The organism is Bacteroides caecigallinarum (assembly GCF_016901995.1).
Taxonomy (GTDB): Bacteria; Bacteroidota; Bacteroidia; order Bacteroidales; family Bacteroidaceae; genus Phocaeicola; species Phocaeicola cellulolyticus.
On the sequence record NZ_JACJLE010000014.1, the window covers coordinates 1 to 57,671 of the forward strand.

49 protein-coding genes (1 of these 49 running past the window's edge) are annotated in these 57,671 nt (G+C 40.8%); 19 read left to right on the forward strand and 30 right to left on the reverse strand.

Features of this window, described 5'->3' with window-relative positions; all coding sequences use genetic code 11:
• Window positions 1-114: 114 nt before the first annotated feature.
• Window positions 115-876, forward strand: a complete 762-nt coding sequence (locus tag H6A61_RS05085; RefSeq protein ID WP_204391651.1) for a hypothetical protein — start codon at window positions 115-117, stop codon at window positions 874-876.
• Between the two features lie 77 nt (window positions 877-953).
• Here the strand turns inward: H6A61_RS05085 and H6A61_RS05090 are convergent, their stop codons facing one another.
• The 13 genes from H6A61_RS05090 to H6A61_RS05150 all read right to left on the reverse strand — a co-directional run bounded on the left by H6A61_RS05090 (window position 954) and on the right by H6A61_RS05150 (window position 12,503).
• Window positions 954-1,838, reverse strand: coding sequence for a F0F1 ATP synthase subunit gamma (locus tag H6A61_RS05090; protein WP_204391653.1), 885 nt, complete (start codon window positions 1,836-1,838; stop codon window positions 954-956).
• 7 nt (window positions 1,839-1,845) lie between these two features.
• Window positions 1,846-3,435, reverse strand: a complete 1,590-nt coding sequence (gene atpA, locus H6A61_RS05095) for a F0F1 ATP synthase subunit alpha (RefSeq protein WP_154044667.1) — start codon at window positions 3,433-3,435, stop codon at window positions 1,846-1,848.
• Window positions 3,436-3,454: 19 nt separating this feature from the next.
• The gene (locus tag H6A61_RS05100) at window positions 3,455-4,009 is read right to left on the reverse strand and encodes a F0F1 ATP synthase subunit delta (protein ID WP_154044668.1); all 555 of its coding nucleotides are present in this window, start codon (window positions 4,007-4,009) and stop codon (window positions 3,455-3,457) included.
• 6 nt (window positions 4,010-4,015) lie between these two features.
• Window positions 4,016-4,516, reverse strand: coding sequence for a F0F1 ATP synthase subunit B (gene atpF / locus H6A61_RS05105; protein WP_154044669.1), 501 nt, complete (start codon window positions 4,514-4,516; stop codon window positions 4,016-4,018).
• A gap of 10 nt (window positions 4,517-4,526) precedes the next feature.
• Window positions 4,527-4,781, reverse strand: a complete 255-nt coding sequence (atpE, locus tag H6A61_RS05110) for an ATP synthase F0 subunit C (RefSeq protein WP_154044670.1) — start codon at window positions 4,779-4,781, stop codon at window positions 4,527-4,529.
• Between the two features lie 97 nt (window positions 4,782-4,878).
• Window positions 4,879-5,940, reverse strand: coding sequence for a F0F1 ATP synthase subunit A (atpB, locus tag H6A61_RS05115; protein ID WP_154044671.1), 1,062 nt, complete (start codon window positions 5,938-5,940; stop codon window positions 4,879-4,881).
• Entirely contained in the window at window positions 5,937-6,317 is a 381-nt protein-coding gene (locus tag H6A61_RS05120; RefSeq protein ID WP_235336376.1) for a hypothetical protein, read from the reverse strand. Before H6A61_RS05120 ends, atpB begins: the two co-directional genes overlap by 4 nt.
• 58 nt (window positions 6,318-6,375) lie before the next feature.
• Window positions 6,376-6,648 carry a F0F1 ATP synthase subunit epsilon gene (locus tag H6A61_RS05125; RefSeq protein WP_154044673.1) on the reverse strand — a complete coding sequence of 91 codons (273 nt, stop codon included), beginning with the start codon at window positions 6,646-6,648 and terminating at the stop codon, window positions 6,376-6,378.
• 5 nt (window positions 6,649-6,653) lie between these two features.
• The gene (gene atpD, locus H6A61_RS05130; protein WP_204391657.1) at window positions 6,654-8,180 is read right to left on the reverse strand and encodes a F0F1 ATP synthase subunit beta; all 1,527 of its coding nucleotides are present in this window, start codon (window positions 8,178-8,180) and stop codon (window positions 6,654-6,656) included.
• A 178-nt stretch (window positions 8,181-8,358) separates the two neighbouring features.
• Window positions 8,359-9,537 (reverse strand): ABC transporter permease, encoded by a 1,179-nt coding sequence (locus H6A61_RS05135; protein ID WP_204391659.1) that lies wholly within the window; start codon window positions 9,535-9,537, stop codon window positions 8,359-8,361.
• A 13-nt stretch (window positions 9,538-9,550) separates the two neighbouring features.
• The gene (locus H6A61_RS05140) at window positions 9,551-10,195 is read right to left on the reverse strand and encodes an ATP-binding cassette domain-containing protein (RefSeq protein WP_375338091.1); all 645 of its coding nucleotides are present in this window, start codon (window positions 10,193-10,195) and stop codon (window positions 9,551-9,553) included.
• 57 nt (window positions 10,196-10,252) lie between these two features.
• Entirely contained in the window at window positions 10,253-11,779 is a 1,527-nt protein-coding gene (locus H6A61_RS05145; RefSeq protein WP_204391660.1) for a DUF4836 family protein, read from the reverse strand.
• Between the two features lie 22 nt (window positions 11,780-11,801).
• Window positions 11,802-12,503, reverse strand: coding sequence for a 16S rRNA (uracil(1498)-N(3))-methyltransferase (locus tag H6A61_RS05150; RefSeq protein ID WP_204391662.1), 702 nt, complete (start codon window positions 12,501-12,503; stop codon window positions 11,802-11,804).
• A gap of 186 nt (window positions 12,504-12,689) precedes the next feature.
• On the opposite strand from H6A61_RS05150, the gene H6A61_RS05155 reads away from it, so the two are divergent.
• Window positions 12,690-13,715, forward strand: coding sequence for a DUF4468 domain-containing protein (locus H6A61_RS05155; protein WP_154044678.1), 1,026 nt, complete (start codon window positions 12,690-12,692; stop codon window positions 13,713-13,715).
• A 180-nt stretch (window positions 13,716-13,895) separates the two neighbouring features.
• Window positions 13,896-16,487 (forward strand): xylan 1,4-beta-xylosidase, encoded by a 2,592-nt coding sequence (gene xyl3A, locus H6A61_RS05160; protein WP_204391664.1) that lies wholly within the window; start codon window positions 13,896-13,898, stop codon window positions 16,485-16,487.
• 76 nt (window positions 16,488-16,563) lie between these two features.
• On the opposite strand, the gene H6A61_RS05165 is transcribed toward xyl3A, so the two are convergent.
• The 8 genes from H6A61_RS05165 to tsaB all read right to left on the reverse strand — a co-directional run bounded on the left by H6A61_RS05165 (window position 16,564) and on the right by tsaB (window position 25,633).
• Window positions 16,564-18,984, reverse strand: coding sequence for a S9 family peptidase (locus H6A61_RS05165; protein ID WP_204391666.1), 2,421 nt, complete (start codon window positions 18,982-18,984; stop codon window positions 16,564-16,566).
• A 14-nt stretch (window positions 18,985-18,998) separates the two neighbouring features.
• Window positions 18,999-20,339, reverse strand: coding sequence for an RIP metalloprotease RseP (gene rseP, locus H6A61_RS05170; protein ID WP_204391674.1), 1,341 nt, complete (start codon window positions 20,337-20,339; stop codon window positions 18,999-19,001).
• A gap of 36 nt (window positions 20,340-20,375) precedes the next feature.
• Entirely contained in the window at window positions 20,376-21,533 is a 1,158-nt protein-coding gene (gene dxr / locus H6A61_RS05175; protein ID WP_204391676.1) for a 1-deoxy-D-xylulose-5-phosphate reductoisomerase, read from the reverse strand.
• A gap of 4 nt (window positions 21,534-21,537) precedes the next feature.
• Complete coding sequence (locus H6A61_RS05180; RefSeq protein ID WP_154044683.1) at window positions 21,538-22,395, reverse strand: murein hydrolase activator EnvC family protein; 858 nt, start codon at window positions 22,393-22,395, stop codon at window positions 21,538-21,540.
• A gap of 15 nt (window positions 22,396-22,410) precedes the next feature.
• Entirely contained in the window at window positions 22,411-22,926 is a 516-nt protein-coding gene (gene rimM, locus H6A61_RS05185) for a ribosome maturation factor RimM (protein ID WP_204391678.1), read from the reverse strand.
• A gap of 9 nt (window positions 22,927-22,935) precedes the next feature.
• Complete coding sequence (gene murA / locus H6A61_RS05190) at window positions 22,936-24,240, reverse strand: UDP-N-acetylglucosamine 1-carboxyvinyltransferase (RefSeq protein WP_204391687.1); 1,305 nt, start codon at window positions 24,238-24,240, stop codon at window positions 22,936-22,938.
• A 64-nt stretch (window positions 24,241-24,304) separates the two neighbouring features.
• On the reverse strand, window positions 24,305-24,916 hold the full coding sequence (locus H6A61_RS05195; RefSeq protein WP_204391689.1) for a DUF4290 domain-containing protein: 612 nt from the start codon (window positions 24,914-24,916) through the stop codon (window positions 24,305-24,307).
• A 27-nt stretch (window positions 24,917-24,943) separates the two neighbouring features.
• Window positions 24,944-25,633, reverse strand: coding sequence for a tRNA (adenosine(37)-N6)-threonylcarbamoyltransferase complex dimerization subunit type 1 TsaB (gene tsaB, locus H6A61_RS05200; RefSeq protein ID WP_204391698.1), 690 nt, complete (start codon window positions 25,631-25,633; stop codon window positions 24,944-24,946).
• Window positions 25,634-25,739: 106 nt separating this feature from the next.
• Between tsaB and H6A61_RS05205 the strand changes: the two genes are divergently transcribed.
• The 4 genes from H6A61_RS05205 to nadD are packed head-to-tail and all read left to right on the forward strand — an operon-like array spanning window position 25,740 to window position 27,931.
• The gene (locus tag H6A61_RS05205) at window positions 25,740-26,615 is read left to right on the forward strand and encodes a YicC/YloC family endoribonuclease (protein WP_154044688.1); all 876 of its coding nucleotides are present in this window, start codon (window positions 25,740-25,742) and stop codon (window positions 26,613-26,615) included.
• A 2-nt stretch (window positions 26,616-26,617) separates the two neighbouring features.
• Window positions 26,618-27,181 (forward strand): guanylate kinase, encoded by a 564-nt coding sequence (gene gmk / locus H6A61_RS05210; protein WP_154044689.1) that lies wholly within the window; start codon window positions 26,618-26,620, stop codon window positions 27,179-27,181.
• 34 nt (window positions 27,182-27,215) lie between these two features.
• Window positions 27,216-27,365, forward strand: coding sequence for a hypothetical protein (locus H6A61_RS05215; RefSeq protein ID WP_309148277.1), 150 nt, complete (start codon window positions 27,216-27,218; stop codon window positions 27,363-27,365).
• Window positions 27,347-27,931 (forward strand): nicotinate (nicotinamide) nucleotide adenylyltransferase, encoded by a 585-nt coding sequence (nadD, locus tag H6A61_RS05220; protein WP_204391700.1) that lies wholly within the window; start codon window positions 27,347-27,349, stop codon window positions 27,929-27,931. The genes H6A61_RS05215 and nadD overlap by 19 nt, the downstream gene beginning before the upstream one ends.
• A 60-nt stretch (window positions 27,932-27,991) precedes the next feature.
• Here nadD and H6A61_RS05225 read toward each other — a convergent pair whose 3' ends face one another.
• Window positions 27,992-29,599 carry a DUF6377 domain-containing protein gene (locus tag H6A61_RS05225; RefSeq protein WP_204391702.1) on the reverse strand — a complete coding sequence of 536 codons (1,608 nt, stop codon included), beginning with the start codon at window positions 29,597-29,599 and terminating at the stop codon, window positions 27,992-27,994.
• Window positions 29,600-29,874: 275 nt separating this feature from the next.
• Between H6A61_RS05225 and H6A61_RS05230 the strand changes: the two genes are divergently transcribed.
• The 6 genes from H6A61_RS05230 (at window position 29,875) to H6A61_RS05255 (ending at window position 40,331) form a co-directional block, all read left to right on the forward strand.
• Complete coding sequence (locus H6A61_RS05230; RefSeq protein WP_204391704.1) at window positions 29,875-30,447, forward strand: DUF3575 domain-containing protein; 573 nt, start codon at window positions 29,875-29,877, stop codon at window positions 30,445-30,447.
• A gap of 21 nt (window positions 30,448-30,468) precedes the next feature.
• Entirely contained in the window at window positions 30,469-31,905 is a 1,437-nt protein-coding gene (locus H6A61_RS05235; protein ID WP_204391706.1) for a DUF3868 domain-containing protein, read from the forward strand.
• Between the two features lie 84 nt (window positions 31,906-31,989).
• On the forward strand, window positions 31,990-33,552 hold the full coding sequence (locus tag H6A61_RS05240) for an Mfa1 family fimbria major subunit (protein ID WP_204391715.1): 1,563 nt from the start codon (window positions 31,990-31,992) through the stop codon (window positions 33,550-33,552).
• Between the two features lie 193 nt (window positions 33,553-33,745).
• Entirely contained in the window at window positions 33,746-34,741 is a 996-nt protein-coding gene (locus tag H6A61_RS05245) for a FimB/Mfa2 family fimbrial subunit (RefSeq protein ID WP_204391717.1), read from the forward strand.
• A 12-nt stretch (window positions 34,742-34,753) separates the two neighbouring features.
• A complete protein-coding gene (locus H6A61_RS05250) occupies window positions 34,754-37,489 on the forward strand; it encodes a hypothetical protein (RefSeq protein WP_204391719.1) in 2,736 nt (911 codons plus the stop codon).
• Window positions 37,473-40,331 (forward strand): fimbrial protein, encoded by a 2,859-nt coding sequence (locus H6A61_RS05255; RefSeq protein ID WP_204391721.1) that lies wholly within the window; start codon window positions 37,473-37,475, stop codon window positions 40,329-40,331. The genes H6A61_RS05250 and H6A61_RS05255 overlap by 17 nt, the downstream gene beginning before the upstream one ends.
• A gap of 135 nt (window positions 40,332-40,466) precedes the next feature.
• On the opposite strand, the gene H6A61_RS05260 is transcribed toward H6A61_RS05255, so the two are convergent.
• A complete protein-coding gene (locus H6A61_RS05260) occupies window positions 40,467-41,252 on the reverse strand; it encodes an META domain-containing protein (protein WP_204391723.1) in 786 nt (261 codons plus the stop codon).
• A 214-nt stretch (window positions 41,253-41,466) separates the two neighbouring features.
• Here H6A61_RS05260 and H6A61_RS05265 point away from each other — a divergent pair, with 214 nt between their 5' ends.
• From H6A61_RS05265 to rfbB, 6 genes are all read left to right on the forward strand, one after another.
• On the forward strand, window positions 41,467-42,660 hold the full coding sequence (locus tag H6A61_RS05265; protein WP_154044693.1) for a saccharopine dehydrogenase family protein: 1,194 nt from the start codon (window positions 41,467-41,469) through the stop codon (window positions 42,658-42,660).
• A gap of 86 nt (window positions 42,661-42,746) precedes the next feature.
• Entirely contained in the window at window positions 42,747-43,196 is a 450-nt protein-coding gene (gene bcp, locus H6A61_RS05270) for a thioredoxin-dependent thiol peroxidase (RefSeq protein WP_154044694.1), read from the forward strand.
• Window positions 43,197-43,221: 25 nt separating this feature from the next.
• The gene (recA, locus tag H6A61_RS05275; RefSeq protein WP_154044695.1) at window positions 43,222-44,271 is read left to right on the forward strand and encodes a recombinase RecA; all 1,050 of its coding nucleotides are present in this window, start codon (window positions 43,222-43,224) and stop codon (window positions 44,269-44,271) included.
• Between the two features lie 163 nt (window positions 44,272-44,434).
• The gene (locus H6A61_RS05280) at window positions 44,435-45,379 is read left to right on the forward strand and encodes a hypothetical protein (RefSeq protein WP_239469116.1); all 945 of its coding nucleotides are present in this window, start codon (window positions 44,435-44,437) and stop codon (window positions 45,377-45,379) included.
• Between the two features lie 13 nt (window positions 45,380-45,392).
• Window positions 45,393-45,884 carry a metallophosphoesterase family protein gene (locus H6A61_RS05285; RefSeq protein WP_204391725.1) on the forward strand — a complete coding sequence of 164 codons (492 nt, stop codon included), beginning with the start codon at window positions 45,393-45,395 and terminating at the stop codon, window positions 45,882-45,884.
• Between the two features lie 66 nt (window positions 45,885-45,950).
• Entirely contained in the window at window positions 45,951-47,090 is a 1,140-nt protein-coding gene (rfbB, locus tag H6A61_RS05290; RefSeq protein ID WP_204391727.1) for a dTDP-glucose 4,6-dehydratase, read from the forward strand.
• 64 nt (window positions 47,091-47,154) lie between these two features.
• Here the strand turns inward: rfbB and H6A61_RS05295 are convergent, their stop codons facing one another.
• From H6A61_RS05295 to H6A61_RS05325, 7 genes are all read right to left on the reverse strand, one after another.
• Complete coding sequence (locus H6A61_RS05295; protein ID WP_204391729.1) at window positions 47,155-48,669, reverse strand: MBOAT family O-acyltransferase; 1,515 nt, start codon at window positions 48,667-48,669, stop codon at window positions 47,155-47,157.
• Entirely contained in the window at window positions 48,647-49,630 is a 984-nt protein-coding gene (locus tag H6A61_RS05300; protein ID WP_239469117.1) for a GDSL-type esterase/lipase family protein, read from the reverse strand. Before H6A61_RS05300 ends, H6A61_RS05295 begins: the two co-directional genes overlap by 23 nt.
• Entirely contained in the window at window positions 49,599-50,975 is a 1,377-nt protein-coding gene (locus H6A61_RS05305) for an SGNH/GDSL hydrolase family protein (RefSeq protein WP_204391733.1), read from the reverse strand. The genes H6A61_RS05300 and H6A61_RS05305 overlap by 32 nt, the downstream gene beginning before the upstream one ends.
• A gap of 141 nt (window positions 50,976-51,116) precedes the next feature.
• Window positions 51,117-51,884, reverse strand: coding sequence for an acyl-ACP--UDP-N-acetylglucosamine O-acyltransferase (gene lpxA, locus H6A61_RS05310; RefSeq protein ID WP_204391735.1), 768 nt, complete (start codon window positions 51,882-51,884; stop codon window positions 51,117-51,119).
• Window positions 51,885-51,907: 23 nt separating this feature from the next.
• Window positions 51,908-53,290, reverse strand: a complete 1,383-nt coding sequence (locus H6A61_RS05315; RefSeq protein ID WP_204391737.1) for a TolC family protein — start codon at window positions 53,288-53,290, stop codon at window positions 51,908-51,910.
• A gap of 11 nt (window positions 53,291-53,301) precedes the next feature.
• A complete protein-coding gene (locus tag H6A61_RS05320) occupies window positions 53,302-56,523 on the reverse strand; it encodes an efflux RND transporter permease subunit (protein WP_204391739.1) in 3,222 nt (1,073 codons plus the stop codon).
• A 66-nt stretch (window positions 56,524-56,589) separates the two neighbouring features.
• A protein-coding gene (locus H6A61_RS05325) for an efflux RND transporter periplasmic adaptor subunit (protein ID WP_154044379.1) crosses the window boundary here: on the reverse strand, window positions 56,590-57,671 show its 3' portion. The gene runs 130 nt beyond the window's last position; only the last 1,082 of its 1,212 coding nucleotides appear in the window; its start codon lies beyond the right edge, outside the window; it ends in the stop codon at window positions 56,590-56,592.

The window sequence follows — 57,671 nt, forward strand, 5'->3', positions numbered from 1 at the left end:
GTGATAGGGATAAACGCATTAATAAATAAATCCAATACTATAAAAAAAGATTTCTAACATTTTGCCATTTAGCACATTATACTTAAATTTATAACCATAGAAAAAATCACGCTTATGAAAAAAATCATCCTTACATTATTATTTAATATATGGTGTTTATCATTATATTCAACATTCCAAGAAGCTGATATAGTAATAATAAACGGTATAAAATTCTTTACAGGCACAATAACAGGCAACACACCTTCAATTTTTCCTCCGCATATTAAAAACATTAATATTGCCAACCCATTACGAACAACTGCTACAGCACGTGGCTATATTGCTACTTGGGAATTAAGTAATGACAGTCTTTTTCTTATCAGCATTGAAAACGGTAAAAATCCGTCAAATCCTCCGCAAGAATTAATAGATTATCCCAAAGAATATATAACTCCAAAAGGTATTTTTGCGTATTGGATATCCCGTTTACTGATAGTGAGAGGATATGAGCATATAGTATTTGTGGGGAAACTTAAAGATGGAATTGTAGAAAAGAAATTTACCCCTGAAAATTTTAACCCACCAACAAATTATAACGGGAAATGGCTGTACAAAGATTCTATACGAAATATATTAATACATCTACAAAAAATCAATGATAAGGCCTATAAAGGGAAAATAGAAATAAAATATGATAAAAAAACAGAGAATCGAAAAAACTTTAAATACAAATTCAAAGGGAGATACGAATGCGATGAAATAAGTACATATATTAAATTTCATAAAGACTCTACTGAAAAATATATTGTGATTTTTCCATATATAAACGACTCCATCCGTATTAAAACATGGAAATACATAGATAAAAAGATTATCAGTTTCGCAAAGCAATAAAACATATAAAAAAGCATTATGACATGCCTAAAACAACATATCATAATGCTTTAATTTTATAGAAACATAATTTAATATCAGGCCATTGTTCCGCCAACAATATCAAGCAATTCGTTCGTAATAGCCTGCTGACGGCTCTTGTTATATACCAAAGTCAACTCCTGAATCAAATCGTTGGCATTGTCGGTAGCTATCTGCATTGCCATCGTACGGGCAGCATGTTCCGATGCTGCAGCGTCAAGCAATACCGTATAAATCTTCATCCTCAGAACCTTAGGAACAAGTGATTTCATTATAATTTCAGCCGAAGGTTCAATAATATAGTCTGAAGACTGTTCTTTTGCCTCAGAGTTGTCTGTATTGCCAACCTGTCCGTTTACATCAACCGGAAGATATGTTTCATGAGTCAGAATCTGGGATGATGTTGACTTGAAGTGATTATACAGCAAATCTACTTTCTGTATCTCACCTTTCAGGAATTTACTCATGAGTTCAGAAGCCAAATCAGAAGCATCCTGATAATTGGGCTTCCCACTCATGTGTTGATAATCTCCTGCCACTTCCATTCCCATCTTCTTTACTGCCTCAGCAATTTTCCTTCCTACAGGATAAATCAGGATATTCTCCTTTCCTACTTTAGCAGAATACTCGTCAACCAGAGCTGACAAATGTCTGATAACATTTGCATTATATCCGCCACAAAGACTGCTGTTCGAAGCAAAAGCCACTATTGCCACCTTCTTTACCTGTTTGTTGACAGAGAAAGGTGTCTGAACAGAAACGCCGGACGCCAAGAAATCTCTCAGAATTCCATGCAGCTTGTTCTCGTATGGAAGCATATTTTCTATAGCTTCCTGAGCCTTGTGCAGTTTTGCCGACGCCACCATCTTCATGGCCGAAGTAATCTTCAGCGTACCGTTTATAGAGTTTATTCTACTTTTAACTTCTTTCAGCGATGCCATAATATAATTACTGTTTATATTGAACTGCAGTTTCTGCTGCTACCTTTTCTATAATAGCCGTTACAGCATCATTTATCTGTCCGCTGGCCAAAACATCTATCACATCTTCCTTATGGTTCACACGAAGAGTTGAAAGGAATGTATCCTGGAAGCTACGTACTTTGTCAAGTGGAACTTCACGCATCAAACCGTGTGTACCGCAATAAAGGATTGCAATCTGCTCGCCAACCGGCATAGGTGAGTACTGAGGCTGAATAAGCAACTGGTTATTCTTACGTCCACGGTCGATAGCCATAGCTGTAACAGGGTCCATATCACTGCTGAACTTAGAGAAAGCTTCAAGTTCACGATACTGTGCCTGGTCAATCTTCAGTGTACCGGCAACCTTCTTCATACTCTTGATCTGCGCACTACCACCCACACGTGATACAGAAATACCCACGTTGATAGCAGGACGGAAACCTTGGTTAAAGAGGTCTGTTTCAAGGAATATCTGTCCGTCAGTGATTGAAATCACATTTGTAGGAATATATGCTGATACGTCACCAGCCTGAGTTTCAATAATAGGCAATGCTGTGAGCGAACCACCGGCCTTAACCTTTCCTTTCAGGCTTTCAGGCAAATCATTCATCTGTTCTGCCACTTCCTGCTGGCTTATTATCTTAGCCGCACGTTCAAGCAAACGTGAATGCAGGTAGAAGATATCACCAGGATAAGCCTCACGTCCAGAAGGACGGCGAAGGATAAGTGATACTTCACGATAAGCTACAGCCTGTTTTGACAAGTCGTCATATACTACCAATGCATGACGACCGGTATCACGGAAATATTCACCTATAGCTGCACCGGCAAACGGAGCGAAATACTGCATAGCTGCAGGATCAGAGGCTGTAGCTGCAACTACCACTGTATAATCCATAGCACCACGTTCACGGAGTGCATTAACTATACTTGCCACAGTAGAACCTTTCTGTCCTATCGCCACATAAATACAGTAAACCGGATTTCCTGCCTCATAATTAGAGCGCTGATTGATGATTGTATCAATAGCAATAGCTGTCTTTCCTGTCTGACGGTCACCGATAATCAACTCACGCTGTCCGCGTCCTATAGGGATCATGGCATCAATAGCCTTCAGACCAGTCTGCAACGGTTCTGTTACAGGCTGACGGAAAATAACTCCCGGAGCCTTACGTTCAAGCGGCATCTCGAATGTTTCTCCAAGTATGTCGCCACGTCCATCCAATGGAACACCCAGAGGGTCTATTACACGTCCCAACATACCCTCACCAACATTGATGGAAGCGATGTGTTTGGTACGTTTCACTATCATTCCCTCCTTAATCTGGTCAGTAGGACCTAGCAGGACTGCACCCACATTGTCCTCTTCCAGATTCATTACCGTACCCATGATACCGTTCTCGAATTTCAGCAACTCGTTTGCTTCAGCATTACGCAAGCCATATATACGAGCCACACCATCACTTACCTGCAACACGGTACCTACCTCATCAAATTTAAGCGAGGTATCTATACCTTCAAGTTGCTGGAGCAATACTTCCGAGACTTCGCTGGGTTTTATAGTATTATCTGCCATTCTTTGTCAATTCAAATAATTAAACTATTCTTCTGTTCTTCTCAATAAACTGACGCTTAACTTTTTTAAGCTGGTAATCGACGCTGGCATCAAGACGATATCCATCTATTTCCATAATGTAACCGCCTATAATAGAAGGATCTATCTTAGAAGTTATTTCTATCTTGGAATTAGTTTTCTGGCTACCTATTTTTTCAAGATGCTTCACCAATTCCGGAACTTCGATTGCAGTTGTCAGTTTACCCATCAATATATGCTTCCTTTCCCTATACAGGTCAATATACGACCATGTCATGAATTGCAAGAATTTCTCTCTCTTACCATTAAGTACCAGCAAGAGGAAACGTTTCATTTCTTCAGTGACATCTTTACCTCCCGCTGCCTCAACAAGTAAATTCAATTTTTCTTGTTTCGTAACAACCGGATTATCAATAGTCCTTCTCAAATCAGGAACATTAGCAAAATGTCTGGCCAGCGTTTTTACCTCTTCATATATCTTGTCTTCATTGCCTCTGTCCATTGCAAAGTCCAACAAAGCCTTGGCATAACGCCTTGAAACAACTCCTGTATTCATACTAGGTTATTTAGAAGATTCAACCATTTCGTCCACCAACCGACTGATAAGTTCAGTCTGTTCCTTCTCATCGGCCAATTTTGTACGCATTACTTTTTCAGCAATACCTACAGAGAGTAAAGCCACCTGACGCCGGATATCGCGGATTGCACTTTCTTTTTCGGTTTCAATCTGCTTTTTCATTTCCTCCATCAAACGGTCACCTTCCAGACGAGCCTTTTCCTGAGCTTCTCTAATGATACGGTCACGCGTTTCTGTTGCCGATTTCAGGATTCGGGCTTGCTCCTCATGGGCCTGAGCCAGGATTTTCTCGCCTTCAATCTTCACGTTTGCCAATTGTTCGTTAGCTTCACGTGCAGCTTTAAGCGAGTTGTCAATATACGCTTTCCGATCGTCAACCATTTTGATGATAACAGGGAATCCGAATTTTGCCAACAAAAAGAAGACAATACCGAATACTACTACCATCCAAAACAGTAACCCCGGATCCGGAGTCAATAATCCCATACGCTGATTATTATAGGAACAATGTCAAAAGACAAACGATAATTGCGATAATAGCTACACCTTCAACAAGTGCTGCAATGATAATCATATTAGTACGAATATCACCTGATGCTTCTGGCTGACGAGCAATTGCTTCCATAGCTGAACCACCGATTTTACCAATACCAATACCTGCACCGATTACTGCAATAGCTGCACCAAGAGCAGCACCCAATTTACCTAAACCTGCACCTGCGGCAGCCTGTAATAAAATTGAAAGTAACATAATTATAAGTTTTTAAGTTTGTTATTTTTTAATTTATAAAGTAATAATTCTACTACGGCAATTTTGCCGTACATTTTCATCACTATTTTTTGTTAGTTTAATTTTCTTCTTTTTCCTTTACCTTGGAAAGACCGATAAATACGGCTGAAAGCATAGTAAACACATAAGCCTGAATGAAAGCTACCAAAAGTTCAAGAGCAGTCATGAATATACCAAAGGCCACTGACACAAAAGTCATTGTACCATTCAATAACGGACCAATCTTCACTGTTATGAAAATTATGGACAGCAAACTGAGAATAGCTGCGTGGCCTGCCATTATATTGGCAAAAAGACGAATCATAAGAGCGAAAGGCTTAGTGAACAGGCCAAAGAATTCTATCACCGGCATCATAGGTATAGGAGCCTTAAGCCATACCGGAACATCAGGCCAAAATATATCTTTCCAATATTCTTTGGTTGCAAAAGCATTCGTAAAAAAGAAAGTCAGCAAAGCCAGCACAAGTGTAATAGCTATATTACCTGTTACATTGGCACCTCCAGGAAATATTGGAATAAGTCCCATCAGGTTATTAACCAATATAAAGAAAAATGCAGTCAGCAGATACGGTGCATAACGTTCATAACCAGGACCTATACCTTCCTTGATTACATCATTATAAATCATTAACACCATCGATTCTACCATACCTACACCACCTCTTGGCGCACCGTTCTCTACAGGATGTTTTTTATACCATCTAGCACATCCAAGAACTATCCACACCAGAATAGTGCTGTTTATTATAAGTCCAACAACATTCTTTGTTATGGACATGTCCCATGGACGAACTTCCTCGCCTGAAGAATTACGCTCTACTATCTTTCCGTCGTATGTTCCACCTTCGGCAATATAAAGTCCTTCATACTCACCATCTTCAAGTTTCTCAGATGAGAATACATGCCATCCGGTACTGCTTTTCACTATTACCGGCAATGGTATTGTGATATGAGTATCCCCTATGCTGAGAATATGCCAAGAGTAGGCATCGTTGATATGTCCGAACACCAGTTCATTGACATCCACTTCACCACCTTCATTAGAAGTCTCGGCAGATGCGAAACCCGATGTAAAAACCATCAGTAACACCAAAGTCCATATATAACGTACTTTTTTCATTGTTTCTGTTTTAGTTTTTTCTTCTTTATAAGTCTCAGTTCGATATTAGTAAAATATACAGTTTCGAATATCAGAAAAGAAATATAGAATACCAGAAAGGTTGCAAAAAAAGCCACAATTTCATGCTGTACCGCATAACAGTATATAGAAATTATCAGCACACTGACAAGAAACTTTGTTCCTTTGCAAACCAGAAACAGTGGAACCATTTTATCTTCTCCCAACCGATAAGCCAGAGAAAACATGTTGATGTAGAACAGACCGAAGAGGTAAAAAAACACAGGAATGGCAGGAAACCACGGAAAATACCTGTCTGGTATAAACAAATGGTAAATCAAACCTATCACAACAGACAATATCAAAGTCAATATTGTCATTTTTTTTATAAATATCCTCTTTGCCTTGAGCAAAAACATGTTTTTCAGATTTTTCGGTTTATAATTCTACGCACACTGAGACCAAATTATCTTTAACCTCAACGAATCCTCCTGTAATTTTCAATCTTTGCGTATCTCTCTGCACCCTGTAATGTGCCTCGCCACACTGATAGACCACTTCACCATCCTTTAACGAAGATATTATCGGAGCGTGGTTTACAAGCACCTGAAACTTTCCCAGTTCACCCGGAAGTTCCACCCAGTTGACAGGACCATCGAAGAGAGTACGCTCCGGTGAAATAATCACCAGATGCAAATTCTTCCTGTCCATAGGCGTTATGCTTTAGCAGCCTCAAGCAGTTTCTTTCCTTTCTCTATGGCATCTTCAATAGTTCCTACATTAAGGAATGCCTGTTCCGGCAAGTAGTCAACTTCACCGTCAAGAATCATCTTGAATCCCTTGATTGTATCTTCTATTGAAACCATAGCACCAGGAACACCTGTAAACTGTTCAGCCACTGCAAACGGCTGTGAAAGGAATCTCTGTACCCTACGAGCACGGTTTACAGTCAGACGGTCCTCGTCAGAAAGTTCATCCATGCCAAGGATAGAGATAATATCCTGAAGCTCTTTGTTACGCTGAAGAATCTGTTTAACCCTCTGTGCAGTCTCGTAATGCTCCTTACCCACAATCAGCGGATCAAGGATACGCGATGTAGAATCCAGTGGGTCAACGGCAGGATAGATACCAAGCTCGGCAATCTTACGGCTCAACACTGTAGTAGCGTCAAGGTGAGTAAATGTAGTAGCCGGAGCAGGGTCTGTCAAGTCATCGGCAGGCACATAAACAGCCTGAACTGATGTGATGGAACCATCCTTGGTAGAAGTGATACGTTCCTGCATCTTACCCATTTCAGTAGCCAGAGTAGGCTGGTAACCTACAGCCGAAGGCATACGTCCTAAAAGCGCAGAAACCTCAGAACCTGCCTGAGTAAAACGGAATATATTATCGATAAAGAACAATATGTCCTTAGGGCTGTTTTCTTCAGTCTTGCGGTCACGGAAAGATTCGGCAAGTGTCAATCCTGACAGCGCAACAGACTGACGTGCGCCAGGAGGTTCGTTCATCTGTCCGAACACCATCGCAACCTGTGATTTCTCTACTTCCTTATAGTCAACCTTCGACAAATCCCAGTTGCCTTCTTCCATACTCTTCTGGAATTCCTCACCATAACGGATAACGCCTGATTCAATCATTTCCCTAAGCAAGTCATTACCTTCACGGGTACGCTCACCCACACCGGCAAAGACAGAGAAACCATTGTGTTTCTTTGCGATATTGTTAATCAACTCCTTGATGAGCACGGTCTTACCAACACCGGCACCACCAAACAATCCGATTTTACCACCTTTCAGATATGGTTCCAAAAGGTCAATAACCTTAATACCTGTAAAAAGTACTTCCTGAGTTGTTGCCAAATCCTCAAAACGTGGAGGCTCGCGGTGTATAGGGAAACCGTCCTTCTTGTCCAGTTCGGACATTCCGTCTATTGTCTCTCCCACAACGTTCATCACACGTCCTCTGATCTGTGCTCCCACCGGCATGGTTATAGGCTGTCCGGTAGGTACAACTTCCATTCCGCGTTTTAGTCCGTCTGTACTGTCCATAGCCACTGTACGTACAGTATCCTCGCCTATATGCTGCTGTACCTCAATAACCAATGTACGACCATCCTTGCGGACTACAGTCATTGCATCGTGTATTTTCGGCAGTGCAACTTCGGCATCCAATCCCTCCAGATCGAAGTGAACATCCACAACCGGACCAATTACCTGCGAAATATGTCCAACGATTTTTGACATAAACTAATCTGTTAAATAATTATCTTAATTGTATATCGCAAATTTAATATATTATCCAGTAAAGATGTACCATAATGTAACATTTTTTAGCCGTTAAACAATGTTATAGGACATAATAAGAGAAATATTTCCCAATACCATTTACATATTATCACACCACATAAAGACTTTTTATACTTTATATTATAGCATTGACTTTTCTCCTTATTGCAATTATGTTATATGCGGATACAAACAGGAACAATATAACGCCTACCATACATGAAACAAATATTCCACCGCCATCAATACCTTGTATAATATCAGACAACATACCGGAATACATTCCTCTTATTACAATCAATAAAAATACGGCAATGACCAGCACCGCAAAGTTTATCGCAACCGTTAGTATCTGATATGGCATCGAAACACGTGATGCACTGTATCCCATAAGAATTAGATTCTCCAATTTATCAGTGTTTTTCTGTAAAAGCAGATAGATGCTCAACAATAATATATAGAATGAAAGCGCACTTATTACAAGCCCTATTGCCATGACTATTCCTACAGCCATCTTGAGAAACCATGTAATTTTTCCTGCATCCAGTTTATTATCCTCAGTTTCATATCCGTTATCTCCGAAAAAACGAGCTATTCTTTCATCAGCAGGATTATCCACTTCAATGATTATTCTTGAAGGCTTCAGTTCGTTGCTTCCGCCATATTTATGATTTGCCAGATTCATAAACGATTCCGGAACTAGAATTGTATTCAGTCGGTTGGAAAATCCCACTATACGACCTTTCTTCATTTCACTCATTCCATTGCCGGAAATGTATAAATCCAGCGATACCATACCTATCATTCCTTCAGACAACTGTGGAAGATTTCTGCTTCTGGCAAAACCGAAATTGTACAGGTTAAGATAGTTTTTGGGAATTATTATCGGGATTTCCTTTTGTCCTTCTACATATTTCCAGTCATCAGCCTTTACATCCACAAAATTGTCGGGAACAGATTCAAGAAACATTGCCGTGCTCATATTCATTCCCCCGAAAGATACTCCGGCAGAAACCTTGAATTGTGCCGGTTGGAATTCTCCTACTTCCACTGTGAAAGGCTGCGACTTGATATCTTCTACCTCACGCAAAGAAAAAGTAGAGCTTTTCCCTGACAGACTTCCGATAGTACTTACTTTCTTTGTGACAACTACATAATCTTTTTTTATGAAGCTATCCTCTTCCTCAAACACAGGCGACACGTCACTATAGAACTGAATGCCAAGCATCACAATAACCATACCGCACAGATTGGCAATAAAAAATCCTGCCAATTGAGCCACGCTTATATGTTGTCTTAATAATTTCCAAAGCATATTCCCTATCTACTTAGAGTTTTATTTCCTCACTATAATTCATCTGTAAACGGCGACCGATGGATGTCACTATCACTCCTACTCCTCTCTCTCTTATTTCATTTTCAATAATCGAAGCCATAATATCGCCATTTGCATTATCCAAATGACTGACTGGCTCATCCAGGAAAAGGAAGTCTGAAGGCTGACACAACATCCTTATAAACGCTACTCTCTGCTGCTGCCCAAACGACATCCTGCCTATAGGTTCCGACCATTTATTGTCAATGCCCAACATTTCAAACCATTGTCTGATTTGTTTTTCTTCCCTAAACGCAGTAAGATTATTTTTCAGTATGACATTTTCTCCGGCCGTAAGTTCAGGAAAGAGCCTGAGTTCCTGAAACATCAAACCTATGTTATTTTGTCTCACGAAAGTCCAATCTTTGCCGGAGAATGTTCTGATATCAGTTTCGTCAAAACATATTTTCCCCTCATAATCTTTCCTGTATCCGTATATAAAACTGATAAGCGACGATTTTCCTGTACCGGATGCAGCTTCAATCAGATAAGACTTCTCTTTCTGAAAAACAACATCTCTTCTCCAGATACCGGAATCCATCTTTTCTACAGACGAGAATATAGAAGGTACGATATTATTCAAACATATTTTTTCCACCTTATATCACTTTATTAAATTCCATATGTAACATGCATGACGACAAACCTTACATTATCAATAATTCAGCAATGTAGCCAATGGATTTTTATTGTTATCTTTCATCAATATCTCAATATGCACATTTTCTCCATCGGCAGATTCCACTGTAAAACAATCAAGTCCACCGAAGAAAGCCAATGCAGAAGCCATTGTTCCCTTGAGATGCTTCAAGTCAAAAATACGATTTAACGACGTCAAATCGGAAACCATAAAGAACTTCTGACCGACTACCCTGTCACCCCATTTGCGATTTCTCAACGAGAGTCCCAACACACGCCTGTCAATCAATGACTCCTTGTTGGTTACATATAATTTCCCGTCCTTGACTCCTATCCATAATGATAAAGGACCGGAAGACAATCCTACAAGGCTTCCGTCAACAGTCTTGAATTCATATCCTTTGTCACCATAATTTTTCAGAACTACCTGCCCTCCTGAGAGCAGAGCCATAGCTTTAAGTCGCTCAAAGGACTCCATAAAAGAATCTGAATTCACATCTGCATAGGCTATGAATTCTCTTCCGTCAGTACCGGACATAGCCAAAGCCACATCTCCGCTTATCGCATTGAAAAACGAACGAAAATCCAAAGGTATCATGGAGTTGTCAAAATATCTTCTCATTGCCGGATTTTCACACAAGAAATCATAGAATTCACCTCCTTTAATATTTGCCGTTGCCCAAAAAGGAGTATTCGACGGGAACAGGTCAAGGTAATTGCCTTTTATACTTGAAGTCACCTGCTGTTTCTTCTCAAGGATATTTTTCATCACTTTATCGGCAATCATTGTCTCTATATCAACAACAGTTTTTCCCTGCTGAAAATCAACCACCGACAAAGCTTTTACATCTTTCAGTTTCAGTTCGGCAGAAACTCCCATTGTCAACGGATATACAGCCTCCTGAGGCAAGAGTTCAAGCGATGTCCACATCACTATATCACCGCTCTTGCTCTCGATAGATGTAAAATCTTCTGATGCGGAAAATCCTTCACCGTCTTTCTGTCTCAACCACATTGAAGCCTGACGCACCAACGATTCAGGGTCTGACCCCTTATTGTCAGCAACAAGAATAAAAGCACTTTTACTATACGCCAGAAGCCAGTCTCCAACTATAGCCCACCTGCATCCGTCTGCCTCTTTCACCGACGAACACAACTGCTGTTTTTTGAGAACATCAAGAAGTTCTTCCAATTTATCCCTGTCAGTAACCTTTACAAGCAAACCACCCATTTTTGCCTGCTCACCGGCAAATAAGTAAATCTTATCCTTCAGGCCTAATCCACTCTCAGTGCCATCATCAAAGATCTTTTCTATCAAAGCATCCGATCCTGTCAATCCGCTCTTAACCATATTTTCCAGCTTGTCAAGAAGAGGTTTGTCAACTTTTTCACCACTGAGCCCCATCTTCTCCGACATGGAATTCAAATCAACAGCCACAACTGCTGCAGATCTTGACGGGATGGCATTTCTATAATCAGAACCTTTATCACATGCCGACATAATAAATGCCAGTACAAGAATATATATAAATCTTAGTTTCATACCTTTATCCGATTATACATTATTATTCAGCGTTCAACAGATTCATAGTATGAACGGCAACCAATGCCGCCGTTTCAGTACGCAAACGCGACTTTCCGAGACTTACAGGCTTAAAACCTTTCCTGATGGCTGTTTCCACTTCCTCTACACTGAAATCACCTTCAGGACCAATAAGCACCAAAGCATCATTTCCTGGCACTATGGCATCTTTCAACAATGTTTTTTCACCCTCATTGCAATGAGCAATAAACTTATCGCCCTTGAAGTCCATATTCATGAACTTTTCAAAATCAGTCATTTCATTTATCACCGGCTTACGGGCTTTCAAAGACTGTTTTACTGCAGAAACAACAATTTTCTCAATTCTTTCTGTCTTAATAACCTTACGTTCGGAATACCTGCAATTAAGGAAAGTAATCTCGTCAAGACCTATTTCCGTAGCTTTCTCGGCAAACCATTCTATTCTGTCCATCATTTTGGTTGGAGCCATAGCTATATGCAGATGACCTTTCCATAATGGTTCCTGGAATATTTTTTCTTTAATACTTACTTGGCATCTCTTTGAAGTGGCAGCACTTATAACTGCCTTATAGAAATAACCTTTTCCATCGGTAAGTAGAATTTCATCTCCAATGTTCAAACGTAAAACTCTCACACAATGTCCTGCTTCTTCTGCAGGCAATTCCGGATCTGTAAGAATGTCAGGTGTATAAAATACGTGCATAATAATAAACTTGATATAAAAACGAACAAATGTAGCTATTTTTTCCGACACATCTGATGCTGCATACGTCTAAATTAAAACGACATGTCATTTAACAAAGATAAACAAATAGAAATAATCCATTATATCATCCCAAAAAGATTTTTTATATACATTTGCTGATAATAACAAGAAAAACAAACACACATGAAAAAATTACTATTAATTATGCTGGCGATTATGCCATTTTTCGCTATTGCCAAAGACAATAAAAAAAATGACAATTCGAATCCAAAATATTTGGAAGGTGCAATAACTTTCAAAGATGACAAGATAACATTCGAGGATGAAATAAAAGTCCCGACAATGACAAAAGATGAACTATACAAATCAATGCTCGAATGGGCCGAAAAAAGATTTGTATCCGATAATAAACTAACAAGCCGTGTAGTATATACAAATGAGGAAAACGGTGAAATTGTAGCATCGGCAGAGGAATACATCGTATTCAGTTCTTCGGCACTGTCATTAGACAGAACAAGAATTTACTATCATTTCTACATTCAGGTGGAGAATGGTACATGCCATCTCACAATGAGCCGTATCAGATATTGGTATGACGAAAACAGAGACGGAGGTGAACGCTATTCTGCCGAAGAATGGATTACAGACGATATGGCACTGAACAAGAAAAAAACAAAACTGGCACCTATCTGTGGAAAATTCAGACGTGAGACTATAGATTTGAAAGATGAGCTGTTCAGCTCAGCAAGAGAAAGTCTGGGACAAAAGCTTATTGACAATCCTACAACAACTCCTGTACAGTCTCCTGCCAATACATCAGGAAAAGTTTCCGTATCACAATTACCGGGAAACCTCAACGATATAGCTGCCAAAGGTAGAATTACAATTACATCCGGAAATAAAGAAACCGAAGTGTCACACCAGTCATGGGGAGGCTTCGGAAAACTGTTCAACAAAGACGTAGCATATATCCTCATAGACAAGAAGAATTCCGAGATATGTAAAAATATGGAAGAAAACTCAGAGTATAAGATTTCATTCTATGTAGGAAAATCAATAGATGCTGCAATCATCATAGAATGCAAGAAGACCATGACACAAAATATGTCTTCAGAAGAACTTAAATCTCTAAATCAGAACATCGACACTTCTAAAGAATATATAATGTATATATGCGAAGTGACATCAGCTGAAATAAACAACCTGTAAATCATATACATAATAAAATCATCAAAGCCAACCTCCGACGGTTGGCTTTTTTCATATAAAAAAGTTATATTCTGTTCAAATACATCACCTAACAGTAACAATATTACAAAAAAACATATATCTTTACCCACAGTTTTAATGTATGAAATACACTATATAAACATAAACTCTTAATATCTTATGAAAAATAGAAAAACATGGCGTTTCTTCGCATTGGCCGGCTGCGGAATTCTCTTGTTCTCATGCCAGGAACCGGCCTACAAAAACACTTCATTATCGCCCGAAAAAAGGGCTGAAGACATTATCAGCAGATTAAATCTGGAAGAAAAAGTATCGTTAATGCAAATGAACTCACCTGCCATTCCACGACTTGGAATAAAGAAATACGACTGGTGGAACGAAGCATTACACGGTGTAGGAAGAGCCGGAACAGCAACGGTATTTCCACAATGTATAGGTATGGCTGCATCATTTGATGATGAGTTATTATACGATGTATTCACAGCCGTTTCCGATGAAGCCAGAGCCAAGAACACAGAATTTTCCAAATCCGGAGACTTGCAAAGATATCAGGGACTGACTTTCTGGACTCCTAATGTAAACATCTTCAGAGACCCGCGTTGGGGAAGAGGTCAGGAAACCTATGGTGAAGACCCGTATCTGGCAGGAAGGATGGGTATCAGCGTAGTAAAAGGATTACAGGGACCTGACTCCACAAAATACGACAAGCTGCACGCATGTGCAAAACACTATGCAGTACACAGCGGACCGGAATGGAACAGACATGTGTTCAATGCCGAAAATATTGATCCTCGCGACTTATGGGAAACTTACCTTCCGGCATTCAAGGATCTGGTGACAAAAGCCGGAGTAAAAGAAGTGATGTGTGCATACAACAGATATGAAGGCGAACCTTGCTGCGGAAGCACAAGGCTTTTACAGCAGATTTTGCGCGATGAATGGGGATTTAAAGGTATCGTTCTGTCCGACTGTTGGGCTATAGCCGATTTTTATACCGAAGGACATCATAACACTGAACCTGACGCTGAGCATGCGAGTGCAAAAGCTGTACATTCAGGAACAGACCTGGAATGTGGCGAGAGCTACGGTTCGCTGGTTGACGCCGTAAAACAAGGATTGATAAAGGAAGAGACTCTCGACAATTCATTGAAACGCCTTATGACCGCACGTTTCGAACTAGGAGAAATGGACGAAAATGTATCATGGAAAGAAATCCCTTACAGCGTTGTCGATTGCAAAGAACATAAAGACCTTGCATTGAAAATGGCTGAAGAATCACTTGTCCTACTTCAAAACAAAAACAACATACTCCCATTAAACAAGAACATGAAAATAGCGGTTATCGGTCCTAACGCTAACGATTCTGTAATGCAGTGGGGTAATTATAACGGATTTCCAAGCAAGACTATAACACTGCTTGAAGGACTGAAAGAAATCATTCCCGAATCACAGATTATATATGAACAGGGATGTGACCACACTTCTGAAGTATCTTTGCAAAGTCTGTTCGATTTGTGCAGTGCCGATGGTGAAAAAGGATTCAAGGCTTTGTACTGGAACAAGATGAAGCAGGAAGGCGATCCTGACGTTACCGCTCATGTAGGTACTCCTTTCCATTTCACCACAGCCGGTGCCACAGTATTTGCTCCTGGCGTAAACCTCGGAAATTTCTCGGCAAGATATGAATCGGAACTGAAACCGGTAAAAGATGAGACTATAGCATTCAGCTTCCAGACTCAGGGATATATCAGATTATATATAGACGGAAAAGAAGTTGCATCGGGACTTAACGTTAAGAACTCGCACGCTTACGAGATGAACGTCGAAAAAGGAAAAACATATGATATAAAGGTAGATTATGTCGCTACCGAAGGAAACTGTGCGACACTGAATTTCGATTTCGGACGCGAAGTTCCATTAAACCTTTCTTCAACCGTAAACAAAGTAAAAGATGCAGATGTAGTTATATTTGCAGGTGGTATTTCACCTCAGCTTGAAGGCGAGGAAATGCCTATCAGAATACCAGGATTTAACGGTGGAGACAGAGAAAGTATAGAACTGCCAGCAATACAGACCAAGTTGCTTACCGCACTGAAAAAAGCCGGAAAGAAAATCGTTATGGTCAACTTCTCAGGCTCGGCTATGGCACTTACAAAAGAAGCACAGCTGTGCGACGCTATCCTTCAAGCATGGTATCCAGGACAGGCAGGAGGTAGAGCTGTAGCGGCAACTCTTATGGGTGACTATAATCCTGCCGGAAGACTTCCGCTCACTTTCTACAAGAGCACAAGCCAATTGCCTGACTTCGAAGATTACTCGCTGAAAGGACGTACATACAGATATTTCACAGACGAACCGTTATTCCCGTTCGGCCACGGTCTGAGTTATACATCTTTCAAATATGGAGACGCAACTTTAAGTTCTCAAACTATAAAGGCTGATGAAACACTTTCGCTTGAAATTCCTGTAAGCAATGTAGGCAAACGCGATGGAGAAGAAGTTGTTCAGGTTTATTTGCGCCGTCCGGACGACAAACAAGGTCCTATTTTGACTTTAAGAGAATTCAAACGTGTAAATATAGGTCAGGGAGAGACAAGCAATGTGAAATTCCAACTTACTCCTGAAAGCTTTGAATGGTTTGACACAAACAGCAATACGATGCGTACACTTGAAGGTGAATACGAAATCCTTTATGGTGGAACATCAGACATCAAGAAGCTGAAATCGGTTAAGGTTACGATAGCCGAATAATCTACATACAGTATAAAAACAAATCAGGCTGCCCTCATGGACAGCCTGATTTGTTTTTATATATAAGAAAGTTATATCACCTCTTAGGAATATCTACCGATTTTTCACTTTGTCCCTTCAGATGCTCTGAGAAATAATCTACAAGTCTCCAGTAGAAATATTCATTCATATCTCCAAAAGCATGACGTTGTCCCGGAAGATATAGCATATCGAAACGCTTGCCTGCCCTGATAAGCGCGTTTACTACGCGTGTAGTATTTGCCGGATGAACATTGTTGTCTATGTCGCCGTGAACCAGCAAAAGATGACCTTTCAATTGCTTTACTATCTCAGGGTTAGTAGCTATCTTATATACGAATGTAGTATCACCTTTCTCAGAAACAGTTTCTTTCACTCCATGGTGTGTTTCACTCCACCAGCGGTTATAGATACGGTTATCATGGTTTCCTGCGCATGAGACTGCAGCCTTGTAGAAATCAGGATACTGACATATTGCGGCTGTTGACATAAAACCGCCACCGGAATGACCGTGAATACCTACCTTATTTATATCTATATATTTATATCGTGCAGCCAGCTGCTCAACCGCTGCCTTGTGGTCTGCCAAAGGATAATCGCGCATATTTCCGTAACCATAATTGTGATACCACTTCGAACGGCTTGGATGTCCTCCTCTCTGACCTACAGAAATGACGATAAATCCAGCCTGAGCCAAACGGTCGGTACGGATACTCATGCGTGTAAACGGATAATATACAGCCTCAACCTGAGGTCCCGGATATACATAATCTATGATAGGATATACCTTTGTTGAATCAAAGTCATATGGCTTGTACATCACTCCATAAAGGTCTGTCACACCATCGGCAGCCTTAACCTTGAACAGTTCAGGGAACTTATATCCCGCAGCCTTAAGGTTTGAGAAATCACTTTCCTGAATAGTCATCACCTTGTTTCCGTTTTTGTCAATCAGGTCTGCACACGGCACTGTGTTTACACGCGAGAAATTATCTACCGCAAACTGTGCATCGTCCGACAATGAAATCTGATGGAAGTAATCTCCTTTTGTCAGTCTTGTAAGCCCGCTTCCGTTTACGTTTACCTTATACAGATGTTCGTAATAAGGGTTCTCATCCTTTTCCTTACCGTTTGCCAGGAAATATACGGTACGTGTAGCCTCATCTATCTTCAATACCTGCTCCACATGCCATGGTCCTTCGGTAATTCTGTTCTTCAGATTTCCCTTGTCGTCGTATAGATAAAGATGCGCCCAGCCGTCGCGTTCGCTCCACTGTACAAATTCCTTACCCCCGTTCAATACATGTATAGGACGAGTTTCCTGATAAGTATTCATGCGTTCCTTCACTATTGGAACGATGGAATCCTCTCCTACTGTATATGTACACACGTCAATACGGTGAAGATCTCTGCTATATCGTGTAACAAAGAAACGGTTATTGTCGCCCTGCCATACCGAAGGACGGAATTCCATGTCTCTCTGTCTCTTTTCCATTGGTTTTTCTTCAAGTCCCAACCACTGGTTCTTCCATGCCGACACTTTAATCTCCTTACGTGTGTTCGATGTCATATCGAATATATAGAGATGTTCTTCCGGTGCCTCCATTTCCCCCGGCATCTGATACTTGTATGTCTCAAGTGTAGGGCGAGGTTCAGCTATGGAATTTATTACCCACAAAGGCTTTACAGCCCTGTCATCCGAAACTATAGTAACAAAATGCTTTGAATCGGGCGACCAGCAGCCCCATGCTCTACGGCGTTTGCCATTACATAGAGTGTCTGTATTCAGTATGCTGTAAGGAATACCATAGCCGAAATCAGGCATACCGTCTGTGGTAAGCTGAATTTCCACTATAGTGCTGTCCTTCTCATCCTTCTGAGCCTTACGGTAATCGGCAATGCTCATACGATACAGGTTGCAGTCCTTGGCATACACCACAGACTGTCCGTCGGGTGAAACAGACGCCCAGCCTAGTTTCTTAGGTTCTTTTTCCTTATCTGCAAGGTGAGTCAGTTTCCTGGATGGAAAATCATACGAGAAATAGAAAACCTTCTTTTCAGTTTTCTTGTCCTTATCATTTTTTTCATCCTGCGACGACACTACTTCGAAAGTAAAAGTACGTCCGTCAGCTTCAGCCTTAAGATTCTTAACAGGAAGCTGTCTTGCCTCAAACGGGTCTTTCACTATTTCAGTGAGTTGTGCTGCCAGCTTATCACGGTCGAACAACAGTTCCTTCTTCTTTTGCGATGGATTTACCACATACCAGAACTTACCTTCGGAAGTCTTATATTCATACCAGAAGCCGTTTCCATTCTGAAACCAGTGAGGATCGACCATGGTAGAAAACAACATGTTTTTAAGCTTACTTTCGGTAAACTTTTCAGCCTGCAGATATTCCGGAAGTCTTTCCTGTGCCTTGCCCAATGTAGCAGAAAGCATCATACTTCCCAATATTGCAGAAAACAAAATTCTCTTCATATTTCGATATTTAATTATAACAAGAATCTAAGTACGTCATTGAAATTTGCCCAGATAAGCAATGCAAAAAGCAGGAACATACCAACCATCTGAGCATATTCCAGGAACTTGTCGCTAGGCTTGCGGCGGGCCACAATCTCATAGATAAGGAAGAGCACATGCCCACCGTCGAGTGCAGGAATAGGCAGAATGTTCATAAATGCCAATATAATAGACAGGAATGCTGTCATTGACCAGAAACGTTGCCAGTCCCAAACCTTAGGGAAGATGCTTCCGATAGTACCGAAACCACCAACACTCTTGGCTCCTTCCTTAGTGAATACATATTTAAGGTCGTTCACATACCCTTTCAATGTATTTACACCAAGAGTAACTCCTGCAGGGAATGACTCGAAGAAACCGAATGAACGCACCGTAGGAGTATAGTTAAGCAGTCCTCCAAAGGCAGCCACTTTGAACTGCTCGTCAGTAGTCACATTTACGGTATCTCTTACTCCCGCACGCGAATACACCAAAGAAAATTCAGCTGTAGTCTTTTCTGCAACTTCAGCCCTAAGTTTCAAATCGGCAATCTGGTTCTGGAAATCATTCCATGAATTAAGAGTTTTTCCGTTGACAGCTATAAGCGAGTCGCCTTTCTGTATTCCGGCATTTGCAAATCCGCCACCTGCAAGCACTGAATCGACTACATTAGGATGGAATACATCAACAAACATAGGATCCTGCTGTGCCACATCAATAAGGCTCAATTCAGGCATGGCAATATTAACAGTTTCTCCATTACGCAATACAGTCACTTCCTTGGCTTCAACCATACTGCGTATCATATCCATACCGAAACGGTCAAGTTCTTTTCCATCGGCACTGATAAGTATATCACCATCGCGGAAACCTATTTCCTGAGCAGTTTCGTTAAACTTCAACCCATAGCTCATATCCTTGAGTGCGATATACTTGTCACCCCATGTGAACAGAATCATTGAATAGATGAACAAAGCCAGAATGAAGTTCATCATCACTCCTCCTATCATCACCAGCAATCTCTGCCATGCAGGTTTTGAGCGGAACTCCCAAGGCTGTGCAGGCTGCTTCATCTGCTCGGTATCCATCGATTCGTCTATCATACCTGCAATTTTACAGTATCCGCCTAACGGCAACCATCCTACACCATATTCCGTATCTGAATTCTTAGGCTTGAATTTGAACAAAGAAAACCATGGATCGAAAAATATATAGAATTTCTCAACCCTTATTTTGAATAAACGCGCAAAAAAGAAGTGTCCTCCTTCATGTACTATGACCAGAATAGACAAGCTTAGCACCAATTGAAGGGCACGGATAAAAAATGTCTCCATTGATTTTTCTTACTTTTTTTATTAATAGGTTATTGATTAAAAGCCCGAGTTTATGACAAACTCTGCAGCTATACGACATGCTATTGCATCAGTCTCTACATAATCCTGATATGTAGGGTTACTGATGAAAGTCACCTTATTCATTGTTTTTTCGATTACATCACTCATTCCCAGGAAAGAAATCTGGTCTTTCAGGAAAGCTGCAACTACGACCTCATTGGCTGCATTCAATATACAAGCCATATTACCTCCACGGTTCATAGCCTCGTATGCAAAAGCAAGGTTTCTGAAACGTTTTGTGTCAGGAGCTTCAAATGTAAGTGTATTGCATTTCATGAAATCAAGACGTTCGCCCGACAGACTCTCGCGTTTAGGATAAGAGAACGCGTATTGTATCGGCAGACGCATGTCTGGTACACCAAGCTGGGCCTTTACCGCACCGTCCTTATATTCCACCATAGAGTGTATGACCGACTGTGGATGAACCACCACCTCAATCTGTTCAGGCTTAACTCCAAAAAGCCATTTGGCCTCTATAACTTCAAATCCTTTATTCATCATAGAAGCAGAATCTATGGTAATCTTTGCTCCCATACTCCAGTTAGGGTGCTTCAAAGCCTGTTCCTTGGTTACTGTTGCCAGTTGTTCCATGCTGAATGTACGGAAAGGCCCTCCTGATGCCGTGAGAATAACCTTACTGATAGGATTATTCATTTCAAGACACTGGAATATTGCCGAGTGTTCAGAGTCAACCGGCAAAATAGGAGTCCTGTACTGCTGTGCAAGTTCTGTTATAAGCTCTCCTGCAACTACCAGTGTTTCCTTATTGGCAAGTGCAATTGTTTTTCCGGCCATTATGGCATTCATGGTCGGTTTCAGACCTGCATAACCCACCATTGCAGTGAGAACTATATTGACGGGCCCCGATTCCACTATCTCACACAATGCTTCTGCTCCAGCATAAACCTTTATAGGCAGGTCAGCCAAAGCATCTTTAAGTTGCTGATACTTATCTTCGTTTGCTATAACTACAGCCTCAGGCTGAAACTTTCTGGCCTGTTCAATAAGTTTTTCTACTTTATTATTAGCTGTCAGAGCATACACTTCGTATAAATCAGGATGTTCCTCTATCACTTGTAAAGCCTGGGTACCAATAGACCCAGTAGAGCCCAAAATTGCTATCTGTTTCTTCATAATCTTAGAAAACTACATATTTTTCCGGATTGATTGGCGTACCCCTGTGCCAAAGTTCAAAGTGAAGATAATGTCCGCTTGGCTTTTCCTTACTTTTTCCCACCAAAGCAATGACATCGCCACCTTTCACCTTATCTCCAGGTTGTTTCATCAATGAACCACAGTGTTTATATATACTGATAAAATTTTGCGAATGCTGGATTTGTATTACGTAACCATCGTCTATTGTATATGCAGCCATGATTACAGTTCCATCCAATACAGCCAGAACGTTTGCATTAGGACCAGTTATCACATCTATCCCGTAATGTTTCTTTTCAGGATCGAAATTCATATCCATAACTCCGTTTACAGGCTTGAAAAACACCAGTCCTGCCACCGCATTCCCTGTATCTATGGCACGCAAATTATAACGTTCCTTCTGTTCATACTGCTGACGGAATTCCTCTTCTTCCTTGGTTCTTTCCATAAGCTGTTCAGCACGCAGATTGGTGAGCGAATCTATCGACTGAACCGTGTCAGCCTTTATTTTTCCACTGAAAATATCCTGTATATTCATTATATACATGTTCTGTTTTTCCAATGCCTGTCTCAATGAATCAGCCCTTAAAGCATTGGCGACAACCATTTCGCGCACCTCACTGTTCATATAACCAGGCAAATAGTTTCTCAGTGGCGTAAATGCGATTATCAACGCAGCAATAATAAATATTACAGTGCAAGCAAATATAAGGACAGAAAGCCCATTCAGTTTGGAAACATGTATTCCTACCACCTCTTCCAACGTATTTTCGTTGATGATAGTCAGTTTATATTTAAACTTAATATTATGCCAAAACGCCTTACGTCCTTTCTTTCTCATGCTCATCAGTTTTTATTATTCCAACAATCCTTCAGGAATATCCACTTTCACACACTTCTTCTTATGGTCAATATCAAGTATGAATTCTTCGTGTGCAGGCAACAGGATCTCGCTTCCGTCTTCCTTTTCAATAACGAACAGTACATTTATAGTAGCATCATCCACATCAACTATCCTGCCAAGTATTCCATGATTTACATCATTCACTTCGAAGCCCACAAAATAGTTCCACGATGTTACTTCGTCCTGTTCCTCCACATATTTCATAGGGAAAAACACTTCCACATTGGTAAACATTTTGGCCTTTTCTGCCGTATCCACATCCTCAAATTTCACCAAAGCAGAATTATCCGAACGGAAACGATATTCCTCTATAAAAAACGGTACAAGAATCCCGTCCATAAGCAAAATAAGATAATCACAATCCACACGGTCGAATATATCATCAGTGAAAGTAAAGGAAACCTCTCCTTTCACCCCATGAGGTTTGTTTATCACTCCTATTTTATATACTTCTTCTTTTCTAATCATCTGTATTAATTAAATTCTTGTGATACGAGCCCCCAGTGCAGTCAGACGTTGTTCTATATTCTGATATCCACGGTCTATCTGTTCTATATTGTGAATCCGGCTTGTGCCTTCTGCTCCCATGGCAGCAATAAGCAACGCAATTCCGGCACGTATATCCGGCGAAGTCATATTTCCACCTCTCAGACTGAAATTATGGTCATGACCGATAACTACTGCTCTATGCGGATCGCACAATATAATCTGCGCTCCCATGTCTATGAGTTTGTCAACAAAGAACAGCCTGCTTTCAAACATCTTCTGATGTATAAGCACACTACCCTTAGCCTGGGTAGCCACCACCAACATAACACTAAGCAAGTCAGGAGTAAGTCCTGGCCATGGTGCATCGGCTATAGTCATAATAGATCCGTCTATAAACGACTCTATTTCATAATGTTCCTGCTGAGGCACCAATATGTCATCACCTTTCTGCTCGAGTCTGATACCCAATCTGCGGAAGCTGTCAGGGATTATACCAAGGTTCTCGTATGAAACATTCTTAATGGTAATTTCACTTCTGGTCATAGCTGCCATGGCTATGAAACTACCTACCTCAATCATATCAGGCAATACCGTGTGAGTGCAACCTTTCAATTCCTTTACACCTTCTATAGTAAGCAGATTTGATGCTATTCCGGAAATCTTTGCTCCCATACGGTTCAGCATCTTGCATAATTGCTGAAGATAAGGTTCACAAGCTGCATTATATATAGTCGTCACTCCCTCGGCAAGTACAGCAGCCATCACAATATTGGCTGTACCCGTCACAGAAGCCTCGTCAAGCAACATGTATGTTCCTTTCAAATTGTCTGCAGAAAGCGTATATACCCCACGTTCCGCATCATATTCGAATGAAGCTCCCAGTTTCTGAATACCGATAAAATGTGTATCCAGTCGGCGTCTGCCTATCTTGTCTCCTCCCGGCTTTGAAATCATAGCCTTACCGAAACGCGACAACAGTGGTCCGACAAGCATAACAGAACCTCTCAGTTTGGAACATCTGAGCAAAAACTCCTCACTTTCCAGATATGACAGATTTACGTTATCAGCCTTGAACGAATAAGTGTCAGCATTCAGTTTTGAAACCTTCACACCCATGTCGCTGATAAGTTGAATCAGATTGTTCACATCCAGTATATTAGGGATATTATGAACCGTAACTTCTTCCGAAGTGAGCAATGTGGCACATAATATCTGCAGAACTTCATTCTTTGCTCCCTGAGGTGTTATCTCTCCATGAAGTTTGTGTCCGCCTTCTATTACAAATGAGCTCATATTCTTAATTATTAAGCCAGTCTGTCATTAGTCATTCCACACGATGACATATGATAACCGACAATTACTTATCATTATTGTTTTTACGCTTCTGCTGATTGTTGTTTGTCTGACGACGGCGTTGTGTAAACACACGATGTTCAAACATTTTCACATCATCTACAGTAATTTTTATTCTACCGTCGGACAACTCACACAGGTCGTCAACAATTCTCTGATTATCGACACCATCCTTATTCCAGTTCTGATAGTCCTTCTTCATCTGGTTGGCAATAAGATTGATGAGCTGTCTTTTCTCTTCACCATCCTCATATCCTGCAGCAACATTAATCATATCCTGCACAAAACGGCCATAATGCTTATAACGCAATTTTGACTGAGGATAAGGAACCCTATCAGGCTTCACATGCAGGCTTTCCTTCTTTACAATCTCCACCGGATAATCAATATCAAGCTTAAAATCAGACATAATAGCCAAATGATCCCAAAGTTTCTGATTCAGGTCTGCATTGTCCTTATATTGCGGAAACATTCCGCGCATAATCTTGATTATAGTGTTTGCACATATCTGCCTTTGCTCACGGTCTTTTATCGTAAGCGCATGGTCAACCATGTTCTGCACACTTCGTCCATATTCAGGAAGCGGAAGACGGCGTTGCTGTGTATTATATTCCATATATTCGTAATAATGATAATATTTATGTCAAAGTAGTTTTTTAGGCGTAGAAGCTACAAATTCCTTCAGATAGAAAGGCTCAAAATAAGCGACATCCTTATAATCTTCATTGGCGACAGCCTTTTCCGCCAAAGGGAACATCCATTTTGCCAACGGATGAATGTCATCAATGAAATGAGCATTAGGATGAGTAATCTTCTCGCGACATTTAGCCGCACCGTTGCCAAAGAAATAAACGGGATGCTCGTCAAGGAATTCCTTATAAGAATTCTCGTCTATTATGTCGGCACTGATTTCACGACATGCCTTCAGAGAACGGTCATATATTGCGGCATAAACCTCCATACGACGCGCGTCAATCATAGGACAAAGCAAAGCATCATCAGGCAAATCATGATTGAGAAGTACAGGAACACACATCACCTCAAGCGTAGGAATACCTATCAGATGGATATTTCTTCCATAGCAAATACCTTTTGCCATAGAAACCCCAATTCTCAGTCCGGTATATGAACCCGGTCCGCAACTCACCGCCACGGCATCGAGCGGAATAGCGTGATTATCAACAAATGACAAAGCCTCATCAACATATACTCCAAGCACTGTGGCATGAGATGGTCCGTTAAAATCTTCTTTTGTAAAAATAGAAGCCCCGTCCTGACTTACAGATACGGAACATACTTCTGTAGAAGTCTCAATATGTAAAATACACGACATAGTTTACTTTTAATATATTATTGTTTGCAAATATACACTTTTTATCCCACTCTCTTTCTATAAATTCCTCACTTTTCCTTACTTTTGCAAAAAAATAGAATTTGTTATGATACAATCAATGACCGGTTACGGTAAATCAACAGTTACTTACAACGATAAAAAAATTATCGTAGAGATAAAATCACTAAACAGCAAGGCACTTGACGTATCAGCCAGAATAGCCCCATTGTACAGAGAAAAAGAAATGGAAATCAGAAACATGATTTCCAAAAGTCTTGAACGCGGAAAAGTTGACTTCAGCCTGTGGATAGAAAAGGAAGCTTCGGACGCAGCAACTCCTATCAACGCCGCACTGCTCCAGAATTACTACTCACAAATAAAGAATATATCAGAAACATGTAATATTCCATTACCTTCCGACTGGTTTGCCACCCTGCTCCGCATGCCCGACGTACTGACAAAGGTTGACATGCAGGTGCTGGAAGACGAGGAATGGGAAGTGGCCAAAGGTGCTGTGGAAGAAGCCATCAATGCCCTGGTAAACTTCCGCAAACAGGAAGGAGCGGCTCTTGAAAAGAAATTCAACGAAAAAATTGACAACATCGAACGTCTGCTCGCATCCATCGAACCATTCGAAAAAGAAAGAGTGGCACGCATAAGAGAAAAAATCACCGATGCACTGGAGAAGACAATAAGCGTTGACTATGACAAGAACCGTCTGGAACAGGAACTGATATATTATATCGAAAAGCTTGACATAAACGAAGAGAAACAACGTCTCGCCAACCACCTGAAATACTTCCGCGAAACAATGGCAGGCGGACACGGTCAGGGCAAGAAGCTTGGATTCATAGCTCAGGAAATGGGACGTGAAATCAACACTACAGGCAGCAAATCAAACCATGCAGAAATGCAAAACATAGTAGTCCAGATGAAAGACGAGCTGGAACAAATCAAGGAACAGGTATTAAACGTAATGTAATCATGGGAAAACTTATAATCTTTTCAGCCCCATCAGGTTCAGGCAAATCAACGATAATAAACTATCTGCTGAAACAGAACCTTAATCTGGCATTTTCAATATCGGCAACAAGCCGCCCACCACGCGGTACAGAACAGAACGGAGTGGAATATTTTTTCCTTACTCCTGATGAGTTCAGACAGAAAATAGCAGACGGAGAGTTTCTTGAATACGAAGAAGTATATACCGACCGCTTCTACGGAACACTGAAATCGCAAGTCGAGAAACAGCTTTCGGAAGGTCAGAACGTGATATTCGATGTTGATGTAGTAGGCGGATGCAACATAAAGAAATTCTATGGCGAACGTGCCCTCTCCGTATTCATCCAGCCACCATCAGTGGAAGAACTGCGCAAACGACTTAACGGACGCGGCACAGACTCTCCAGAAGTAATAGAAAGCCGTATAGCAAAAGCCGAGTTCGAATTAAGCTATGCCGACAAGTTCGATGTAGTGATAGTGAACGACGTGCTGGAAAAAGCACAGGCCGAAGCACTTGAAACCATCAGTAATTTCCTGAAAAAATAATATGGCCAGAAATCCTAAAAAGATAATGCAACTGATGGCGATTTTAACAATCGTCATCGGTTTTGCAGCTATTGCCGTAGGCATAGTGGCAATCGCCAAGGAAGAATATATAATAGCTACAGCCATGATACTGGTTGCGGCATGGCAAGTTGTCAACTACAGATTATGGAAGAGAAGAAGTTAAGAACAGGCATTTTCGGAGGCTCGTTTAATCCAATCCACATAGGACATCTGGCATTGGCCAACTACTTGTGCGAGAATGATTACATTGACGAATTGTGGTTTCTCGTTTCCCCACAAAACCCGTTCAAGCAAAACGAAAAGCTTCTTGACGACAATACCCGTCTGAGGATGGTGCACGCTGCTGTAGGTGGATACGAACGTTTCCGCGTCTCCGATTTTGAGTTCAGTCTTCCAAAACCTTCATATACCATAAATACCCTTAACAAACTGTCCGAAACATACCCTGACAGGGATTTCTACCTGATAATCGGAGCTGACAACTGGGCAGCTTTCGACCGTTGGAAATCGCCGGAAGAAATCATATCAAAGCATCATGTATTGGTCTATCCACGACTCGGATATGATATTCCAGAAACATTACCACAAAACGTAAGAGCCGTTGACAGTCCACTGATAGAAGTAAGCTCAACCTTTATCCGCCAGAGTATATCACAGGGTAAAGACGTGAGGTATTTTCTGCATCCTGCTGTGTATGAGATAATAACAGAAGAAGAATTATACATATAAAAAAATATGATGAATAAAAAGATTTTATTCATCATATATAACTGCGTCTATTTATACCTATCAACACAAATCCATAACACGCTTTTCAAAAGTATCTTTGTCTCCTTTTGCTTTGCTGCGCATTTTACTTCGATAATTATAAATTGTAGTCAACGAGTAACCAAGGAAATGAGCTATTCTGCTTGAGTCTGTAACACCCAAACGGATCAAAGCAAATATTCGCAATTCAGTAGTCAGCAACTCGCCAGGTTTTACTACTATCTCTTCACCTTCAACCAGCAAATCATTGAAGTTCTTTATAAAGTCAGGAAACAGATCCAGGAAAGAGCGGTCAAATTCCGCATAAAACTTCTTACGTTCATCACTGATGAAGCTTGTCTTTTTTATAGCTTTAAACAAATCGTCAATCTTCGATGACATTGCCAGTTTTTCCAGCGAGCGGCGATACTGCTCCAGAGTTTCCAAATAATTGACACACTTGTCCAAATAATGTGCTATATATGTTTCCTTGATTTTTCCTGTCATCGTCAGCTCATTGTTTGAGTTTTCCAATTTCAAATTCATGTCAGCAAGTTCAGCTCTCATTTGAGATATTTTCTTTGTCCAGAAAGCCAATCCTACCACCATTACCAACAACAAGACAAACAATACAGTTCCTACAGCCATAAACTTTCTTGTAGCTTTCTGCGCCTTAACAGTCTTTTCGTTGATCTCATTCTGAATTATTTTCTGAAAATTTCCACTTTCCATAGAGCGCAACTGAGCATAACAGGCGGTAGCATCTTCTACCGAACATTGTGCATATTTATATGCACGTTCCACATCACCAATATTATATAAACTCCAAGCCAATTTTTGAAGAGCAGCATATTCACGTACAGAATGGCCAATATCTGAAATTGCAGTTTGTGCTAAATGATACATCATACTTAAAGTATCATTCTTCAATTTATATGCTTCAGATAGTGTATAATGTAAATAGGTTCTACTTTTATCATCATAAGATACATCCAACAATACTTCCAAACGAGACACAACCTCATCCAATTTATCATGATGTAATAACTGTTCGGAAAAGACCAAATCATGATTTACCCCTTCAGGAAGTAAATTCAATATTGAGTCGCGATAACATTCTGCAATTTTCGAATATTTTGTTCCTCCATATCTTTGAGGTACATATTCAGCCATATTAGTATAATGAGAACAGCACACTGAATAATAATACTGTAACATACCCTGATCCATAAGTTTTTTGTCAACAGCTTTCAACATTTTCTCTGTTTCCATCCTTAGCCCCATTACCCTTAAAACTTCTGCCCTGTTTATCAACACTTCATTTTTCAAATGTGGCATATTTAACGATGGTAACAATTCTTCCTTCTTGCTTACATAATAATAGGAAGAATCCGACTGATAATGCAAATACTCGTAAAACAAAGACCCATACAACATATACCGTTGCCATAAATCATCCGTATGTGCTGCCAGTTTCTTCAAGCTGTCAAGCTTCGCTTCGTGTCTGGCGTGAATAGTTGGTTTAACTTCGACCAACGAGTCCAGACGGATTAAAACTTCATTCAATTGAGCCCTTTCAATCGTAGCAGATGAAACCGGACTAAGTATAGACAATACCAGACAAAACAATAAAAACAATTTAGTTCTCATAATATCAAACATTCTTAGTATAAAATGCAATACTTTTTTCAATTTGTAGATGTTAAAAGTAGTACGAAGATATAAAAACTTTGCAAATTAGCAAATTAATACCACTAATAATTATTTAAGTTTTCCTACTTTTAGCACTATATCCATCAATGTTATAACACTGGATATCAGCTATTTGTCTCAATACAGCATTTACATTTATTTTAAATTTTCGCATTCCTGTTTTCCCTTCATATAATTTTACGACAAATCAAAAAAATACTAAAACACGCACTATGAGAAAAGAAGCACTATTCATAATTTTCATAATTGCAAGCATATATCCTATGATATCTTCTGCACAGGAAGTGGTCCTTAAGAGTAATCTGCTTTATTGGTCCACAGGTACACCAAACATAGGTATTGAACTTGCCGCCGGCAAGAAATATTCTATCAATATATCCGGAGGTTATATGCCATTTGAATATTCGGAAAACAAGAAACTGAAACATTGGGTCATACAGCCCGAACTCAGATACTGGCCATGCGAAACATTCAACGGTCACTTCTTTGGAATACACGCATTGGGAGGACAATTCAACAGCGGAGGTATAAAAATGCCATTCAATATATTTCCGTCTTTGGAAAAAAACAGATACCAGGGATGGGGAGCCGGAGCAGGCATTTCCTATGGCTATCACCTGATGCTAAGCAGAAGATGGAGCCTTGAGTTCAGCCTGGGTCTGGGATATGCCTATCTTAAATACAAGAAATACAAATGTGTACAATGCGGAGGCCCGCAAAAGGAAGACCACACAAATTATTTGGGGCCTACCAAACTAGCCATTAACCTGATTTATGTACTATAAACAAGAATAACTTAATTAGCGATGAAAACAAATACATTCATATTTTCCATATTGTTTGGTCTTTTAGCGGTGTGCAGAGTTCATGCCGAAAAAGAGCCGAACTATACGGTAGAAGTATTTTCCGATACGATACGTACATATGGAACAGACAAAGTAAAAATCTGTTTTTCAGTCGATTTGGGTGAATATGTCATATCCGGACAGCATAAACGCATAATCACCCCTATAATATGTACCCCCGACCGCAAGAAGCAGATTTGCCTGCCTGCAATGATCATTAACGGCCGTAAGCGTTCTATAAAGGAATTGCGCGACGGAAATGTACAGGAACCGTCAGCCGGAGAGTACATAACCCTGAACGGGAACAAAAAAGAAAACCGCATAATCAACTATCGCACCGAAACGGACTATACGCCATGGATGGAAGACGCTCAGATTCTTCTCAGACACGAAGTTATAGGATGCGCTTCGTGCGGACTCCTTGAAGAAGAATACGGAGTGAGCAACAGCCTGCTTTACAAACCTGAATTCAAGGTAAGTCCGGAGATGGAATGCCCCAACGATTTCGTACAACGCAAAATCCGCAAGGACGCATTTCTTATATATCCTGTAAACCAGACAGTTTTATACCCTGAACGTTACGGCAACGAGCGTGAGCTTGAAAAGATTGATTCCGCCATAAACTATGTGCGTTTTAATCCTGATTACGAAATACGCCACATTGACATTGCAGGATTCGCATCTCCCGAAGGAAGCTATAAGCATAACATAAAACTGGCCGAAGGACGTGCCGAAGCACTGAAGAAATACATTACAAAATACTATCCATATATTTCCACACCACTTAATGTGGTTTCTGGAGCCGAAAACTGGGATGGACTGAAAAGCATACTTTCCGCCAGCCAGTTGCCACACAAAGAGAAAATGCTGTCCATCATAGACAGCATAGACAGTCCGGACCGTCGCGAAGAAGCCATAAAAAGCATAGACAACGGTCGTACCTACCAAACACTACTGACCACAGTTTTTCCGGTATTGCGTAAAAACACATTCACCATAAGCTATATCAGTAAAGAACGGACTCCGGAAGATGCCAGACGTCTGGCATTCAGCCAACCTCAGGAGCTAAACGCCTATGAGTTCTACAATGTTGCGCACCGCTTCTATGCTGACGATACCGAGACATACAGACGTCTTCTGCTTATAGCAGCCGACACCTATCCAGAAAACTCCATAGTATGCAATAATGCCGCAGCGATATGCCTTTCTACAGGCGACTACAACAAGGCAGAGAAGTATCTTTCGCAAACAGCCAACGAGCCTTTCACATGGAACAACCGTGCATATCTGCTCTGGATGACAGGCAGAAAGGAAGAAGCCAAAGTGTGGTGGGAAAAGGCGGCTGGAAACGGTGATGCCATAGCGGAATATAATTTACAGGAATTGGGAAAAAGATAGGCGCATTTCCTGCCGTACCTTATACTTAAACAGAATATCAAAACAATTAAATAACTTTTTTTTATAATTAAAAACTCAAAAAACATGAAAAATTTATTTTTAACAGGCCTTATCGGCCTAGGTGTCTTCAGTTCATGCAGCAACGAAGGCGATCCTGTGAACAATCAACAAAACGATGGCACTGCATACACGCAGATTATGATTAATGTGGCTTCAACCAGCGCAACACGTACAAACACAAGTGGTAGCACTGGTGAAAGTGCTTATGGTGAGGACACTGAATACACCATCAGCGACATACGCGTTGTACTTGCTGACCCAACAACCAATATTGCCAAGTACATCTATGACCCGGAAATGAAAGAAGCAACAAACAATGGTGATGATGATAAAGTTATCCGCGTTACCAAACCGTTTTTGGTAGAAGCAGGCGAATACAACGTTTATGTGCTTGCAAACTATAAGGATAACCAAAACAACTTGTCACCTATTATTGCCAACAGTACCGACATGAAACAGGCATTTACAATCACAAATGCTGCAGGACTGGCTACAAGCGAAAAATTCTTTATGACTAATTCAGAAGTAACTAAACAGACTCTTCAAACAACTGATGTATCTGGAACTGAGGTTGATGACGCAGGACAGACTGTTTCAGAAGGAGCAACAGTAAACCTTCTTGCTATTGACATTGAACGTGTAGTCAGCAAAGTTACTTTTAATAATAGTGATAGCCAGTCTTTTGAAGTTAAAAGTGGTAATGACAAGATAGCTACCGCAACACTGGAAGGTGTATCACTCATCAACCTTAACACAAAGATGTTTTTAGTAAAGGAGAAAGACAGTAATGTAAATCCAGCACTGTCATGGTCTGGTTATTTCTACGTGAAAGATCCTAACTATGACAAAACACTTTCTGGTTCAGACGACGAAGCAACTTGGTTACCAGATAACTTTAGCCAAGCAGAAGCTACTGTTTTTACAACTCCTAATGCCGCAAAGCTTTACTGCCCTGAAAATACTATGGTAGCTACAGCACAACAACACGGTCAAACTACAGGAGTAGTTTACAAAGTTAAATACACTCCTGAAGAGATAGGATTTTCAATACTTGACAAGGACGGCAGCGATACATACTCGCAGATTTATGGCAAATTATTGGCTGGTGCATCTTATGATGAAGACATCACAGATAATATGTTTACAACAGCCGTAGCAGAAGACAAAAATTTTTACGAATACAACGGCTTTATTTTCAAAACCAAGAATGCTGCCATTTTGTACTATACTATTGATAAAGCTGCAAGCAAATCTACAGACGATAGCAACATCAGTACCATAAACGGGGCTTTTTCAACAAACAAAACAAGTGTTCCTGCTGACGTCCATACCTATACAGAAGGCTACTGCTATTACACAGCATGGATTAAGCATAATCCAAATGGTTCTCATATGGAAGCAGGTAAATTTGGTACAGTGCGTAATCACTGGTATGAACTTACTGTAAATGGTATTAATGGTTTAGGAAATTACGAACCTACTTACGAAGATCCAGAAGACCCAGATGAAGAGGCTAAAGCTAATATTCAAGTCGAAGCCAAGATTAAGAAATGGGTACTCGTAAAACAAGATGTAACATTGGAATAAACTCATGATTATTAAGTGCATTAATAGTTTTCAATAGGTACAAAATATAGGAAGAAGGAATTCTGCAATTCTATATTCCATTATCAAGAGAATTCTATATAGGAATAAAGGCAGACCTTCTTCTTATATTCTTTTTACTTTTTTCACTCATAACCGGAGCCATATTATGGCGCTATAAAAAATTATTTATATTATGAATCTCCTTTATAAACTGACAATAACAGCACTATGCTTCTCACTGATGGGAATCCTCAACTCATGTATCTACGAAGATGAGGTGGTATGCCCGTGCGAAGTCCGCTTCGTTTACGACTACAATATGGAGTTTGCCGATGCATTTCCATCACAAGTAAACGACGTCACGCTTTTTGTCTTCGACTCTGAAGGACGGTTCATCTTTTCACGCAGAGACAGCGGCGACCATCTGGACGCTGACTACAGAATGCCACTTGAACTTTCGCCCGGACATTACCGGCTTATCGTATGGGCAGGACTTGACGAAAACAATACCGGAATCACTCTAAAAAACACCCTCCAGAGCAACGTATCCACCATAAATGACCTGGAGTTGAATCTGAATATCAACAATTATATTTGCGACAGCCACCTTTCAGACGTATGGTATGGCAAGGTGGAAGACTTCGAAGTAAAAGACGACGCTCCATCATACGCAACTATATCGCTCGTAAAAGACGTAAAACGATTTAAAATCCTATTGCAGGATACAGAAGGCAAAACACTATCGAAAGAAGACTATTCATTCACCATCTCAACGGCCAACAAGGCGCTGGACCATAATAACTTGCCTTCGGACAACAACAATGTTGCCTACCTACCCTATAGCCTTCAGGAAGTTACTATAGAAAATGAAGCCGACTCGCGCAGCAATACAGACATAAACGCTCTGGTGGCAGAAATGGCTTCCCTCAGACTGACAGATGAAAGACCTGCACGGTTCACAGTCAGAAACAAACGCACGCAAAAAGATTTATTCGACATAGATCTGGTGAAATATCTCAACATGATGAAACTTGACGAATATTCGGACATGACATTACAAGAGTTTCTCGACAGAGAAAGCACCTATCAGATTATCCTCATAATAGGAAAAAACGATTCAGGACAGGATGTGACATTGTCAATACGTATTAACGCCTGGACTTTAGTATTCAATCAAACTGAGCTATAGAAACACAATACCATGACCAAACATATAATTTACAGACTCATTTCATTTACAATATTGCTGACAGGACTTCTGTCGTGCACATCATCCATTCCGGAAAAGAATATAGTAAAATCCGGAGACGAAGAAGGTGTGCTGTATATCAGCGTGCCTGTCAACACCCCCACTTCGCGTGCACAAAACACCCTTGGCGAGCAGAATGCCACACAGGACGAGATGCGTATCACTTCGCTATGGTTTATGGCTTATCCCACCGGCGGCGATGGCACTACTGTAATCACCAAATTAGACACAGACCAGCTGACACACGACAACAAAACATTCTCCATAAAAATGAAATACGGCACTTACCGCATATATGTAGCAGCCAACGTACCGGAAATATATGCAGGAATTGACGAAGAGTCGTTGAGGGCCATTGTACTGAAATATAAGGATGGAGATAATATCACGCTGCCAGATACAGACAATCACGGCCTGCCTATGTTCTACGAAAAGCAGGAGCCATTCACACTAACATACGGAAAATCGGAATGTATAGTTGCCGATTTGACATATACTTGCGTAAAAATACGCTACACACTAGTGTTCGACAATACCGAAAACGGAATTTCCAATCCCACATTCGGCACGAATGTGGTAAAAATTGATGGTATAAGCGTGCAAAACATTGCAGACCGCGCACCTCTGGTTCCTGACAACGACATAAGCGGCTCCATCACACTTTTTGACACGGATGCCTCGGGAGCATTCAACGGTATGTACTGTCCGGGAGTGTACAATCCGGATAATGCGGACAACTATACATTCGACCTTGAAACAATTGACAATACACAAGCCGGACAATGGGCATACAGAGGCATATTCTATCTGCCCGAACACTTTATAACACAAGAGACACAGGACAGCCAGACAAAAATGACCGTGCATGCATCGCTATATACAGCCGAAGGTGTGTCGCGCGCATCGTTGGAATATACCATTGAACTGGGCGATACTGAAGATACACAAGAAAATTTGCGTCAATTGCCCAGAGGACGAATGTACGACATTACAGGACGCATAACAGGACTGGGCGACAAAATAGAAACCACTGCTGCCGTTAAAGACTGGACATTACAGACCATCAGTACAGATCTGAACGGCCCGTATTATCTTTATGTCGAGAAAACCAGCGTAGCACTTGAAGCCGGCAAGGACGTAACCGTGCCGTGTCATTCTGACTTCAGCAGCCTGGACTATGAAAGTCCGCAATACACCCTGTCCGACGGCACAGTGACAGACATATATCAGGTGGAATTCAACAAAGACGAGAACGGGAATTACGAATCATTCACAGTCCGCATACATCCCAATATGCCTCCTGTAGCAAATGCGGAAAACATTGAAGCAATAGACAAATATTTTTATATAGTAGCCGGAAGCATCAGAAAAAAGATTGTAGTCAACCCTCTGAAACTTGAGCCATACCTGATTGTAACACCGCAAAACTATACCATATATATAAAAGAGATATCAAACCTTACGTCATATGACGTAACTTATACATATCGCACCAACCTTCCTTCAATAACAATAAAAGCCGATAAAGATATCAATTATTTGTCAACCAAGGCAGGCGAAAATGTATTCAGTGCCACATCACCATACAGCGGGAATGTGATTGAAGGAACAGGACAAATGACGTGTACGCTGGAAGACCCTTATATTTCAGGCAATTTTCCGATTTCCAGTTCGGCTACATACACATTTACAGCAAGCGAATACGGACATACATTAACCCAAACAGCAGACATTAAGATAATTCCAAATTCCACCGTATATAGGTTGCATTTCCGTCCGATTACCGACGACTGGGAGAATCCGCACATTTACATATACGAACCCCTGTACACTCCTAACGGAACTGAAATTACTATTCCAAGTAATCCTGAAGGCGAAAATGCCATACAATACGGATTCACAGGGAAAATAACCTTTATGGGATGGACAAATCAGGGAGGAACTGTAAATAACCCTGTTCCATCCTATATGGATAAAACGGGAAATAAATATCAGGTAGGTTCCGACTATGACCCCAATATTATAAATACAAATATTTATAATATTGACATAGACTATTGCCCGTCTTTCCGTACAGATTGCTGTGCCGGTAATGCCGTCAACAGGAAATGGCCTGGAGTAAAGATGAAACCTGACGACAGCAACCCCGGATGGTTCTATTTTGACCTGCCGGTGTTGGCCGAACCAGGAAAATCACTTATAATGTTCGCCAATGGACATGATGGTCCTTCAAGCACAGATTATAGCGGACACTACCGTTACCCTGCCCATATGGTTCCGGGTGTGCCGCTTTATAATTTTGCAGACAAGGACGGCTGGTTTTTATACGACTATACACAGGGAGATAAAAATGAATTTGTTGATGACAAACCAAACATTATGGACAAAGTCAATTCTTTACCGGACGGAGTCTATCGCATATGGTGTAAGACTGAGCATTCACGTATTCACATATGGATAGACGAAGCCGATTATACAGGTTGGAATGATGGACTTGGTGAATTAAGAGATAATGGTGACGGATATAAATACTTTGATATTAAAGTTTCAGACAGCTGGAGACCAAGCGGAACAATCAATTATATTTTGCATACAGTAGGAGGTGGGCAAACAGACGACCTTACCATCAGCACAAAACAATGGAAATCTACAACAGGAAAAACTTATGACTATGAAGTATATATTTAAAATAAAATTGTGTGTCTTCCTGTTTCTTCTTTCAGTTGCTTCTTGCACTGAAAAGAAGATATTCGGCGATATGCCGCAAGACGGCGATTTGGTAGAAATGACATTTATACTCAACATAGCACAGACACAGGAAGTTGATATGAGCCGTGCTACAGCAGACGAGAACACCATCAACAATATATATTTGATGGTATTCCCGTCACAGGAACCCGATGCCATTCTTGAACAAACTCAAGAATTAAACCCGTCCGACATGACAGACGCAGGAAATGAGAGCGGATACAGAAAGAAATTCACTACAACACTCAAAGCATCAAGTACTCCCAAATATATCTTCATAGTAGCAAATGCGGCAAAACAACTGTCAGGCATTGAAACAGGGAAAACAACTCTGGAAGATATAAGGAACAAGACCACAAACTGTTCCGAAAATCCATACGTAATGAGCGGTGTAATAAATTCAACTATTCCGGGAATAGGGCTGATAGCTGAAGATATACCTTTAATACGTACGGTAGCGAAAATAACAGTACAAACCGGTGGAAATGTGAACAATTTCAGCCTGGACGGTTTTGAACTCAGAAACGGGAACAGCACCGGCAGTATCCTTGCAGGAGCAGACCAGACTGTGCCAACTACAGCCGGAACCGAAACCCTCTCTGCTACAAAAAACGGACCACTTTATACTTGCCCGGGCAGCCATACATCATCCGGACACTTCCTTATAATTAAAGGTACCTACAACGGGACAGAAGGATATTATCGCATAAACCTGAGAACTCAAGATTCAGAAGGAATTGACATTCTGCCAAACCATCACTATGAAATCATGATTACAGAAGTAACCACTCATGGATATGCCATAGCTGATGAAGCAGCAGAAAGCAACCCAACCGGCATAACAGCCACGATATATGACCACCAGCCTGATATCAACAATATGATTACGGACGGCAATGTGGAACTCGGTGTAAGTGACACTATAGAAATAGGCGCACAGACAAACTCCACACAAACTTTTGAAATAAAGTATTATCCCGGCACACCAACCGATTTAAAAGTTGAATTAGACAGCAAGGACACCTATTGGCTTGCACTGGACAACAATGGAAATCCTATTTCGACAACAACTCTTAATGACGGAAAAGAAACCGGAACACTCTATGAATACAGAGTAAAAGTCATTTCAGGCAATCTGTCAGGAGACAGCCGATATGCTACAATACATCTGTCGGCAGGGAACCTGAGCCGTGACGTCATTGTAAAACAGACCAACGAATTTATCAACGATGAATTCGGAAGCATATCATTAAAAGTAAAAGAGTACGATAGAGACGAAAACACATGGGCTGCAACGCTCAAGAATGAATACGGTCCTTACGACAACTATTGGAAATTCATCAGAGGAGAGGAAACTACTGACCCAACCAAGACCCTTTATGGAATAAATCCTGAAGATATGGGTGGCAAGATACGAAATGAAGGCTTTCATGCTCCTATGTCCGACTTCATGCAGTTCGTATATACATTTACAATGCCGGACGAAAGCAATAATGCAGATTACAATAATGTTTCGTGGAAAGTAGAACTGGCAGAAGGCTATGAGGACAAGCTGTTATTTTGGGATGGTATATATTCTCCTGAGGGTCAAGGAACTTCCACTCCTCCAAGAGGAGATAATTTGGCAGGTCAGTTGTTCACATTCACAAACAAACTGCTCGACCTGCAAAAGCCTGATGCCAGTATAATATCAGATGCTTACCGATATGGAAAAGATGTGTTCAGAATTGTCCTTACGAACAAAAATACAGGACGTACTACAACTCTTTCATATGACTTGTATCATACCGGAGTATTTGCATACGACGACGGGAAAGGTACATACCAGACCGGAAATGCGAACTCACAAGGATGGTACTATTATGAGGTGATTCTGATGGGAAACAACTATTGGCTGGACCGCAACCTCGGAGCCAAATCCAGCGGATACTATATACAGGATGAAAACGGCAACAGTCTGCTGGGAAACGGAAGTTGGCCATTCGACGATGACTCGGCAGGAGGATTATACTGCATAGCAGAATCTCCAATAAATAACGAACCAAATATAATTGACGACATTTGCCCCAAAGGATTCAGAGTTCCGTATATGTCGGAATTTAATGCACTCGTATCAAATCCTAATTTCAAAAACGAGTATATCGTCAATACCGGTCTGAACTACTGGAGCAGTCATTACATCTCGGACAAGGGGACAGTGTTTTTCCCTAAAAACCGAATGTACTATGATGATACTCAAACAGCAGGCGATGCCAATGCGGGTTACTACTGGACCCGAACCGCCGCTGTAGGTACAAGCGGTTCAGAGCGTGGCTTCTGGCTACAATTCATGAAATTTTCAGGAAGCAACGCCTCCGCAGGACGATACAGAATCTTCCAGGGAAATGATCCGAACTCACGCAGAAACGGAATGTCGGTCAGATGTGTATATGCATCGCGTACGGTAGAGACTTCGTATGACATTGAGTTTTACGTTAAAGGCTATACACACGTCTTTCTATACAATGATGAAGGAAACGGAAAAATGACATACCTGAACTCATGGCCAGGAGAAATGATTGCCATATACGACGACAGCTCATTAAATATGTACCACACGTTTACATACAACAGCGTAACCGAGTATGACAATCTGAAAGTGGTATTCAACGTAGTTGACAACGACGGTTCCATAAAAAGCAGTTATCCTGCCGACTATGCAGTAAATGGAGGAATAGGATTTTCAAGAACTCAGAACGAAAAATTTTTCCGAAACGGTGCGTGGAGTTCTACTGCAAATTAACTACAAAATCCGACAAGCATAACCGTAAAAATAAAAGTGTGCGCACGTTCGAAACAAAATGGACGCCCATTCGAGACAAAATGGACGCACGTTTCAGGTAAAACGTGCGTCCATTTTTTTTAAACGTATCAAGACTTATTCTGACACTGTTCCGTCTTCGCTCTTAACCAGCAGAAGAACCTCATTATCAGCAACATCTATAAGCGACAAAGTTCCGTCTTCATTAACAACGAATGAAGCTACTTTATTCATGGCAGAAAGGACCTTACGCTCTGTTTCCATACCCGGACCTGCCATCATGGTGCTTATCATCTGACCGAATTTAAGAGAAGAAGGATTGCCCTCTTCCTGAGAGAATGAACCGTTGATGATGTTGCATCCGCCGTTTCCGTGGACAGCGTTCTCTGCCACATTGAATGAGATGAAAGGAGTCTTGTCAGCAATCTCTACAGCCGCACCTTCCACCTTTGTTATATTCCATTTGCCATTGATGTCATTTACTGATACGGCAGGAGCTTCTTTCTTTTCGAGCGACATCAAGACATTGCCGTCCTTGTCAGTAAGCTCTACTCCGGCAGACGAAGCCTGATATCCGGCAACCTCGTTCAATGCCTCAAGAACTTTCTGTTCTGTTTCCATATCAGGACACATCATACGTGTTGCACCTACTCCGGTAAATCCTATTTTGCCCGGATTGACAGAGTCAACCTCTACTCCACCCATTATTCTGTTACATCCGGCATTTCCGTATATACGTCCTTCTGCAAGATCAAAACCTATGTAAGGATTGCCTTCTACCTGTTCACCCTTTACAGATACAACATTCCACTCGCCCGAAATATCTACTGATTTGCCTGTTGTTCCACAAGATGACAAAACAACCGCAGCAAAGGCTGCTGCACTGATTAACATTTTCTTCATACCTTTTTCCTGTTTTTTTATATTTCAAATACTATAACAAAAACAATTATCCATTGTTCACACAAAAGTAACAAACAATGTTATTGTTTTTTCTATTCTGATATAAAAATAATGATATTTGAACAATACTGCATGCAATTTTGAAAAAAGTCTTATCTTTGCATATTGAACGGTAACGTTTACCGGGAATTAAAATTTCACATTAATATATTAAATGAGTAAAGTATTGATTATCGGTGCAGGCGGTGTAGGTACCGTTGTTGCACACAAGGTGGCTCAGCATCCTGAAGTTTTCACAGAAGTGATGATTGCTAGCCGCACCCAGTCAAAATGTGACGCGATTGTAAAGGCAATCGGCAACCCAAACATCAAAACCGCTAAGGTAGATGCAGACAATGTGGCCGAACTGGTGGCTTTATTCAACAGTTTTAAACCCGAAATCGTTATTAACGTAGCTCTTCCTTATCAGGATTTGACTATCATGGAAGCTTGCTTGCAGGCAGGAGTGAACTATCTTGATACAGCCAACTATGAGCCAAAAGACGAAGCTCATTTCGAATACAGCTGGCAGTGGGCTTACAAGAAACGTTTCGAAGATGCAGGTCTGACTGCCATCCTCGGATGCGGATTCGACCCGGGAGTGAGCGGTGTATATACTGCATATGCAGCTAAACACCACTTCGACGAAATGCATTACCTCGACATCGTTGACTGTAATGCAGGAAATCATCACAAGGCATTTGCAACAAACTTCAACCCTGAAATAAATATCCGCGAAATCACTCAGAACGGACGTTACTGGGAAGACGGGAAATGGGTAACTACAAAACCTCTGGAATTCCACAAGGATCTGACTTATCCAAACATCGGTCCGCGCGATTCATACCTACTTTATCACGAAGAGCTCGAATCGCTCGTAAAGAACTTCCCTACCATCAAGCGTGCACGCTTCTGGATGACATTCGGACAGGAATACCTCACTCACCTGAGAGTGATACAGAACATCGGTATGGCAAGCATCGAGCCTATCAACTACAACGGAATGGAAATCGTTCCATTGCAGTTCCTGAAAGCCGTATTGCCTAACCCACAGGATCTTGGCGAAAACTACGAAGGTGAAACTTCTATCGGTTGCCGTATCCGCGGTGTGAAAGACGGAAAGGAACGTACATACTACGTTTACAACAACTGTTCTCACCAGGCTGCTTACAAGGAAACAGGTATGCAGGGAGTAAGCTACACTACAGGTGTTCCGGCAATGATCGGTGCCATGATGTTCCTGAAAGGATTATGGAAACGTCCGGGAGTATGGAACGTGGAAGAATTCGATCCGGATCCATTCATGGAAGCATTGAACATGTACGGATTGCCATGGCATGAAGTGTTCGACGGAGATTTGGAACTTTAATACAATAACATAAAAAGTCCGCTTCGGAATATGTATCCTCAGTATGACTTATTCCGGAGCGGGCTTTAATTATCTTTATATATACCATGAATGTAGGAGACAAGGCGCCCGACTTTTTGGGACTGAACGAAAAAGGCGAAGAAATACGCCTGAGCAATTACAAAGGAAAGAAAGTAGTACTTTACTTCTATCCTAAAGACATGACCAGCGGATGTACTGCACAGGCATGCAATCTGCGAGATAACTACGAGGCTCTGCAAAATGCAGGATACGAAATTATAGGTGCAAGCATACAGGATGCCAAATCGCACCAGAAATTCATTGAAAAGAACAGTCTGCCATTCACCATCATTGCCGATACGGAACAGAAACTGGTTCAGGAATTCGGTGTTTGGGGTGAAAAAAGCATGTACGGAAGAAAATATATGGGAACTTTCCGTACTACCTTCATCATCAACGAAGAAGGGGTGATAGAAAGAATCATTTCTCCTAAAGAGGTGAAGACAAAAGACCACGCAGCACAGATTTTAAAATAATAACAACATATAAACTCAATCATATATGGCAAAGAAAGACGAACTGGAATTTGAAGGTGGCATAGACAGCCCTTCAAAACCTAACAACTCGGAAAAACTGAAGGCACTGCAGGCTGCCATGGACAAGATAGAAAAGAACTTCGGAAAAGGTTCAATCATGAAAATGGGTGATGACCATGTGGAAGAAGTTGAAGTAATTCCTAGCGGTTCAATAGGACTTAATGCCGCACTTGGTGTAGGCGGTTATCCTAAAGGACGTATCATAGAAATCTACGGTCCTGAATCATCAGGTAAGACCACTCTGGCAATACATGCCATTGCAGAAGCACAGAAGGCAGGCGGTATAGCAGCCTTCATCGATGCTGAGCATGCTTTCGACCGTTTCTATGCTGCAAAACTTGGAGTTGACATCGACAATCTGCTTATCTCACAGCCGGACAACGGTGAACAGGCTCTCGAAATTGCAGACCAGCTGATACGTTCATCAGCTATCGACATCATTGTTATCGACTCTGTAGCTGCACTTACTCCTAAAGCCGAAATAGAAGGCGACATGGGCGACAACCGCGTAGGTCTTCAGGCACGACTGATGTCGCAGGCATTAAGAAAGCTGACATCAACCATCAACAAGACAAACACTACCTGTATCTTCATCAACCAGTTGCGCGAGAAAATCGGTGTAATGTTCGGTAACCCTGAAACTACTACCGGCGGTAACGCTCTGAAATTCTATGCGTCAGTAAGACTTGACATACGCCGTACTACACAATTGAAGGACGGAGAAGATGTTATAGGTAACCAGGTAAGAGTGAAAGTTGTGAAGAACAAAGTAGCACCTCCTTTCCGCAAAGCCGAATTCGACATTATGTTTGGCGAAGGTATTTCCAGAAGCGGAGAAATAATAGACCTGGGAGCTGAACTAGGAATAATCAAGAAAAGCGGATCATGGTATAGCTACAATGATACAAAACTGGGACAGGGAAGAGACGCAGCCAAAGTTTGCATACAAGACAATCCTGAACTGGCAGAAGAACTTGAAAAACTGATTTTCGAAGCTCTTAAAGACAAAGAATAAGGATATATCATAATAAAAAAGCCATTCACAAACCAAGTTTCTTTTTACGGATGCGATATAAAAAAACGTAAAAGATAAAGCTTGATATATGTGAATGGCTTTTTTTTATTTAAATTTACGCTGTTGTAAATCAAAATAAATATAATCATAAAAAATCTCGATTATGAAAATATCGCATTTAGTATTATCGGCAATATTACTTTGTATCTCAACTGTAGCACTGGCACAGAAAAAAATATCCTATCGTTTCGCCACAAAGGCTGAAGCACAAATGCTTATCACAGACATAGATAACTTCACCAATAAATTGAACAGCCTGGATATAAATTTACGTCTGGGAAAAGAAGACGGAAGAAAATCAGAACTGCTCAGACTTGCAATGAACGAGACATTGAACTGGAGCGACGAAGACAAGAAAAAGATTACAGCAGCGTTCAAATCGCTTCAAGCGAAGATAGACAAACAAAAACTGAAAATAAAATATCCTCATGAGATTGTACTTGTCAAGACATCAATGAAAGAAGAGATGAACGTGACGGCATATACCAGAAAGAACTGGATTGCCCTGGGAGAGGATTTTATCAATAAGGCAACAAAAGACAATCTGGAATATCTTCTTGCTCATGAAATGTTTCATCTTTTAACTAGAAACGACAAGAATTTCAAAAAATCTGTTTATTCTGTAATAGGATTCGAAGTAACTGACAGAGAACTGTTTTTCCCTATAGACATAGTGGAAAGGAAAATCTCAAATCCGGACATCGAACAGTACGACAGCTATGCCGAATTTACTATTGACGGAACAAAACAGAAATGCTCGATGATTATATATTCAGACAAGGCATACACTACCGGAGGACTTGGCGACTATCTGAACGTAGGTCTTATACCGCTGGATGATAATCTTATACCTTTGCGCACAGACGGCAAGACCATCATATACGGTATTGACAAGGCTGAAGATTTTTATGACAAAGTGGGAAGAAACACTAAATACACAATAAATCCGGAAGAAATTCTGGCAGACAATTTCGCTTATCTGCTCATTCAGAAAAAAGATTTGCCTAACCCGGAAATAATCAAAAATATAGCAGCCATACTGAAATAATTCATACTGTGGGATGAAAAGAATCGGATTATTGTCTGACACGCACGGATATTGGGACGAGAGGTATCTGAAATATTTTGAGGAATGTGACGAGATATGGCATGCAGGAGACATAGGCTCAAAAGAAGTCATGGACAGGCTTGCCGGATTCAGGCCGTTCAGAGGTGTATATGGCAATATTGATGGACAGGATATCCGCAAAATACTACCTGAAACAAACAGATTTACCGTAGAGGGTGCCGATGTCATTATGAAACATATAGGAGGATACCCAGGAAAATATGACAACAGCATAAAAAAGGTATTGCAAGAGTCCTCTCCCAACCTATTCATAAGCGGTCATTCGCATATTCTGAAGGTGAAATATGACAATGAACTTGGCTTCCTGCACATCAATCCGGGAGCTGCCGGCAAATATGGTTTTCACACCGTACGTACGCTTGTGAGGTTCAATATCAATAATTGTAACTTCTCAGACCTAGAGGTAATTGAGCTAAAAGATTAATTGCAAAAATATTTGTCAGTTAAAGAAATCTTTCCCAAATTTGCACTCGAATTATAAACACTTTTTATGAAAACGTATTTAGTCACAGGAGCAGCAGGTTTCATAGGTTCTAATTACATCAAATACATTCTGAAAAAACACGATGATATTAAAGTCGTAATATTGGATGCTTTGACGTATGCCGGAAATCTGGCTACAATAGACAGCGATATTGACAATGAACGCTGCTTTTTTGTAAGAGGTAATATATGCGACAGCGAACTTGTAGAACGTCTGTTTGCTGACTATAAATTCGACTGTATTGTGAATTTTGCAGCAGAAAGTCACGTTGACCGCAGCATAGAAGACCCTCAGTTGTTTCTACAGACCAACATATTAGGCACACAAAACCTCATGGATGCAGCCCGCAGAGCCTGGGTTACTGGTAAAGATGAAACAGGCTATCCTACATGGAGAAAGGACGTGAGATTCCATCAAGTTTCTACCGATGAAGTTTATGGCTCGTTAGGTTCGGAAGGATATTTCACTGAAACCACTCCATTATGTCCACATAGCCCTTACAGTGCATCAAAGGCAAGTGCGGACATGATTGTCATGGCATATCATGACACATACAAGATGCCGGTTACAATTACCAGATGTTCAAACAACTATGGGCCGTATCACTTCCCTGAAAAACTAATTCCGCTCATCATAAAGAATATACTTGAAGGAAAAAGACTGCCTGTATATGGCGACGGATCGAATGTGAGAGACTGGCTGTATGTGGAAGACCACTGCAAGGCCATTGACCTGGTGGTAAACAAAGGCAGATGCGGAGAAGTTTACAACGTAGGCGGACATAACGAAAAGAAAAATATAGATATAGTAAAGCTGACAATAAGCACCATCCACGACATGATGGCGGAGAAACCTGAATTGAGAAAAATACTAAAGAAAAAGGAACTCAACGAAAACGGTGAAATATCTATAGACTGGATTAATGATTCGCTAATTTCTTACGTAAAAGACAGATTGGGACACGACAAACGTTATGCTATTGATCCAACCAAGATTTCTGAAGAACTGGGATGGACGCCGGAAACGAAATTCGAAGACGGCATAGTAAAAACCATAGAATGGTATCTGAACAATCAGGAATGGGTGAAAAACGTAACAAGCGGAGATTATCAGAACTATTACGAAAACATGTATAAAAACAAATAAATGTTTTCATGAAAACATAAAGCGGTGCAAGGTTCATAATGAATTTTGCACCGCTGTTTTTATATCAGAACTGGAAATATATAAATGGTTGTATATCGCTGCTCTTTATCTGTATTACTATAAATATGACTATTATAATCAGGAGTGCCTGCATTATCAAAGGCATCTTGGTTACAGTATTTGAACATGCATTCTGCCACCTGTCCGGGCACCAGTGCAGAGCAAATCCTAGAACCATAAGCAAGAATACCTTCCAATAGCCGGATACAAGCTGTCCGAACAATTCAGGATGGAAAGACGAGAATATCTGTTTTATCATTGTCACAGAGCCATCGAAAGTGGTATTCCGGAAAAATATCCAGCAGAAACATACAAAATGGAAGGTTATGATTACAGCAAAGAACTTCTTTATTCCCCTGCTTTGATAATTTTTCTCTCTTCCCAATATACTGCGTATAAATTTATGTACTGCCAAAGCCACACCATGAAGACCTCCCCAAACAACGAAATTCCATGATGCGCCATGCCATAATCCTCCAAGGAGCATTGTCAATATGAGATTTATATATGTACGTATTTTCCCTTTACGGTTACCTCCCAATGAAATATAAAGATAGTCCCTGAGCCATGTGGACAGTGATATATGCCATCTGTGCCAGAACTCTGTAACGCTATCCGATTTGTAAGGAGAATTAAAGTTCATAGGAAAACGGAAACCGAGCAGTAATGCCAAACCTATTGCCATGTCACTATACCCGGAAAAATCACAATAAATCTGCAATGCGTAACAGTATATACCGAAGAGGTTTTCAATACCGGAATACAAGCCGGGATTTTCGAATATACGTTCCACAAAATTTACGCTTATATAGTCGGATATTACAGCTTTCTTGAATAAACCGCTAACTATAAAAAATACTCCTTGACCAAACATCTCATTGCTCACGAAAAGCGGCTGACGTATCTGTGGAATAAAATCACGTGCACGAACAATCGGACCTGCCACCAGTTGTGGGAAGAAAGATACATAGAATATGTAATCAAGCAAGCTACGTAGAGGTTTCAGGTCGCCACGATACACATCGATGGTGTAACTTAACGACTGAAAAGTAAAAAATGAAATTCCTACTGGCAAGAATATGTCCAAAGGTTCAAAATTTCCTCCTAATAACGGAGCAAACATTTCATAAAAGAAATTGGTGTATTTGAAATAGCACAAAAGCCCAAGATTGACACATAAGCTTATAATTACCAATAGTCTGCGCTTAGCCTTTTCTGCGGTGTTCTCCATTATTCTGGCAAGAATAAAGTCGGTAACAGTCACAATACCCAGCAAAAAGAAATAAAAGCCGCTGCTTTTGTAATAGAAATAGTATGAAAAGGCCGAAACAAACAGTAGCCTGGCTGTGGTATGGTTACGAAGCAACACATATACTAAACTGAACGCCAAAAACAGAAAGACAAACAAGCCACTGCTGAATATCAACGGCTGCTGCGGATTGTATGTCAATACATCCAATATTTTATGGTAATCAATTCCGAAATTCTCCAAAATATCAATAAACTTTTGTAGCCACATAATCATTGTATGCTTTAATGAATGCTTCGTGTAATAATAATCCCTGAAGCGCGTATCCTTCGCGCGTGAAATGTATTTTGTCTCTTTGGTACATACCTGCTGCGGTCCAGTTCTTGCAAGCAAACTTTTCACCTCCAACCACGTCGTAAAGGTCCCACACTGCAATTTTGTTTTCGGTAGCAAAATCTTTTTCTGTCCTGACCACTAACGGTGTACGTACATTTATAATCCTGTTTCTCCTTCCAGATTTTACATATGCTCCCGGCGGTGTGGTTATAAGAAATCCTGCATTTATACAACCTTTCCTTAGTTCACTTATCAGATTCATCATCTGAACACGATGCTGATCTGACCTGTAACTCCTGCCATGCGCCTCGTTGGTTCCGAATGACATTATTATCAAATCCGGATTTAATGACGTGATTTCATTTATTCTTTCCGGTTTGTTGAAAGATTCACAAGTGGCTCCGTTCACTCCCAATATATGATATACGATTCCAGACCTGCCTGTCTCGGATGCTATGCCTGTGGTATGATAGGAAACATTATAATCAAGTACTGCATCTGCTCCAAAATCCTCTTCCAGCAATTTTCTCATCTTATAAGGGAATATATGCCCCCTAACATGCGAATCGCCTATATGAACAATACGTACAGGGCGTTCCATCGTTGACAATTTTTCCCAAAATACGTCAAGCGTCCTTTCAGGATCAATTATCACATTCTCCATTGTATCTTTGAAGGATGCAGGCATGGGACTTTCAACAGAAATAAATCTCATAAGATGTTCCATGGCAGTACTTGAATATACAGGACCGGAATTGTGATCCCTCTTTGCCTTTTCAGGCACAACATCTTGAGCATACATTTCTGAGAATGTCTGCAGAAAGACCGACAGCACAATAATGATGCATCTGTATCCAACTGCTTTACTGCATCTCGTATGATTTCCTTTTCTCATATTGCTCCTTTCCATACATTATTGCATCAAACAGTAATCCTGCAATGTATTTTCCTCCACGGAAATTTATATGTGTATAATCATAGTTTGCCATAGCCGGATTAGAATTTACCATCTTCGACATACTACCTTCCCCACCCATTGCATTATAAAGGTTCCAGAATGCAACATTTGTTTCTGCCGCTAGCATTTGCTGGCTTCTTATAAGCCCCTTAACAGCGGGCATGGTTCTGAGATTTCCGTTTTCATCTTTAGTTTCTCTGTCACCTATACCTACTATAAGGATGGAGGCATCTGGGAATGCTTTCTTGAAATGCTGAATAACGGACTTCATTCCATCCTTATAATATCCGTAATCCAAACCTCCCTCGAAAGCTACATTCAGACCATACTGAAAAACAATCAGATCATATTTACGCAGTTTGTTGTACTTCTTCAGGAGAGATGAAGGTATTCCCAACAATTGCTGTCCGCTACTACCGCGAGTACTGAAATTATCAAGTATTATACCGTTGTTACTGTCCATTGTTACAGCATAGAACAATGCATCCTGAGACGATTTCTCAATATTCCACTTCACTTTCTTTATATTACCATTTACGGTAAGACACTGCAATGTGCTATCTCCTTTCACACGGAATTTCTGCTCGCTGCTACCGTTTATTTCTGCCGAAATATACAATGAATCGTCCGTTAGGTAGAAGATAGACGAGGAAGTACAACCGTCAAGACAAGAAGCATATTTTGAAGTGGCTTCCAAACTGGTGTATGCTCCTTCTGTTGCATTAAAATAACTGTTTGCAATACCCTGCCTGTTGCGGATAAAACCAATTGAATCTGTTACATTGTGCGAAGCCCATCCTGAGAAACTATGTCTTACAGTCGGTCGGAAACCAGGGAATTTGGACGTTATACTTACGTAGCCTACCCCTTTTCCTCCAAACTCTGTCTGCAAAAGACTTCGTAAATCTGCCGTAAGAATATCTCCCTCGATAAATGAATCGCCAAAATATGCAATCCTTACAGGAGACTGCCTGTTTTCAATATCCGACAACGCTTCGTAAAAGTGAGACATGCCATACTCTGTAGAATCAGAATAGTCTTCTATACACTCTATTCCTGCCTTGCAAGAGTCAACAAACGGTGGTTTTACAACCGGCTCTGAAAAAAGAGAATCAAGATTTAAAGTATCGGCAACATGTACGTCGCAACGTATATCTGACAATAAATCAACTTTTCTAAATGTTTTACCGCATAAATTTATATCGGGTAAATAATGCAGAGACATCAACCCCAGCATCACGAACAAAGCTATTAGAAATGTATAGTGCAGTCTATTCTTCATGAAAATACAAAAACGTTATTTTGTAGGACAAAATATATACTATTAAAAACGCTGCAAATATACATCTTTATTTTATATCCATATACAAAAAAATGCCGGTACATACATTATAGCAGTACCGGCATATACCAAATATTTAAATTAATGAATAATACCAAGCTTTGATGATGACACAAAGTCTATTATCATATCAATATACTGACTGCCCGGCACCTGCTCCTTTATTCTGATCAAGGCATCGTGCTGTGATGTGTTTGCCTTATAAAGAATTCTGTAAGCCTGCGCAATGTGCTTGATCTGTGTTTCAGGAAATCCTTCATGCTCCAACACATGAGTATTGATGCTATAGAATGATATTGGCTCATGAGCCGCAACTATAAATGGAGGTATATCTTTTGTAAAACGACAACCGCCCTGAACTATCGAATAACTGCCCAGACGGGTATTTCCCTGCATCAGGACATTAGAAGTAAGTATTGCACGGTCGAAAATCTTACAGTTACCAGATACTTGCGAACCGTTTCCTATAATACATTCGTTGCCAATCTCTACATCATGCGAAATACGTACTCCCTGCATGATGAAATTACCGTCACCCACTACTGTATCATGAGTAGAATGGGTACCCCGTGTAATGACAGCATTTTCACGAATCACATTATTATCACCTATTCTTACCAATGTTTCTTCACCAGTATAACAAAAATCCTGAGGTACGGCAGCTATCACCGCTCCTTGATATACGGTATTTCCATTACCCATACGTGTTCCACTCATAAGACTGGCGTATGGCATTATCACATTGTTGTCGCCTATCTCGACATTCTTGTCGATATAGGCAAACGGATGCACTGTTACATTGTTGCCCAACTTTGCAGAAGGATCAACATAAGCTAAAGGACTAATCATGTGTTTATCTGTTTTTAAGGTTATTATTCACGTCCGCCACCAAGTGCGCTATACAGGTTTATAACAGCCTGAATACGCTGGAAATTATCAGAAACTTCTGTCAATTCCGCACTCAACAGGTTCTGCTGTGCTGTAAGAATTTCAAGATATGTAGCCTCAGCACTCTGGAACAAAGCTTTTGTATAAGTCACGGCTTTTTCAAGTTGCTCTACTCTACCACGATCTTCTATCAGCTTCTTGTCAACTGTCTCATACAGACACAAGGCATTGCTGACTTCCTGACCTGCTTCAAGAATAGTCTGCTGATAGTTCATGCGGGCTATCTCCTCTTCAGCTTTTGAAACTTTCAGGTTTGCCACCAGTTTGCCGTGATTGAATATAGGCTGTGTCAAAGAAGCCAAAGCCTGGAACATAAACTGTCCCGGATTGGAAACCTGAACACCTGAACCGTTTGTCCATCCTGCAGTACCACCAATAGTAATGCTAGGATAGAAAGCCGAACGAGCCTGATTTGTCGTATAATATGCACTTGCAAGTGTCATTTCTGCAATCTTCACATCAGGACGGTTTTCCAACAGCTGCAATGGCACTCCGGCTGTCAATTCTTCAGGCATAACCTGATCGGCAAGTTTGCCTCTTTCTATTGCCTGCGGAGCTTTTGCAAGAAGTACAGCCAATGAATTTTCAGTCTCACGAACCTGACGTTTCAAGTCAAGCAATGAAGCCTCAACCTGATGACTGGCAGCACGCATCTGAGTGACAGCTGCCTCATTTACATATCCGGCCAACTTCATAGCCTCCATTGCGCGTACATTTTCTTTGTAGATAGCAGCCGTTTCTGTAGTGATTTCCACCTGACGGTCAAGCATCAACAATGTATAATATACGTTTGCAATGCCACAAATAATCTGAGAACGAACAGCCTGCTGGGCGTACTGACTCTGCAAATACACAGCCTGTTGTCCACGTTTAGCATTAAGAATCTTACCGAAAAGGTCTATTTCCCAGCTTGCAGCTACAGGCAACTGGTAAGCCTTTACCATATCTCCACCTCCAATGGTAGTCATTGTACCCTGAGGAGCAAGATTAATTGAAGGCAGGTAAGACAAACGTGCAGAAGTAAGCATTACTTTAGCTTCCTTCACACGAAGCACAGCTGCCTGCATATCAACATTGTTTTGAAGTCCTTCTTCAATCAATGCCTGAAGTTTTGCATCCTTAAACACTTCCTTCCAAGGTAAGTTACCCATATTTGTAGTGTCTGATACCAATGTATCATTAGCCGCAACAGGGTCTCTATAAATACCGGAAGCATCAATAGTGTCAGGACGGTCGTAAGCTTTATAAATGTGGCAACTGCTCAAAGCAGCAGCTGCACACATTGTCAATATGATTTGTTTCTTCATTATAGTCTTAATTATTTAGTATGAGAATATTGTTCAATTTCAGCTTCCACTTCGCTTTCATCCAAGCTATCCCATTCGATAGGCTTGAATTTCTCCTGAAGCCACTGGAATATTACGAACAATACCGGAACAATGAATATCTGGAATATCATACCTACCAACATACCACCAATGGCTGAAGCACCAAGTGTACGGTTACCATGCGCACCTACACCCACTGCAAGCATCAACGGGATAAGTCCGACAATCATTGCAAGTGATGTCATAAGGATAGGACGCAGACGGGCAGAAGCACCAAGCACAGCCGCCCATGCAATACCCATACCCTGCTTACGGCGGTCGAGGGCGAACTCAACGATAAGGATTGCATTCTTAGCCAACAATCCCATAAGCATGATAAGAGCAATCTGCATATAGATATCGTTTGACATTGTACCAATTATCATCTTTAATGCAGGTATGCTACCCAAAGCACTGAAACCGTTTACGAACAAGAAGCTTCCCAACAAACCGGCAGGAACTGAAAGCAATACGGCCAACGGCAATATATAACTTTCGTATTGGGCACTCAACAGCAAATATACAAAGACGAAACACAGAACGAAGATAATGGCTGTTGTACCACCACTGGTTTCGGCTTCCTCACGGGCCATACCTCCAAGTTCGTAACCGAAACCTGTAGGAAGGTTTTCTTTTGCAACCTCGGCAATAGCCTGAAGTGCCTGACCTGAAGTATAACCTGATGCAGGTGCAACCATCACCTTAATAGAAGTATAAAGGTTGAAACGGCTGATGACGTCAGGTCCGTATATTTTCTTCAAAGATACAAACTGAGTAATAGGAGCCATCTCGTTTCCGTTACGTATTTTTATACGGTTCAATGATTCCATATTCTTCGTAGCTTCCGGAGATGCCTGTATCATTACACGGTACATCTTACCGAAACTGTTGAAGTTTGATGCATACAAACCTCCGAAATATCCCTGCATGGTAAGCAAAATATCCCTTGGACTTATACCTGCTTTCTTACATGCAGCAGCATCAATATCCATCATGTATTGTGGGAAACTTGGGTTAAATGTAGTCTGTGCAGAGTTGATTTCCGGACGTTGCTTCAATGCGTCCATATAGCTATGTACTACATCATTGAACTTGTTCAGATCACCACCAGTTCTATCAAGCATGTTCAACTCGATATCACTTGAAGCCGAATATCCAGGAATCATAGGCGGTGTAAAGAACAATACCTGGGCATCCTTAATGATTTTTTGTGCACGCATGAACAATGTTCCTACTACTACACTTGAATTTTGCATCAAGGAACGTTCTTCCCAGTCTTTAAGTTTGATAATCACAGAACCGTATGAAGGACCCTGTCCACCGATAAATCCGAAACCGGAAACAATAGTTCTTGAACTTACAGCAGGTTCTGCAGCAATCAGGCTATCAACCTTATCCATGATTTCCATCGCGCGTTCCTGTGATGTACCAGGAGGAAGTGTCACTGCACCCATAATAGTACCTGTATCTTCTGTAGGCACCATTCCTGTAGGAGTAGTGTTCATGAAGAATACCAATAATACTATAGAAACAGCTACAAGTCCCATAGAGAACCATTTCTTATGTATAAAGAATACAACACGCTTCTTATAACTGCTCAACAAAGAATCGTATGCAGCATTGAAGGATGTATGGAAACGGTCTATCATAGACATTTTCTTCTCGCCATGTTCAGCCTTATGAGGTTTCAAGAATAAAGCACACAACGCCGGTGACAGAGTCAACGCATTCAGTGCTGAGAAACCGATTGAAATAGCCATTGTCAAACCAAACTGACGATAGAAAGTACCGGCAGTACCACCCATGAAACTAACAGGAATGAACACTGACATCATGACAAGTGTAATAGATACGATAGCTCCACCAAGTTCACTCATGGCATCAATAGAAGCCTCTCTTGCCGACTTATATCCCTGGTCAAGTTTAGCGTGTACACCTTCAACCACCACTATGGCATCATCCACCACTATGGCAATAGCCAACACCATGGCAGAAAGAGTAAGCAAATTGACACTAAATCCGATAAGTTTCAAAACGAAGAATGTTGCAATCAAAGCAACCGGAATTGCAATCGCCGGAATAAGTGTTGAACGCATATCCTGCAAGAACACATAAACCACGATAAACACAAGCACGAATGCCTCAATCAAAGTCTTGATTACCTCATGTATTGAAGCGTAAAGGAAGTCGTTGGCATTCTGGGCAATATTGATTTTCAATCCTGTAGGGAGTGATTCCTGTGCCTTGGCAAGAACCTCTTCCAAGTCAGAAATAGTCTGTGTAGCGTTTGTTCCGGCCATCTGGTAAACGATAACAGATACAGCCTTATGTCCGTTAACCCTATTATTAAATGTATAAGCCAGACGTCCAAGCTCTATCTCTGCTATATCACCTAAACGTAATATTTCACCATCAGGCAATGCCTTTACTACGATGTTCTCAAATTCCTCTGCTTTCTGCAGACGTCCTTTATACTTAATAGTATATTGGAATGTCTGGTTTCCGCGTTCACCGAACTGTCCCGGTGCAGCTTCGATGTTCTGTTCAGCAAGAACTGCAGAGATATCAGAAGGAACAAGTTTATATTGCGCCATGATATCAGGCTTCAACCAAATACGCATAGAGTAGTCCATACCCAACACATTGGCATCACCCACACCGTTTACACGCTTGATTTCAGGCACGATGTTAATGTTGGCATAGTTTTCAATAAACTCTACATTATATTCGTCAGTCTCATCGTAAAGAGAGAAAACCATCAACATTGAGTTCTGGCGCTTCTGTGTTGTAACACCAATCTGTGTAACTTCAGCAGGCAGCAAACCTTGAGCCATTGACACACGGTTCTGTACGTTGACAGCCGCCATATCAGGGTCAGTTCCCTGTTTGAAGTAAACACTGATATCAGCAGAACCGGTATTAGTGGCATTTGATTGAATATACATCATGTTTTCAACACCGTTTATCTGTTCCTCCAAAGGAGCGATGACAGAATTCAATACGGCAGAAGCACTGGCACCTGTATAAGTGGCCCTTACGGACACTGTAGGTGGTGCGATATCCGGATACTGAGTAATAGGCAAAGTTGCCAGACCTATAACACCCAAGATAACCATCAAGATAGAAATCACCGTTGACAGTACCGGACGATTAATAAATTTATCTAGTTTCATTCTTTTATTCTTTTTAAAATCTCATTAAATAAGATTGATATATCTGTTTCTGACCAAGATATGCAATTAATTGAAGGCAGTCTGTATATTACCGTCACGCTGGTCCTGCAAATGTTTCTGATACTTTGCTTCCTTTTCAGCAGTTGTAATAGGTACGATCTTCTGTCCGTCAGTCAAGATCTGAACACCTTCAACCACAATCTGGTCACCAGCCTTCAAACCACCAGTCACGATATAATTCTTTCCATCGCTAAGATTTGAAATCTGAATTTCAGTATGTTTCAAAGTGCTGTCCGGCTGCAATACATAAACAAATTTCTTATCCTGTATTTCCTGTGTTGCATACTGTGGTATCAAAATAATATCCTGCATTTCATAAGGGAATATGATATTTGCAGTTCCACCGCTTCGCAAAATATTTCTACTGTTAGGGAATATTGCACGCATACTTACAGAACCTGTAGTCTGGTCAATAACACCACTTACAGCATCAATCTTTCCTGCAGCTTCATAAATTGAGCCATCAGCCAATTGAAGTTTTACTTCAGGCATAGCAGCAAGCTGATCCTTCAGTGATTGTTCAGATTTTGTCATTTCCAGCAATTGCTTCTCTGTCATTGAGAAATACACGTACATGTCACCTATTTGTGAAACAGTAGTCAAAGGCTCTTGTACTGAAGGGCTTACCAGACTACCAACCCTGTATGGGAAAGTTCCGATAACACCATCAGACGGACTTGTAACGGTACAGAAGCCCAAATTCTGTTTTGCTGCAGTATATGCAGCTTCAGCCTGTGAATAGTTGGCTTTTGCTGAAAGCAGATTATTCATAGCTGTCTGATACTCAAAATCACTGATGATTTTTTGTTCGTGAAGCATTTTCTTGTTTTCAAGAGTTGAAGTCACAGTTTCAAGGCTAGCCTTAGCAGCTTCCACACCGGCCTTGGCCTGATCGTATGCAGCCTTATACTGTGTAGGATCTATTTGGAATAATGCCTGTCCACGTTTGACTGTAGCACCCTCGTCAACACACAGTTTTACGATAAAACCTGAAACCTGTGGACGGATTTCAATATCCTGAAGACCCTTTATTGTGGCAGGATAAGTTTTTGTCTGATGACTTGAAGTATAAGCCGTTGTCATAACAG

Bases quoted from the DNA above. Each gene is read 5' to 3' on its own strand.
- H6A61_RS05300 (WP_239469117.1), bottom strand. From the start codon at position 49,630: ATGAGAAAAGGAAATCATACGAGATGCAGTAAAGCAGTTGGATACAGA.
- H6A61_RS05215 (WP_309148277.1), top strand. From the start codon at position 27,216: ATGGCGATTTTAACAATCGTCATCGGTTTTGCAGCTATTGCCGTAGGC.
- H6A61_RS05085 (WP_204391651.1), top strand. From the start codon at position 115: ATGAAAAAAATCATCCTTACATTATTATTTAATATATGGTGTTTATCA.
- H6A61_RS05135 (WP_204391659.1), bottom strand. From the start codon at position 9,537: ATGCTTTGGAAATTATTAAGACAACATATAAGCGTGGCTCAATTGGCA.
- atpF (WP_154044669.1), bottom strand. From the start codon at position 4,516: ATGGGATTATTGACTCCGGATCCGGGGTTACTGTTTTGGATGGTAGTA.
- H6A61_RS05250 (WP_204391719.1), top strand. From the start codon at position 34,754: ATGACCAAACATATAATTTACAGACTCATTTCATTTACAATATTGCTG.
- H6A61_RS05125 (WP_154044673.1), bottom strand. From the start codon at position 6,648: ATGGACAGGAAGAATTTGCATCTGGTGATTATTTCACCGGAGCGTACT.
- H6A61_RS05165 (WP_204391666.1), bottom strand. From the start codon at position 18,984: ATGAAGAGAATTTTGTTTTCTGCAATATTGGGAAGTATGATGCTTTCT.
- H6A61_RS05155 (WP_154044678.1), top strand. From the start codon at position 12,690: ATGAAAAAATTACTATTAATTATGCTGGCGATTATGCCATTTTTCGCT.
- H6A61_RS05280 (WP_239469116.1), top strand. From the start codon at position 44,435: ATGAAAATATCGCATTTAGTATTATCGGCAATATTACTTTGTATCTCA.
- rfbB (WP_204391727.1), top strand. From the start codon at position 45,951: ATGAAAACGTATTTAGTCACAGGAGCAGCAGGTTTCATAGGTTCTAAT.
- H6A61_RS05255 (WP_204391721.1), top strand. From the start codon at position 37,473: ATGAAGTATATATTTAAAATAAAATTGTGTGTCTTCCTGTTTCTTCTT.
- H6A61_RS05245 (WP_204391717.1), top strand. From the start codon at position 33,746: ATGAATCTCCTTTATAAACTGACAATAACAGCACTATGCTTCTCACTG.
- H6A61_RS05225 (WP_204391702.1), bottom strand. From the start codon at position 29,599: ATGAGAACTAAATTGTTTTTATTGTTTTGTCTGGTATTGTCTATACTT.
- H6A61_RS05260 (WP_204391723.1), bottom strand. From the start codon at position 41,252: ATGAAGAAAATGTTAATCAGTGCAGCAGCCTTTGCTGCGGTTGTTTTG.
- H6A61_RS05180 (WP_154044683.1), bottom strand. From the start codon at position 22,395: ATGAGAAAGAAAGGACGTAAGGCGTTTTGGCATAATATTAAGTTTAAA.
- atpA (WP_154044667.1), bottom strand. From the start codon at position 3,435: ATGGCAGATAATACTATAAAACCCAGCGAAGTCTCGGAAGTATTGCTC.
- rimM (WP_204391678.1), bottom strand. From the start codon at position 22,926: ATGATTAGAAAAGAAGAAGTATATAAAATAGGAGTGATAAACAAACCT.
- H6A61_RS05150 (WP_204391662.1), bottom strand. From the start codon at position 12,503: ATGCACGTATTTTATACACCTGACATTCTTACAGATCCGGAATTGCCT.
- H6A61_RS05195 (WP_204391689.1), bottom strand. From the start codon at position 24,916: ATGGAATATAATACACAGCAACGCCGTCTTCCGCTTCCTGAATATGGA.
- H6A61_RS05230 (WP_204391704.1), top strand. From the start codon at position 29,875: ATGAGAAAAGAAGCACTATTCATAATTTTCATAATTGCAAGCATATAT.
- H6A61_RS05090 (WP_204391653.1), bottom strand. From the start codon at position 1,838: ATGGCATCGCTGAAAGAAGTTAAAAGTAGAATAAACTCTATAAACGGT.
- H6A61_RS05320 (WP_204391739.1), bottom strand. From the start codon at position 56,523: ATGAAACTAGATAAATTTATTAATCGTCCGGTACTGTCAACGGTGATT.
- lpxA (WP_204391735.1), bottom strand. From the start codon at position 51,884: ATGATTAGTCCTTTAGCTTATGTTGATCCTTCTGCAAAGTTGGGCAAC.
- atpD (WP_204391657.1), bottom strand. From the start codon at position 8,180: ATGTCAAAAATCGTTGGACATATTTCGCAGGTAATTGGTCCGGTTGTG.
- H6A61_RS05235 (WP_204391706.1), top strand. From the start codon at position 30,469: ATGAAAACAAATACATTCATATTTTCCATATTGTTTGGTCTTTTAGCG.
- xyl3A (WP_204391664.1), top strand. From the start codon at position 13,896: ATGAAAAATAGAAAAACATGGCGTTTCTTCGCATTGGCCGGCTGCGGA.
- atpB (WP_154044671.1), bottom strand. From the start codon at position 5,940: ATGAAAAAAGTACGTTATATATGGACTTTGGTGTTACTGATGGTTTTT.
- H6A61_RS05100 (WP_154044668.1), bottom strand. From the start codon at position 4,009: ATGAATACAGGAGTTGTTTCAAGGCGTTATGCCAAGGCTTTGTTGGAC.
- H6A61_RS05265 (WP_154044693.1), top strand. From the start codon at position 41,467: ATGAGTAAAGTATTGATTATCGGTGCAGGCGGTGTAGGTACCGTTGTT.
- H6A61_RS05285 (WP_204391725.1), top strand. From the start codon at position 45,393: ATGAAAAGAATCGGATTATTGTCTGACACGCACGGATATTGGGACGAG.
- H6A61_RS05305 (WP_204391733.1), bottom strand. From the start codon at position 50,975: ATGAAGAATAGACTGCACTATACATTTCTAATAGCTTTGTTCGTGATG.
- murA (WP_204391687.1), bottom strand. From the start codon at position 24,240: ATGAGCTCATTTGTAATAGAAGGCGGACACAAACTTCATGGAGAGATA.
- recA (WP_154044695.1), top strand. From the start codon at position 43,222: ATGGCAAAGAAAGACGAACTGGAATTTGAAGGTGGCATAGACAGCCCT.
- dxr (WP_204391676.1), bottom strand. From the start codon at position 21,533: ATGAAGAAACAGATAGCAATTTTGGGCTCTACTGGGTCTATTGGTACC.
- H6A61_RS05120 (WP_235336376.1), bottom strand. From the start codon at position 6,317: ATGACAATATTGACTTTGATATTGTCTGTTGTGATAGGTTTGATTTAC.
- H6A61_RS05205 (WP_154044688.1), top strand. From the start codon at position 25,740: ATGATACAATCAATGACCGGTTACGGTAAATCAACAGTTACTTACAAC.
- bcp (WP_154044694.1), top strand. From the start codon at position 42,747: ATGAATGTAGGAGACAAGGCGCCCGACTTTTTGGGACTGAACGAAAAA.
- H6A61_RS05145 (WP_204391660.1), bottom strand. From the start codon at position 11,779: ATGAAACTAAGATTTATATATATTCTTGTACTGGCATTTATTATGTCG.
- H6A61_RS05240 (WP_204391715.1), top strand. From the start codon at position 31,990: ATGAAAAATTTATTTTTAACAGGCCTTATCGGCCTAGGTGTCTTCAGT.
- nadD (WP_204391700.1), top strand. From the start codon at position 27,347: ATGGAAGAGAAGAAGTTAAGAACAGGCATTTTCGGAGGCTCGTTTAAT.
- gmk (WP_154044689.1), top strand. From the start codon at position 26,618: ATGGGAAAACTTATAATCTTTTCAGCCCCATCAGGTTCAGGCAAATCA.
- H6A61_RS05315 (WP_204391737.1), bottom strand. From the start codon at position 53,290: ATGAAGAAACAAATCATATTGACAATGTGTGCAGCTGCTGCTTTGAGC.
- tsaB (WP_204391698.1), bottom strand. From the start codon at position 25,633: ATGTCGTGTATTTTACATATTGAGACTTCTACAGAAGTATGTTCCGTA.
- atpE (WP_154044670.1), bottom strand. From the start codon at position 4,781: ATGTTACTTTCAATTTTATTACAGGCTGCCGCAGGTGCAGGTTTAGGT.
- rseP (WP_204391674.1), bottom strand. From the start codon at position 20,339: ATGGAGACATTTTTTATCCGTGCCCTTCAATTGGTGCTAAGCTTGTCT.
- H6A61_RS05295 (WP_204391729.1), bottom strand. From the start codon at position 48,669: ATGTGGCTACAAAAGTTTATTGATATTTTGGAGAATTTCGGAATTGAT.